Source organism: Aromatoleum evansii (assembly GCF_012910805.1).
GTDB lineage: Bacteria > Pseudomonadota > Gammaproteobacteria > Burkholderiales > Rhodocyclaceae > Aromatoleum > Aromatoleum evansii.
The window spans coordinates 1-47,841 of the sequence record NZ_WTVK01000042.1 but is presented as its reverse complement, the minus strand read 5'-3'; the positions used below and the strand labels follow the sequence as shown (position 1 = coordinate 47,841).

Genomic DNA, 47,841 nt, shown 5'->3' with positions numbered 1-47,841 from the left:
ACCCGGCTGCGTTGCCAAACGCACCGCCTCGCGCTTGAACTCGTCCGAGAACTTCCTTCTTGTTCGCATCGATTCCTCCTAGACACATGTTGCCATGCAATGTGTCCGGAGAATCGGGAGCAGGCCATAGCGCGAAATGTTCACTCGAGCCATAGTTCTTCGGGTCAGGCGTACCGTGTGGCATTTCTTGCTGGCCATTAGGATCCATAGACCAACCGCCAAATGGACCGCCTTACCTGGTACGGCTGTCGCATTTTCCCACCAATCCAGTCTCATCGCCGTCGCGCCGCAAGGACGATTCGTTAGGGCACTCATCGGAATCTCCCTCATATCGATTATCAATTTGTTCGACCCGTTGTGCGCCGACGTTGCTGGTGTCGTCCCGCGTCGCTAAGCCCTCGGCCCAGAAAACCGCGCACCTGACTCGCGTTCCCCCCCTGGGGTCTACAGGGTGAGCCTTCTCGATCTCCAGGATCGTTTGGCCGCTGCTGGCCGCTGTCGCACTCCCTCGCTTGCGACCGCCTCGGCCCTGTCGATTATTGCGATCCGCCGCGTGCTTTAACGCGGTTGAGGCGCTCCGGCGCCACTTCACTTCGTCCAGCGCGTTCCAACGGTTATGCTCGTTCAGCAATCCCGCCAGTTGCCGGCGGAACGCATCGGTCGGCATGTCATCGCCGAGCAGAGGCCAGGTATTCTGTTGCAGCGGCACGTCCGATCGCAGGTAGCGCCTCCATGCGGTCTCAGCGTTCGCGCCTACGTTCATATCTGGACCCAGCATCACGTCTGTGACGGGGAAGCCCACCCTATCGCATGTATCGTGAACTAGCGCCTCGATCGCGCCGGTCGGGAGTGCCACTCGAAGGCCGGTGAGTTCCCCCGTTTCGGCATCGCACTCCAACAGTCGCACTTTCCCTCGATCGACTCCCTCTGCCGGGTTTCCTCGCCGTGGAGGGAAAAGCCGGGGCGCAAGTGCTCGAAGCTGTTCCGGCACCGAGACCTCGAAAATGTGTGCATTGATGAACAACGTGCGCAATTCACACGCCAGAGCCACCACGCGGAAGCCCCGTGGTGAAAACAAGACGATCTGACGCAGGCTAATCGCGCCATTCAAGAGCTTCCTGCCGGGGCCGATCGGAAAGAAGACCCGGCGCGGTCGCCCGTGTGCCGCCGAGAGATCCCTCAGGAAACCGGATCGGCAACCAGCCAAGGCGTGCAACGTCGGGAAGTGCCGCTCAAGCTGCTTTAAAAGGCGATGGAGATGGGAGGCCGACACCCCGCACAAATGCATAAGATCAGCGCAAACGCCCAGAAACAATTCCCGCTCGGAGAGAGGGTCGAACAGTTCAGTCAGGTCCTGGGAATGCTCATTAGTGGTCCCCCCGCCTCGAACGTGCCTCGACGTGCAGTCCTTCTCGAGCTTCGATCCCTTCGCGTGGGACGTATCAACTGCCTTCCGTGGGCGGCCTCGTCCGCGCTTCGCTGCCCCGGGATCAGCGCCCGACTCTACAGCCTTCTTCGGTCGCCCGCCCCGATGAACGCGCAGTTCGTTCGTGTATCCGACCTGCGCCTCCTGGACATAACGTCGAGCTGATCGCTCGCTGATCTCCCGGCCGAACTGCTCGCCTAGGTGCCTGGCTATCACCCGCGACGACTCTCCCGCCAGGCCTCCCGCACCGCTCCCGGTCGCGCTCGGGTCCAACTGCACCCGGAGCCATGCTTCGCGGGCGCGACGCTCTTCACTGTTCCATCGCGAACGCTTCGACAGACGGTCGTCGATGCTCTCTTCCCCGTCAATGTGCAGACGGTGGGATCGGTCATTTTGGCCAGGTTTCATGCTGATTATTCTCGCATTCGCATGGACGGTTGTCGTCCCTCGCGGACAAGTATTTTTTCTCTTGTGTGCCGAGCGACGCCCAAGAATCCCGTCAGCACAATTACTTATCCTCAAGGGATGTCAGTCGCCCCCCCAGGACCCCAGTAGAAATGCACTTTTCTCTTTATTTTTCGCGCACTTACAGCGCCTTTCGCAGGGACTTGTATCGCGATTCATGCCCTTCTATGCTCCACTCGGCGTTGCAAATCGGCGCCGCACAAACAGTGCAAAAACAGAAGACATTATTCATATATAGGAGCTGACTCGTATGGTCTGCATGACGTGTACTGACCAACAAAATAACCCTCTCACATCGGGGCACGCTCTCGTCCGCCCCTTGTCGTCGGCCGTCGCGGGCTCGATGGACTCCAAGTCCGGGGCCACCGACAGTGCGACGGGGGCCGGTCGTCCGCACAGCGGGGTGGTGGCTTGAAACGCCGGGATCCACAGATCCGCCTGAAGGAGCTTCCGGCCTTCGCACGTGAAGGCGTCAGTGCCTATCTCGACGCTTGGGATCGTTATCTCGAATCTCCGTCGGCCGTGCCGCCGCCGAAACAAATCCAAGTTCCCGTGCCGGGGATTCCCGATCTCTACCTGCTCGGCTATAGGACCGGCGCATTGGCTTGGCGCTCGGACTATCGCAATCCGCTCACGGGTAAATGGACCTGCGTTGTTCTCGGCAGGTTCGGCGCCACTACCATGTCGGCGGCAATCGCCGCCCACTTGCAACTCCAGGCCGACGTCACGGAAGGTCGAAGCCCGCGCTCCCGCCAGATGAAATTCGATGCGGCCGTCGAACAGGTTTTCACGGCTGCGATCGCTCGCGGAAAACGCTCGCTACGGGACGACGTAAGCCGTTACCGAAACCACCTCAAGGGGCGGCTCGGCGATCTTTCGCTTGGACAGTTGAACCGCGGCGTTCTGGAACGAATTGCCCGCGACCTACGTGTGTCATTGACGCCTGCTACTGCCGACCGATGCGTCGCTCTCCTGCGCGCAATTTGCCGTGACCTGGTCGACCTGAACCTGCTCACGACCAACCCGGCGTCAAGCCTCCGAATTGCGAACGTGGTTCGCGCACGTACAACGCTCGCGTCGCCCGACCAGCTTGCACGTCTCGGCGCAGCAATGGCGGCGATGCCCCCATCGCAAACCATCGATTTCGTCCAATTCCTGATGGTCACGGGCCTGCGCTCCGGCGAGGCGCGTCGCGCCAAGTTTAGTGACGTTGATGAGGCACGCGGCGTCCTCAGTCTTCCCGTGACGAAAAGCGGCGTACCGCAATCCATCCCCCTCTCGCCTGAGGCAATGAGAATTGTCGATCGCAGGAAGGCTTACCGCCACAGCAGCGACTTCCTCTTCCCCTCGCGCGACGGCCTGCGCCCGATGTCGCACCCGCACCGCGCATTCCAGGCTCTGCAGAAGCATGCTGGCATCAGCGGCCTTTCCCTGCACGATCTGCGCCGCGGCTTCGCAACAGCCGGCATACAGGCTCAAGGCGTCTCGGTGCTCGACGTCAGCAGACTGCTGAGGCATTCGCGCACCTCGGTGACCGAGACGCATTACCTCATCGCGGACAACGACCGCCTGCGCCAGGCAGCAAACCAGGCTAGTCGGACCATCTACGCCGGGCTCGGCCTAGATGGGGCCCGCAACGGATCTCCCGAATTGCATATCTCGAGCCCTCAGTCGCAGCCATCCACCCGGCCGGGCAATGGCGGCGACCTGCGCGAGATTTTCGACGAACTGCCGCGAGAAGCGGCCTAACACGAGGAGTGAATCATGAGTGGTGACTTGTACTACGACGAACGCGACTACGAGATTGGTGGTGCGTTCTACGAGGGTGATCTTGTCGACGAAGAATGGGAAACGCCCAACCGTGGCTGCTTCGATGACGATCGAGAGGAGGAGTTCTGACTTCGGCAATCAAGCCCAAAGAGGGATTCTCCCCGGAACAGGCTTGCTGTACTTGGTGTGGGTGGCAGCGTCGAAACGCTTGCCGGCAGAGATCGACGCGCCCCCACTGTGATGCACGGCCATTTTAACCAATGGAGCTGATAGCTATGGCCTTCAACGATACTTTTACCACCCCTGACGGGAAGACTTCGATCGCTCGCGGCAGCGTCGGTCGAATGCAGGTATTCCCCAACGGTGTCGCTATCTACGATCTGCGTGGGCGGATGATCGCGTGGATCCCAATCGGAAATGAGACGGTAGGCGTTCTCGTCGTCGAAATGCTGACCGGGTTCATCAATACGCGGGGCCGTTCCAAGATCGATTGGTCGATGCTCGAACTCGCCGAAGATAGCGATCGACGCGCTGCCTGACCACATCTACTGAAGTCGTACAGGTCGGTGGTGCTAATAGGCACCGCTGTAGTTGAGCCGCTAGCCGTGCTGGCTCGCGGCTTTATTTTTGTTACCTGTCCTGGGTGCCTGAGGATTTCGTGGGTCGCTTCGACCTCTCGCACCTTCGACTGGTGTCAATCTGTCCACGGGGGTTACATAAGTATGCCAATTGACACCGACACTTCCTCGATGCCGGGGAACTCGCCTGCCGCTGCCGATGACACCGCGGTCGATGTCTTGTTCGACGATGCGGCGACACGCACCAAGCTCGCGGTCAAGCGATCACGGCTACCGGATTTCTCCCAGTTGCTGGTGCATCTCGATCGTCTCTTCGAGCCGCTCATGGCGCAAGCGCGAGTGAGACCCGTCCCACAAGGCGTCGCCGGCCCCCAGCCCGAACCCGAGATGGCACGCATGCTGCCGCCAGAACTGCCCATTGCTGGCCCGAGCGCCCAGGAACTCGACGCGCGCGATGCCTTTCTCGCTGAACTCGCTAGCGATCCGTCGCCGTTGCAGGTCGTGCCCGGCAACGTAGGCGCCGCGCTTCGCCCTGGCCCTGGTGCCCCGGTCTTCATCGGTTTCGATGCCGAATGGAATGAGGCCAGGGAGGGTAGGAACGAGATTCTCTCCGTCCAGTTCCATCTTGTCGGGCCCAATGGCGAGGTCCTTTCGAAGGTCATTGACATCGTGGGAGGCGAGGTCATCGAGTCGCGCCCCGCCCTGCGTGAGACGCTGTGCGATCTGCTTGAGGAGGCGGAAGACGCCGACGTCTTCGAGGAGTGGCCGAGCGAAGTCATCCTGTGCGGCTTCTTCACGCTTGCCGACATCACCGTATTCCGCGACTTCAAGGAATTTCGCGGCCAACTGCGGGGGATCAATGGCACGCTTGCGACTGTTGGCGATCCTGCGCAGTTCAATCTTCCGATGAGCGAATCGCGGGCCCTCCGCTTGAAGGCGCGCTACGCCTACGCGCTGAATGACCCATTCGATCCGCGGCTCTTATCGGTGCGCATCATCGACGCTTCGCGTCTTGCTCCACCCGGGAAATCTGTCACCACGCTTGGTGACTGGCTCGGGATCCCCAAGCTGACGCTCCCGGCCGGCTACGCAAAGAAGGACATGCGCCGCCTGCAGCGCGAGCAGCCCGAGTTCTTCCGCGCGTATGGCTTGCGCGACGCGGAGATCGCAGTCATGTACGTGCTGTGGGTGCTTTGGTTCTGCGAACGGTATCTCGGTCTGAAGGGGCTAAGTGCAACCGCCAGCGGGATCTCTGTACGCCTCATCGAGCAGTGTATGCTGCGCGATGGCGTACATCCTGACGTCGCGCTGAACTATGAGTACATGCGCGACTGGCATTGGGATGAGGGCAGTGGTCGGCCGATCAGCAGGAAGCGGCGGGTCCCAAGCCGGCTGCGCCGATGGTTCGAGGCACTCCTGTCCGATGCGTACCTAGGCGGTCGAAACGAGGCGTACTGGTTCGGCCCGACCCCCCGCCCGGCCGGAGCACAGCCGTTTTACGACCACGATCTGGCGGCGTGTTACGTAATGAGCCTCGTTGGCCCGATGGCCCTGGACTACGAGCGGATCGAGATTGTCCGCGACGTCTCCCAACTTTGCGGGCATGTGGCCGGATACGCGGAGGTCACGTTTGAGTTCCCCCCGGAGATTGCTCGTCCTTGCTTGCCCGTGGTGATGGAAAAGTATGGCCTTTGGTTCCCCCGAAAGGGGGTGTCCCTCGCCACCGCACCCGAGATCGAACTGGCCCACGAGATGGGAGCGAAGCTCGATGTTCGCTTCGGCATCGTCATCCCATGGAAGGATCGCGCCAAGGTCTTTGCGGACAGTGCGGCTCGGCTGGGCCGGCGGCAGAGGCGCAATAAGCACGAGAAGGCGTCGAACATTGATCCGGCAGGGGGTGGGGAGGCATGCGTGCTAAGCCCGCAGATGCAATTCCCGCCCCCTGATCGCGGAGATGCTGGCTACCGTCCCTTCGAGTCGTCGTCCATCTACACTCGGCTGATGCGCCTCGAGTTCGCCAGGAAGTCCCTACCCCATGAATTTATGAAATTGGTCGGAAACGGTGGGTACGGGAAGACGGGACAAGGTTGCAAGGGACGGAACGGCTTCTCCCCAGAGACGCTCGCGTCCGTGCCCATCGGCCTGTCGAGGATCACTGAACCGGCCATCGCCGCGCTGGTGTCCGGTTTTGCCCGTGCCGTCCTCAGCGAGATCCTGTGGAAGCTCCCCGCCGACGCGCTGCTTGTCTCGGCGACGACCGATGGCCTGCTCGTGAATACGGATCAGCTGGATCTGTCTGGAACGATGTGCCGGCATTTCCAGGCGCTCGTGGACAGGGTCGCGCCGGGCACAAGCATGACGGAGGTCAAGCACGTCATCGCTCAAGCGGTAGCTGGCAAGACGCGCCTCCAACTCACCGGCCTAGCGATAAACGGCGAAGATCCTGTTGTTGCGAAGGGCGGTGTAAAGATTCCACTGGACCTTGCGGAGGGCGACGAGGAACGCGAGAAGTGGCTCATGTCGCCCGCGGGACAAAACGCCTACATGCTCGATCTGTTTTCCAACCGGGTCCCCCACCAGACCATCGTTCGACCGTCCCTGATGTCAATGCGCGACATGTTGATCAAGGACTGGGACTTGCAGACCGTCAATTCCGTGGTGCGACTCAATCTTGAATATGACCATAAGCGCTGTCTCGTTAATCCGCGCATGGTCCGAATCGAGTCGACCGGGATAGAGCATCTCGCGTGTGACACGGTACCTTGGGACACCGTCGAGGAAGGCGAGCTGGCGCGCGTTGTCTTCGACGAATGGCGGAGGGGGCGGGCAGGCAAGGACGGTGAGGTCATCCGTCCGGGGAATTGCCTGAAGACCCTTGAGGACTGGAACGCCTGGCAGGCCTTTTACACGCTCCGTGCCGGGAACCGCGAGCGCAGGCGGCGCCACGAAGTGCGAAGGGAACATGATGACTTCGAGCAATCCGAGACATCCGACAACGGCAATGGCGGCAGTCCTGCATCACGGGGAAAAACGGGAATGCTGTACGCGACCGAGAAGACGTCAGAGGTCGGAATCGCGCGCCGTCTGTTCCTGGCGGCCTACGTTCAGCGAGCTTGGGGACTGGAAAATGTGGATCTTTCGCAGGCGAAGCTCGCCGAATGGCTCACGCAGATGGGCTTCCCGACGAAGCTCCACGATGTGAAGAACGCCGGTCGTTCCCACCTGCACGAGTATGTCCTGCCGCCCATCCCTGACGTCCAGGCATTCCTCGCCGTCGTCAAACAGCGCTTCCCTGGTCTTGAGGTGGAACGCTTCCTCAGCGGCGCGATTTCAGCGGGCGCCTAAGGTTGGCATGGATGCGCGCCCGCGCATCCATGCCTTTTGGGGCCCCAACGGGCTTTGCCCGTTGGGATAACTCCAGAAACGTCGCGCTCAGAAATCGATCGGCCACGGCAACGCCGGGCGCGTCTCGTTTACTCGCCAAGCCGGAATATCGGGAAACCGCGGCAACCGTTCCACGTCGATCGGTTGCCGCAATGCCGCATCCGTCGCGGGATCATGACGGGCCGCAAGCGCGGCTCCAATCCGCGCCACCACCCGATCGGCCATCGCGGCACGCCGCTCCTGATAGATTTGGTCGAGGACAATCCCCTTGTAGAGTTCGACGAGGTCCGCCGCATACTCGTCGTCGGCCGCCACGTCCTTCGCGAAGATGTCATACGGATGGTCAAACACGCTCAACCCCGGCTTCAACGTCCGCAGACACCAGAAGATGGCAGCGGTGCAGCCGCAGATGTCTTCGAGGGAGGCAGTCGGCATATGTGGAGGCTGTGACGTGATCACCGTTACCGAGGCGGTGGTACTCATGGTTGTAGCTCCAGAATCTGAGATGAAGGCAGGCCGATCGTTCGATGCAATTCCGCCTATATGAGTGTTTTTATCGCCTTTTTATGCCCTTAAAGCTCTCCGGGGCTGGTCACCGGCTCGCTGTGTGCGGGCGTTCGCTCGGACCGGTCCAACAGGTGGCCACTCGACCAACGCTTTTTTGCGTTCTGCATTCGCAATTGACATACGTCAACCGCCACGCGAATCATTCAATATAGATTTACAAACAGAGAAACGGCAAACGGAGTGGAAGCTTCGGACGCAAAACCTCAGGCCCAAACCATGAACACGGCCGGCGGCTGGGTTGCCTCCATCGACGCGGCGTCTGTCCGTGTCGCTTTCCCCTCCTCCATCCAATTCTCGAGTCGGCAATAGCGGTGTGAGAGTGCCGTTCGTCCGATCAGAAGCGACCCGATAGATCGTCCCTGCTACCGATCTGCTCTGGCCGTGCCTGAGACAACGCATCTGAAATCCAAATAGATATCGGAGTTATATATGTTCTTGTCGCGACTGGACGAAAAACAGCAGGGTATCTTCCTGTACTACTGTGAGAAGCTTATCTCCGCAGACGGAAAAGTTGATGCCCGAGAAGAGGAATTGCTAGCGTCCTTCAGGGCGCAGATGGCATCGTCGATCACACCGCATAGCAGCTCGGATCTAAGCGCGGACTTCCCTACCTCGGCCAGTAAGGCTGCATTCATGCTCGAACTGCTTGGTCTCGCATATGCCGACGAAAAGTACCACAGTCGAGAAAGAGACTTCGTTCTGACGGTGGCCGACAAGGTCGGGATTAACCAGGAACTCCTCGCAGATATGGAAGCTTGGGTTGTCCGCCAGCTTTCACTGGCGCGCGAGGCTGAAGAATTCATGAGGGACTAATCATGCCACTTCCCTTATTGCTAGTCGGTGCCGCCGTCTTGGCCGGTGGGTTTGGCGTAAAGAAGGGCCTCGATGCGAAGGAAGACTTCAATCGCGCCAAAGAACTGAACGCCGAAGCGAAGGAAATCTACGACGAGGCTTGTAACAGGTTGGAAGTCTCGCGAGATGCGGCCCAGTCGTCAATGAACCGTCTTGGCCAGCTGAAATTTGACATTTACGAACATCGCCTGATCCCCTTTGTCAAAGCATTCTCGAAAATCAAGAATGTTGATTTTCAAGACCGGAACCTCAAAGACGAATTTAATCTCGGTGGGCTGAGCAAGGAAGACATGCTGGCCGTCCAACGATCGGCCCTGAGCATGCAGGATGTCGTCGGCGGCGGCGTAACTGCCTTGGGGGCTGGTGGTCTCGCTGGTTTAGCTGCCTACGGTGGGGTTGGGCTACTTGGCACCGCTTCAACTGGCGCAGCGATCTCGGGTCTCGGCGGCGTTGCCGCAACCAATGCCACCCTCGCATGGTTGGGAGGGGGGGCGCTCAGCGCTGGCGGCTTTGGCGTAGCTGGCGGAACGGCTGTTCTGGGTGGCATTGTTGCGGGACCCGTTCTCGCGATTGGCGGCATGATGCTTGCCTCCAAGGCGGAAGAGGCTCGGCACAACGCATACGCAAATCGAGACAAGGCACGTGCCGCTGCCGAGCAAATGCGAACAGCCGAAACGGTCACACGTGGAATTCGCGATCGCTTTTCCGAGATTCACGACGCACTTCACCGGCTGGACAAGCATTTTCAACCTCTGCTCGACGGCCTGACGCGGCTTGTCGCTGCCAACACCGATTACAGCAGTTACTCTCTTGAAGATCGGAAGGGAGTGATGATGGCCGCTGCCATGGCAAAGACATTGAAAAATGTAATGGAGGCGCCGCTACTCGACCAAAACGGGGCCTTGACTTCAGCATCGAGGCAAGTATTGACCGAAGCTAGAGAGAAGCTTGTTGAGCTAGGCTGAACACGAATGCAGCCCGGGCGATGGAGCCGCGTCCCCGGGCAATCCTTCCGATGAAAGATAAAACACAAGACGATCTCGAGTCCCAGGCTGCGGCACTAATCGCCGATCAGCAAACCGCGCGAATCACCGAGGCGTCGACCCGTTTATTGGGGGATGCCGATCGCCTGCGCCACCTCGCGGAGAAATGGAAGAATGTGGCTCCCGAAATAGCGCAAGGCCGCTCGTTCGAACAGATATTTGTCGTCAAATTCAACCTCGATGCTCTGCAAAAGGGGCGGTTGGATGTCCGCGCATTCACGACAGACTCTGTCGGCAGGCCAACCGACCCCGTCGACATATACATTCAGCAGGCCCGGAAGAAAATTCCCTTTCAAGCAAAGTCTTGTGATAACCCTGTTGCTAGCCTTACCTCCCTCACGGATAAGCTCGACGAAAGCAAGTATCGAGGGATGGGCCGGCTCGCCCCCTCGGAACAATACGAGAAGATCAAGTCCCTGCTCGAAAAGCGCGTCAGATCGGGCTCGCTCAAGCAAGCTCAGTATGAGGACACACTGAAGAACCTGCGACGCGAACTCTCCCTTGACGGAGTTGCCTCTGGCGATACTACCCATGCGGAGGCCTTGAGCGCGACGAACCGCCAAGTTGCCGACAAAATGGCAAATGGATTTGAGCGCCAAACGATCAAGGCGGAAATGCACAGATCCGGCTTGGAAGCAGGTAAGACAGGGGCGATCGTTGCGGGCGGCGTTTCCACTGTTGGCGGATTGCTTCGACTCAGTCGCGGCGAGGCGAATCCAGGCGAAGTGGTGGCGCAAGTTGCTGTTGATGCGGCCAAAGGTTACGCAAGCAGCTACGCGACAACAGCTATCAGCAAGGGGGTTCCACATCTGCTAATCCAAGGAGGCGCATCTCAAAGCGCCACCACCCTTCTCACCAGGAGCAATGCTCATGTAGCGATCGCTGCCGGCGTTGTGCAAAGTGGCAAGTCTATCGTTCGCTACTTGCGGGGTGAGATTAACGGCGAGCAACTTTCATCTGAGGTCAGTCACACAGCCATCACCGGCGCCAGTGCTTTCTATTACGGCGCGCTCGGACAAGCCATCATCCCCATCCCAATCGTTGGTGCGTTTGTGGGTTCGACCTTCGGCTACTTCGTAGGCAACATGCTGCACCAGTCTGCTTTGATCAGCCTCGGCGAATCAGTCTCAGTTAAAGCTGCTAGAGAAAGACGAGAACACGTTGAATCTCTCTGCATGACCGCAATTCCGCTTATGCGGGCCCACCGTCTGGAACTCGAAGCGTTGATGTGTGAGCATTTCGCTGAGCGTCACCAACTACTCACCACGGCTTTTGATGGTTTGGAAAGCAGCATGATCGAATGGGATGCAGACGGATTTACTGCCAAGCTGGAGCTAGTGAACAACGCCTTCGGCGCATCTCTCCCGTTCAAATCACTCACCGAGTTCGACGCCTTTATGGCCGACGATGATCAGTCGTTCATATTGTGAAGACCCTTCCAGCATTCCCTTGTGACGCCTGCGGCGCTTGCTGCAGGCACATCAGACTTGCGGAGGAAACGCTCCATCTTGATCGAGGTGATGGCGTTTGCCGTCACCTCGATGAGTCAACCAATTTGTGTTCGATTTACGACGCACGCCCCGACGTATGTCGAATTGAAGAGCAGTTTCGAGCGAAGTATCAGAGCCTAATCAATTGGAATGCGTTCGTCGAGATTAATGTCGCGGCGTGCACTCAGCTTAAGATATTGGAGGCTTAGGAGGATCGGGCTATCGAGCATTCCTGACAGGGGCACTCGTTTAAAAGGCGCACCGGAGCTTCATCGCTGGGAGGTGACTTTAATTATCAGCGGTGGAGCATAACCAACTGCTTTTTCCTACGACAGATATACTCTGACTTACTTAAAGGACCCGTGATGTTTGGCTTCGGAGCTGATAAGAAAAAATCTGCCCATCTTGCAGGCATCATCTTCGGTTTAAACGAAAGGTTTGCCGCGGAGGTCGGGCTCGTAGCAGAGGGCGGCGCGACAACCCCTCCAGTATATGACGAAAGAAATTTAGCAGTAATTTACGGGTTCGCAGTCGCCGGCGCAAAGCACATGAACGTTTCAGATAAAATTGTCGAAAATGCATTAGATATGTACTTCGGCAACATGTCAGATGGCGATGAGCAGCTAGCCCGGCTTTCGAGAATCGTTGAAGAACCGACTTACGAACCCATTATTATTGCGGCAGCTCGAGCTGGGCATGAGGTGTCGACGCGAAATGATTTTTCGTCGCTGAGAAGGCTTGCAGTCCAGTTCATCGGGAACTCTTTCTAGGTAGACTATGAGTCTCGCTATATTACTTATTGGATTTGCTCACTGCGTTCCGGCGATTATTGTCGGCGGGGTAGCCAACAGCCGCCTTGGCGTAATAGTTGCTACTCTCGCAATGCTCTTTGTCGCGCTTGCTTTTGGTAGTAATCGTTATGTCGTTTACGACTTAGTTGGCGTCGCTCTTGGGGCGTTGATTGGGTTTTCCACCGTTCATAAGGTGCGATAGCTCTCCGAAGAACCCTTCCCGCGCGGACTGCCCCCTGCCCTGCCGGGCCACCGCTTCCCGACCACGTCGCAGGGCAGCGTCCGGACACCTGCGCCTCCGGTCCATACAAGCGCATCTGTCTGGTCTCACTTTGGGCACTGCAAGCAAAATCGAGCGCCCAAGGAAGCCCTTGCGATTCACTAACCTCAAGGGCTCTCAGTTCGCCCATCCAACGGATCGGCTAGCATGCCTTGACCGTACCCACCCTTCTGTCTGAGCCCGAGCTTTGCGAAAACTGCCGCTCTTGCCTCCGACGATGCGGCTGCCCACGACAACAAGGCAGCGACAAATTGATGGCGTTGTTTTGGCGGTACCCCTTGAGTGACTTCCTCGTAGAGCTCAGGTTTCAACGTAACTCGAACTGTCTTTGAGCGTGCAGGTTCTAGCTTGCACTGTCGAAGGTAGCCAAGCAATCGTCTTCGCTCGAGAGGGTCGAGGGTCTCATCCAGCCACCGCGAGATCTTGGCGATCATGCGTGTCAAGGTATGAGGAATAGGACCCGGTGGCTCGAACAAAGACCACCACTCTCCTTCCAGCGCAAGCCATTCCGCAATGACCTTTCGCCGCTCAGCGGCAACATTTACCGCAGTGTTTCTAGTTGAATTCTCATAGATTTTAACAACTGAAAGGGCTCGAAACCTTCCCGCAGGAAAGGCACTGATGGCCCCTCGATTGGAGCGGGTAAGCGGTGCTTCCTGTTCATCACGTTCATCCTGCCGCAGGCGACGGCTCACCCACTTCACGGTGCGATTGCAACGATCTACGCTGCGGCGGCTTGGAGAATCGCTGAGAAGAGGTGCGATTGGTCGGGACATGACTCGATCTCCGCTCCCTATAAGCGTTAGGGTTTTAACGCCAACACCTGAAGAACTTACAATTTACCCTTATAGATCAGCAACTTTCAAGCTTCATTTCTGCCGCATAATACCGCGCCTTACATCGGTATAATGTGCCACACAAAGCGAACCCGGCGGCTGTCCCGCCCGGTTCGCTTTTTATTGTGGCATCCGGAACGGAAGTGATCCCTGCTCGGCTTCGAGAGGCGATTGCTTCCGTTTTTTCTTATGTTGCATGAGGAGACTGCAATGGCCCAAGTGACAAAGTTGCATTCGGCAGCAATCGGTGGCCTACCGCATCTGCGCCTCCACGACCTCATCGCCAAGACCTCGCATGTCCGACTGAAGGAAACGCTGCGCGTGCTTGTCGCGCTGAAGGCTGTCGCGCGCGAGTACGACATGTCCGCGGACGCGATCGTTCATCTCCCTTACTCCTTGGAGAAACCGTCGCCCCCTCAATGGCGACAGTGTGAGATTGCATATCTTTGGATGTACGACACTGGAGCCTTGGAAAAGTATCTATTTGAAATCGAACAGATCGTTTGACCCCTTTCCGCAGTGACCCAGGAGAAGGCCATCATGACCAAGAAACAGCAGCTGCTTACCAAATTCATCGCACGCGATAGGTCAGGCGCGGCGCTACGCACGCATGAAACCCTGCTTGCTCACGGCTTCAAGTGGAAAGACCGCGGTGAGACGCTGATGTATTTCAGCAGAACGGCGGACGGGCGTGAATTGGGACTGCTAGCTATGCGTCCCGGAGTGATTTCCTTCCCTGCCAACTTTTGGAATCTTCACGCGATGGCACTGGACCGCGCGCTCCATTCAGTGGGATCGAGCAAGCGAATTCCCGTTGATGATGGGTGGTTCACGACTAGCCAGTACTCCGCCGCCCAGATTGCCCTGGAGCCGGCAACCGAATCAGCAATCACCGACATCATTCGCGAGATCGTCGTACCCGAAGGGCTGTCCGCTGGCGCCCGGCTAGCAGCCTCTCCCCCGACGCTCGGATAGGAACGTCGCGCGCTGTCCTATCACGCCTCCTGCAAGGCAGCAGGAGCTCTGTTGGTCGTAATAGCGGGAGTCAAGAAATGCCTGACAATATAATCATCGCCGCGAGCGAGGAGATTGTTTGCCCAAAGTGTGGGCACCACTATCCCTTGGAGCTCGGCATTACCCGTCAAACCATCGAGCGCTACGCAGCGGAATTTGATGCGGCATTGGGTTTGCGTCGCCAAGAGCTTGAGAAATCCCTGTTCAAGGAAGCTGACAGGAGAGCAAAGCTCACGTATGACAAACAGCTCAAGACTATCTCAGACCAGTTGCTCGCAGCACAACGGTCGGAAGAAGCGGCGCGGCGACGGGTGGCTGAAGCCCACGAGGAGGGAAAGGCAAGAGCTCTTGCTGACTTTGATACGGAAAGGCTCCTGCTTACCCGTGAGTTGGCTGCAAAAGACGAGAAGCTAAAGGAGTTCCGCGCGCAAGAGCTTTCGCTTCGGCAAGAACGCAAACAGCTAGAGGACGCTCGAGAGGCGCTAGCACTTGAGCTGAACCGAAAACTTGATCTCGAGCGCGCCCGTATCCGCGAAGAGATTGGGCAGAGGCAGGCACAGCGCATCGCGATGATTGAGGGTGAGTACAAGAAGAAGATCGAGGACGCACAGCGCGCGAACGAAGATTTGCGGCGCAAGCTTGAGCAAGGGTCTCAGCAACTTCAGGGCGAGGTATTGGAGCTGGAGCTCGAAGATGTGTTGGCGGGGGCCTTTCCACACGACTCTGTCGCGGGAGTGAAGAAAGGACAGCGAGGTGCCGACGTTCTGCAGACGGTGCGAACACCCTCTGGCCGCGAGTGCGGGCGGATCGTCTGGGAAGCGAAGCGCGCAGGAAACTGGTCGGAGAAGTGGTTGCAGAAGCTCAAGGACGATCGAAAGCAGACTGGAGCGGAGATTTCCGTGCTTGTGACGACGACGATGCCGCGAGGACTTGAACAGCCCTTCGGCCGGGTAAGCGAGGTGTGGATCACACCTCCTCATCTTGTACTGCCCCTCGCCGAGACCCTACGAGTGATCCTTCTGGAGGTCAGTCGCGTGGCGCAGATGAACACATGTCGGGGGGAAAGGGTGGAGTTGCTCTTCCAGTACTTGGCGAGTCCGCGGTTTGTTCAGCAAGTGGCCGCAACGATGGACTCTTTCTCACGCATGAGGATGGACCTCGAAGCTGAGAAACGCGCCATTCAGAAAATTTGGTCGAAGCGAGACGCTGAGTTAGTTCGGGTGGCCACCTCGATGTCCGCGGTTATCGGTGAGTTGCAGGCGATCGCACAAGAGTCCCTACCCGGACTTGAGGCTATCGACTCCTTGCACCGACTCGCAGCAGTGGCCGAGTAGCGTTCACCTTCGCACACCGATTCCCTCTTACGGCGTGCCCTAGGGGGATTACTCGCGGGTGATGTTCCACGCCCACTTCGATGATGAAGATCCACGGGAGAAACGACATGGCTCAACTAACGTTGCATCGTGAAGATTGCGAACTCCGCGGTAAGAAGCTGAGCGCCAACACGCTCGCAAGCTTTCTCGTAGTCCAGCATGTGGCCTCGGTTTCGGATCTGACAACGGACCGAAGCATGAATGGCGCCGCACTTCGATTCCTTAACCGGGATCGCGCGATCGGCTACTGGCGGGACATGGATTGGATCGAGTGGAATGGCAGCGGCTACACGCTAACCCGCGCCGGGTTAGATGAGGCGCTCAACCGTGAAGCGGGCATCGCGGTCAATGAGCAGGGGAAGAAGAAGGCCGGGAATGTGACCCCTGAACAAGTCAGGCAAGCTCGCATGTTCATCTTGCACGGTGGAGCGGCGACCGCTCCAATCCTGACGGCCGCATTAGCCCTACCGTAACACCGCTCCCCGACCAAGTCGCAGAACAGCGTCCCGACACTGCGCTTCCGGTCCATACGAGCGTATCTGGTGCCCATCTGGTCCCACCTCGGGCCTCGCAAGCGAAGCCCTGCGTCCACGAAAGCCATTTCGATGCCTAGTTTGGTGGCCGAGTATCGTAACCACTCTCACGGACTGTTAATCCGTGTGTCCCTGGTTCGAGCCCAGGTCGGGGAGCCAGTAAAGCCAAGCAAATGGGCCACCTCTCGAGGTGGCCCATTTGCTTTCGGCACTCCCGACATTCCCGCGGCTACCACCCCAACGCGGCAGCAGCGGCCGCATCGGAACCTCATTCCTGACTGCTGTCATGCCGCCGTCGCAAGCGTGCGTGGCGCCCGTCGCTGCCATGATCGAACGCGTGCTTTGCCGTGGTCATCGCCGTCAAGGCCGCCGCGACCTTGTAGTTGACGGTTTCCCGCGGCATCACGCCCTTCGCGTCTGCAATCCCGACCGGCAAACCGGTGAGGATCTCCATGGCCTCATCCACGGTCGCGACGGCATGGACGCGGAAAAGCCCCTCGCGTGCCGCCGCAACGACATCTTCGCGCAGCATGAGATGGCGAACGCTCGCCCGCGGTATGACCACCCCCTGCTCGCCTGTCAGGCCGCGAGCGACGCAAAGGTCGAAGAATCCCTCGATCTTCTCGTTCACACCGCCGATCGCCTGGACCTCGCCGAACTGGTTGACCGAACCGGTCACCGCGAAGGACTGGCGGATGGGAACCTGGGCCAGCGCAGACAACAAGGCACAGAGTTCGGCCAGTGACGCGGAATCCCCCTCGACCGGGGAATAGGATTGCTCGAATACCAGGCTGGCCGACAGCGACAGCGGCTGATGGCGCGCATAGCGGGCGCCGAGAAAAGCGGAGAGGATCAGAACGCCCTTGGAATGAATCGCCCCGCCAAGCTCGGTTTCACGTTCGATGTCGACGACATCCCCCTCTCCGAGCCGCGCCGTGGCCGTAATGCGCACAGGATGGCCGAATTGCTCGCCGGCGAGTTCGACGACGACCAGGGCATTTATCTGGCCGCAGCGCGCGCCCGTGGTGGAAATAAGCGTTGTACCTTCCACCATCGATTCGAGCACCCGCTCGGCGTATCGCCCGAATCGCCGCGAGCGGGATGCGATCGCCGCATCCACCTGCACACAGCCTACCGCGGGCAACTGTGCGGCGCGTGCATGGAAATCCGCTTCACGCATCACGTCCGTCAGCAAGCGCGTCTCCAGACTGAGCCGCCCGGAATCTTCTGCGAGTCGCGCGCCATGCTCCACCAGGCGCGCAATGCCGGTCCGGTCGAAGGGCAACAGGTCCGACGCTCGCCCGAGCATCGCGAGCAAGGCAGCGTAATGCGCAACATTGGCATCGTTGCGAGGCATATCCTCGTCGAAGTCGGCTGCCACCTTGAACAACTCCGGAAAGTCCGGATCGTTCTCCGTAAGCAGGTAGAACAGCTCGCGGTCACCGACAAGTATCACTTTGACGTCGCACGGGATGGACTCCGGTTCCAGAGTGAGCATGTTGCTCCAGCCCTGCGCTTCCGCCGGAGGCTCGATACGGATCTCTCGCGCACGCAACGCACGTTTCAACCCTTCCCACGCAAAGGGCTGCCCAAGGAGCCGCTCGACATCCAACACCAGATATCCCCCGCACGCCCGATGGAGGGCTCCGGCACGAATCAGGCTGAAATTGGTCACGAGCGTTCCCAGCTGGGAGATGTGCTCGATGCGCCCGATCAGATTGCCGAAGGTCGGATTATCCTCGCAGACGACCGGAGCACCGCATGTGGCAGAGTGATCGACCAGCAGCTTGACCTGATATCGGTGGAATTTCGTTCGTGCCTCGTCCTCCGCCCCTTCGTCCTCGCCGCCTTCCTGTGCAGCCCAGTCGCTGCCGCTGGCGAGGATCTCCTTCCGGATCGAATCGAAGAAGCCCAGCACGGCTGGAAGATCCGCGTAGCGCTCGCGCAACCCGCGCATCAAGTGCGTAACTGCGGGCGTCAGGGCATCGCAGGCGGCCCGCTTCATCGCCTCGTGCAGCTCCTTGCGCCAGCCGGGGAACTGTTCGAGCAGATCCGCCAGGCGATCGCTCCACGCCCCCACCTTCTTCTCGACCTCCGCCCGCGTTTCGGGAGGAAGTGCGTCGAAAGCCTCGGGGGACATCGCCTCCCCGTCCTTCGTCGGCGCAAACACGAAACCGTCCGGCGTCTGCAGTAGCGACACCCCATCGGCCGCACATGCCTCCCCGAGCTCGTGCAGCGCCCCGTCTTCCCGCGTCTTGTGCGCATCCTGCAGGGATTCGACGCGGTTGCCGTAAGTCTCGCTTGCGAGCGCCGCCTCGATTGCCGGACCGAGATCGGCGATGAGCGCGAGCATGTCGCCGCGCAGTTGCGCCCCCCGGCCTGCACTCAGGGTCAGAAGGCGGGGTCGCTGCGGATCGTCGAAATTGTGCAGATAGCACAGATCGGGGGGAACCGGACCGCCGGCCGCAACTTCTCGCAGCAAGCGAAAAACCGTGGCATGTCGCCCGGTTCCCGGCTCGCCAAGCACGTAGACGTGGTAACCGGGCTGGCGCATTGCAAGACCGAACCGCAACGCCTCCTCTGCCCGCCCCTGCCCTATCCCGCCAGGCAGATCCGGAAGCTTAGCGGTATCGGCAAACTCGAATATATCGGGTGCACAGCGAACCCGAAGGCGGTCCGCCGCCAGTGGGCGCAGGTCGACCATCTTGTTGTTCTCCCGATGCTGCGATGAAAACGGGGGGTCCGGACGCCCGACGCCTCATCACCATCCCCTCGCCTACCCCTCCGGCAAGGGCGGTCAGCGAATCCCCCGACGCGAGAGATCGCCCCAGCGCGTGTCGTGGTGGGCAACGTCATTCTCGAACTGAGGAAAGCGCCGGTCATGCTCCATCAGGAGCGACATGATCGTCCCTGCATGCTCTGGCGGAAATCCCTGCCGCTTCCCGCCTCGTGTGTCCGTCATCAACAGGAAGATGAACTTGCGGCACTCGGCCGTCCCCCACATCCCGTCGATCTTGCGAAGATGAGGAAAACGCTCGTAGAGCTTTTCGGTCGAAGTTTCTGTGACGCGTGTCGTCATGGCAAATCCCCCGAAAGGGCTACATGCAATCGCCGGAAGGCTAATACTTTTGGCTCATATCAACGGGCCCGGATACACGCTACTGTGCCAACTACGGAGGCTGCCGGCAACAAGGACCGACCCCGGCATTGAGCGGGAAGTGATTTCCGGTCTTGCCTTCAGCCCGAACGGGCTGTTAACTATCATCCAAATAGACAACCGCACCCGGCCACAGGTTGCCCAACTACCGCAACATGCAGCTCATGAGGCACATTCAGCCAGTCATCCGATGAAATCGATTCCGATCTATCCTGCCAGCGGGCAGCTACCACTCCCAACCGACGCGCCCCCTCCGGCCGGGACCACCCTATTGGACAAGCGCGGTCGCGCTGTTCACGACCTGCGCATCTCGGTCACGGACCGCTGCAACTTCCGCTGCATCTACTGCATGCCGCGTGAAGTGTTCGGCGCCGACCACGCCTTCCTCGCACGCAAGGAGCTCTTGTCGTTCGAGGAAATCACCAGGATTGCCCGGCTCTTCGCCGCCCGCGGCGTGCGCAAGATCCGCATCACCGGTGGCGAGCCCCTGCTGCGCAAGCATGTCGAGAACCTCATCGCCCAACTGGCAGAGATCCCCGACGTCGAACTCACGCTGACTACCAACGGGGTGCTGCTACCTAGGATGGCGGGCGTATTGCGGGATGCCGGACTGCACCGCATCACCGTGAGCCTGGATGCGATCGACGACGCGACCTTCCGCAAGATGAACGACGCCGACTACCCGGTTGCGGCGGTCCTCAAGGGCATCGCGGCAGCCGAAGATGCCGGATTCGGCCCCATCAAGGTCAACATGGTCGTCAAGCGCGGCGTCAACGACCACGGGGTGATCGACATGGCGCGCCATTTCCGCGGAACCGGCCACATCCTGCGCTTCATCGAGTTCATGGACGTGGGCAGTTCGAACGGATGGGAGATGAGTGCCGTAGTCCCGTCGCGGGAGATCATAGAACGGATTCACCAGGTGTTCCCCCTCGAACAGATCGAGCCGAACTACACAGGCGAGGTTGCCGAGCGCTGGCGTTACCGCGACGGCGGCGGCGAGATCGGAGTCATCTCGTCCGTGACACAAGCCTTCTGCTCGACCTGTACCCGCATCCGCCTGTCGACCGAGGGCAAGCTCTACACCTGCCTCTTTGCACAGAGCGGCCACGACCTCCGCACCCTCTTGCGCTCCGGAGGCGGCGATGCGGAGCTCGATCGCGCGATTGCAGCGGTCTGGCAAAACCGCGAGGACCGCTACTCCGAAATCCGCACGGCCAACACGGCGGGACTGCGAAAAATCGAGATGTCCTATATCGGCGGCTGAGTTACTGGCCCACTTCCTGCTTATGGCGAACTCCCGGGCATCCCGAAATGGTATGCCCAAACGCTTCCTCCCGCCCTATTCGGCGGGTAGGGCTCGTGCGGAATGTTCAGCCACATGCATCGCAAATCCCGTCCAGCGAATTCCTTCTTCCGCGGCCTGAGTACTGCTGTAGCGCTATGCGCCCTCGTTTCGCTGACGAGCCTCACTGGTTGCAGCTCGACCCCTGCCGGATCGGCGGAAGAAGATCTGCAGTATCAGCTGGCATGGCCGGCCCCCCCCGAGGAACCCCGTTTCGTTTTCGAAGCGGAACTCAGGAACCAGTCTGACATACGCGACGAATCGGACGAAGACCGTCTGAAGCGAATCCTCACGGGGCACGACAAGAACTCCGAGCAACCCGTTTACCGCAAGCCGTCCGCCCTGGCGGCTCGAAAGGGGCGGCTTTACGTCGCCGACCCGCACAGCGCATCGATCTATGTGTTCGACATGCCGCGCCGGAAGGTCTTCCAGATCGGCCAGCGGGAGCCTAATCGGACGCGCTCGCCGATCTCGATGGCGATCGACGCCCAGAGCCGGCTGTATGTCCTTGATTCGAGCGCGAAAAAGGTGATGGTATTCGACTCGCTGGGTCTGTTCATGTTCTCCGTCGGCAACCCAGGCGATCTGGTAAAACCAGCGGGAGTGGCGGTCAGTCGCGACGGCTCCCGGATAGTCATTGTTGACCGCGGCAGCGTTGATGTGGACGACCATAAGGTCATCGCCTACGCACCGGACGGCAAGGAGCTGTTCAGAATCGGCCCTCGCGGCACGGATCCGGGCCAGTTGAACATACCCCTCGACGCGACCATCGCCGAAGACGGCACACTGCACATTCTCGACTCCGGGAATTTCCGCATTCAGTCCTTCGACGAAACGGGAAAGTTCCTCTCGAGTTTCGGGTCGGTCGGCAACGGACTAGGAAGTTTCTCACGGCCACGCCGGATCACGAGCGACGCCGAAGGCAACATCTACGTTTCCGATGCATCGTTCAACAACGTGCAGATCTTCACACCCGACGGAAGCCTGCTCATGTGGGTCGGCAAGGCCGGGATAGCGAACCTCCCCGGTCAATACGCACTGATCGGCGCCATCACGGTAGACGAGACCGGACGGCTGTATGTTGCGGATCAGTACCACCTCAAGGTCGAAGTCTTCCGTCCGGCCGGGACTGGCTCGGTCACGGGCGCATCGGGGCGGGCAGGCGCCGCGGGGCGAGCCCCCTGAACACTCATCAAGCATAATCAGGCGCGCCGCCACACTGGCATCTTTATTGCATATCCGCGCCCATACAAACAAACAACCACATCCACATCATGCTAAACAAAATCGCCACTGCAACCATCGTCACGATCGGCGTGCTTGCCTCTGATGTTGCATGGTCGGGGACACGCTCGGATTCCGAGTTCCTGCAGCAAGGCACGATCGGCAATACCCGGCATAACCTGACGCAGCGTCAGACCGCCGGCGGAGGCCCGACCGGCACGCAAATGGATGCCGTTCGTAACAACTACGAGCAAGTGTGCGTCTATTGCCACACGCCTCACGGGGCCAACCAGAATATCAAGGCCCCCCTCTGGAACCGCACGGTCCGCACCACCACCTACACCCTCTACAGCCAGCTGTCGCTGTCCCAGGATGCGACGCAGCCGGGCCCCAGCTCACTGACCTGTCTGTCCTGTCATGACGGCCAGACGGCGGTTGACTCGATCATCAACATGCCAGGCAGCGGCAAGTACAACGCGGCACTCGCGCTGAACCCCGACGCCGCGACCACGAAGACCCTCCTCGATGCCTGGAGCACCACCGACGACGCATTCGACCACTACGCGCTTAAGGACAACAACACCGAATGCTTGAGCTGCCATTCACCAAGCGGCCAAGGCGGCGCGCAGGACTTTAGCGCGTATGCACTCGGCACCGACCTCCGCAACGATCACCCCGTGGGCGTGAAACTGCCCACCGGCGCGGAATGGAATGTCCCCTCCGGCACGTATCAGAACGTGCGCTTCTTTGACACCGATGGCGATAACCGTCCGGACAAGAATGAATTGCGCTTCTATGACTCGGGGCAAGGTTTCGAAGTCGAATGCGCGTCCTGCCATGACCCTCATGGCGTGCCGGGAGCGACCGCAAAGTTCCTCCCCACCTTCCTGCGCGTCTCGGTGGATGGCAGTCAGATCTGCCTGACCTGTCACGTGAAGTAACCAGTCATCTCCGGGATCAAAATAGAGAAGGCGCCGAAAGGCGCCTTTCTCGTTTTTAGAAACCATTTACGTAACATTGTCTTTGAATTGAGAAACATCTTTATCGAAATGTTGCGCCTCCTGGTCATGCCAGGCGCCGCAGACTTTCGTTGGGCGCTCGTCCGAGCAGGTTTCGAGTACCCAACCATCCCGCAGTGACCACTGCAAAGACTCCGGCAAGCATGGCGCCCATCAGCGGGCCGAGGTCGGGCACGTAAACCATGCCAAATCCGTAGCGCGCGAGGATCCACCCAAGGGTGGCAGCCCCGCCTCCGGCGAGCCCGCAGGCGAGCCCGGCAAGCACGACGAACTCTGTCACGAGCGCCCTGCGCAATTGCGCGTTGCGGGCCCCCAAGGTTCGCAGCATTCCAAGCTCGTAATCACGCTCGTCATGCGTCGACTGCAGCGCCGAGAACAGCACGAGGAAGCCCGACAAGAGCGCGAACGCGAAAACGCTCTCGACGATGACGATCAGCTTGTCAGTCATCGCACGCATCTGGGCGATCACCGCATCGATGTCGATGACCGACAGATTCGGGAATTGCCTGACCAGGTCGGTCGGGAATCCTTGGTCACCCGGAGACAAGCGGAAGCTGGTGATGAGGCTTGCCGGGTCGCCCTCCAGCAGCCCAGGCGATGCGATGAAGAAGAAATTCACGCGCATCGAATCCCACTTGAGATCCCGGATGCTCGTGATGGGAGCCTCGACCAGGCGCCCGGCGACGTTGAAGCGCACGCGGTCGCCCACCTTCAGGGAGAACGTCTCCGCCAAACCGCGCTCGACCGAGAACTGCGCAGCTGTATCCGTCCCATGCCAGCGCCCGCCGACAACAACGTTCCCGTCCGGCAGCCGGCTTCCATAGCTGAGATTGAACTCCCGTTCCGCCAGGCGCCGTGTGCGCTCGTTTTCATAGTCCTCCGGTCGAACCGATTTTCCGTTGATCGACTCCAGTCGACCACGAATCATCGGGCGGATATCCGGGTCCTGCAGTCCTCGGGCGAGAAACGCCGCCGACAATGCTTCACGCTGATCCGGCTGGATGTTGATCACGAAACGATTGGGTGCGTCGGGCGGGGTCAGCGCACGCCAGTCGTCGAGCAGGTCGGCGCGCACGATGCTGAGCAGCAACAGGGTCGTCATACCCACGCCAAGCGCGACGATCTGAATGACGCTCGCGCCGGTCCTGCGCACGAGGGAGGCGATGCCATAGCGCCAGCCGTTTCCGCCGAGCGATGTGGCGCCCCTCATGCGCCCGAGCAGGTGCAGGCAGCCCGCGGCGGCGACGGCGTACAGGACAAGGGCAATAACGAAGCCGCCCGCAACCTGGATACCGAGCCGCAGGTCGCCGGCTATCCAGAACACGAGGGCCAGCAAGGCCAGGGTTCCCGCCGCCCACGCGGAAGCACTGCGTCCTTCCACCAGCACGATCTCGCGTCGGAGAACACGAAGAGTCGAGACGCGCCCGAGGCGCAGGAGCTGGGGAAGCACGAATCCAACAAGCAGCACCACACCGACAGCGATCCCGTGAGCGAATGGCAAGAACGAGGGCGGAGGCAGGGGGGTGTTCATGATCTGGACGAGGATCCGTGCAAGCCCCAGTTGCACTGCCCAACCGAGCAGAGCCCCCAGCGCCGCTGCGGCCAGTCCGAACAAGGCGAATTCTCCCACGACGATCGAGACGACCTGCGTCTGCCTGGCCCCCAGGCAACGCATCACCGCGCAGGCATCAAGGTGTCTCTGCATGAAACGGCGGGCGGAAATCCCGATCGCAACGGCGGCGAGAATCACAGTCAGCAGCGCCGCCAGACGCAGGAACCGTTGCGCCTGATCGAGGGCATTGCGTACTTCGGGCCGCGCATTCTCGATGCTTTCGAGCGTCTCGCCGCGCCCCAGCCGGGCTTTCGCCCAGCGCTCGAATGCAGCGACAGCGTCGGGCTCGCCGGCGACATGCAATCGCCACGTAGCCCGGCTACCCTGAATCAGCAGGCCCGACTCGGCAAGATCTTCGACGTTGAAAATCGCTCGGGGAAGCAGGCTGAAGAAATTGGCCCCGCGGTCGGACTCGAAGGTGACGGTCGCACCGACCCTGAACTCCAGGCGCCCCAGCCCAACGCGATCGCCGACCGCTACGCCGAGTGCCGCCTGCAGGCGCTCGTCGAGCCAGACCTCGCCGCGTGCAGGGATGTGATCGGCGATGGCGTCGCCGCGGGTGGGCTCCGTCGCGATCCGGATGTGGCCGCGCAGTGGATAGCCTGCGCCTACGACCTTCACGCCAGCCAGTTGCGCCGCGGTGCCGGTGCTTACCATGCTGGTGAACAGCACGGTGCCGGTATGCCTCAGCCCCAGGCGCCCTGCCTCGCTGCGATAACTGTCGTCCCACGGGTGATCGGCCCTCAGCAGCAGATCGCCGCCCAACAACTGGTTCGCTTCGCGATCGAGTCCGCGGCCGACACGGTCGGCGAGGAAGCCCACGCTAGTCAGGCAGGCCACCGCAATCACGATGGCAAGTCCCAGCAGATGGAGCTCCCCCGCCCGTAGGTCGCGCATCATCATGCGCAGGGCGAGGCGTAAGGTATTCATGCGCGGGTTGACGGCGCCTGCCGCCAAAGGTTCAGGCCTTGGGCAGCAGGCGCCTTACGAGTTCGACCCAGTAGGCGACGCCGAACGGAATGATGGCGTCGTTGAAATCGTAGTGCGGATTGTGCAGCGTGCATCCGCCCTCGCCGGGACCGTTGCCTATCCAGACATAGCAACCCGGCTTGTGACGCAGGTAGAAGGCAAAGTCTTCGGCCCCCATGCTTGGAGGCAGGTCGGTCAGGACGCTCGCCCCGGGGAGGCTGCCCGCCACCGCGGCACAGAGCGCGGCCTCATCGGAAGTGTTGATCGTCGGCGGGTAGCCGCGGCGATAATCGACCTCGACATTGACGCCGTGGCTCGCGGCCACACCCTGGCCGATACGCGCGATGGCCGCCTCGATGCGGTCCTGCACGGCAGCGCCGAAGGCGCGCACAGTGCCACACAGCTTCGCCCGATCCGGGATGACGTTGTACGCTTCGCCGGCATGGAACTGCGTCACGGACACGACAGCCGAATCGAGGGGGTCGAGGGTGCGGCTGACGACGGTTTGAAGCGCCTGCACCAGCGCGGCACCGGCGATGATGGAATCCGTACCGAGGTGCGGCATCGCACCATGTGCGCCCTGGCCGCGGATCTCGATGTCGAAGCGGTCGGCGCTCGCCATCACGGGCCCGTCATGCACGGCGAAGTGGCCGGCGGGGAGGCCGGGCCAGTTGTGCATGCCAAAGATGGAGGCCATGGGGAAACGTTCGAACAGGCCGTCGTCGACCATCGAATCGGCGCCGCCCTCGCCCTCTTCCGCCGGCTGGAAGATGAAATAAGCGGTCCCGTCGAAGTCGGGGTGCGCTGCGAGCACCTCGGCGGCACCGAGCAGCATCGTCGTGTGGCCGTCGTGGCCGCAGGCATGCATGCAGCCGGCGTGTTGCGATACGTGGGCGAAGTCGTTGCGTTCCTGGATCGGCAGCGCATCCATGTCGGCACGCAGGCCGATGGCACGCAGGCTGCGTCCGGCCTTGAGCACGCCGACGACCCCGGTGCCGCCCAGGCCGCGATGCACCTCGATACCCAAGGCCTCCAGGCGGCGAGCGACGAGCTCCGCGGTGCGGTGCTCTTCGAATGCGAGTTCGGGATGCGCGTGGATGTCGCGCCGCAGCGCGGTCAACCCAGGATGGCACTGCCGGATTTTTTCGGGGATGCTCATGGCCTCACCTGTCGTCGCAGGTTTGCGATGCGTTTGTCTGTCGGGGGAACAGTCCGAGTTTAATGGGCATCGCGCCGCGCGTCGATCTCGCCTGCACGCTGATGGCTGCGACGAACATTCCCTTCAGGCGGCACGTCGGTGGCGCTCGTGCGACACCATCAGAGGACCTGATAGACACGCAGCTCGAATCCTTCGCCCGCGTAGCAGGCATCGAGGGGTTTGAGTTTCTGCACACCGCCATTGCCCGTGACAAAGAGAGGCAGATCCGGGGCGCCGAACGCACGTGGAGGTGCGATCACCCGCACGGCCTCACCGCGCCGCAACGGGTCGCACAGCAGCACGTCCGCGGGCCGGCGCCCGTCGTCGACATGGGCGAGACTCGGTCCGCGCGACAGGATCTCCAGCCCCACGTGCGCACTGTCGTCGTCCTGGGCCCAGGATCGCCGTACCAGGGCAAGCTGCCACCCCTCCCCGTCGACCGGATGAATCCCGACGAGCTGGCCAATGCTGACCGAGCCGCTGGCAGCGATTGCCCCCACCCCGCCACGACTGAGATCCCGAAGTCGCCATTCCTCCCTGCGAATCCCGTTTTCGCCCGCGAACACTTTGCGCAGGTCGTCGATGCCGGCGACAGCCGCAAGCACCCCTTCGATCACATGGCGCCGGTGACGCCTGACCGGCTGGGTCGCGGACCAATGCCGCACGAGATGATCCAGTGCCTGAACGCGCAGCGACGCGGTTCTTGCGTCCGACGGGGAGGCCGAGGGTCGTGCGTCGTCGAGGGCGCGATCGTGTGCTTCACGGAACATTTCCGGCGCAAGGCCGGGCGACAGGAACCAGGCCCCCACCACAGCCTCCGGCTGGCCGACGAGTCGGCATGGGGCACTTCCCTCCTGCGGGGAAACCCAATGGGTTGCTTCCTGGAAGGCGGCGGACTCGAATCTCACGACGGGCACGGCCAGTTGCAGCAATCGATCCACGGCGCCCAGCAATGGCGCCGGAAGGAGATCGAGCGACGCGGCGCAGGCGGCAAGCGCCCTAACGTAGTGGAATTCAACGGACGCTTCCGCCCCCTTTGCCGCCAGCGTCGGGCCTGCGATTACGGTGTTGCCCTCGCGCACCGCGTGCAGGAAGGCGTCCCCCAGCCAGCGCCACAAATGGGGATGCGGCGGCCCTCCGCTGCATCGCTCCCATATCACGCGCTCGGCACCGGCTCGAACTAGCCGCAACCGGAGCGCGTCAGCGCCATCGGCCTGCCTGGCGCCCTCGCCTTCTCCATCGCATGCGGCGAGGCTGTGCTGGAGCCGATCCAGCAGAACGCCGGCGAGGTCGCGCACCGCGTGGAGCAGCGGGCGGCAGTCGCGCGTGTCCTCAAGAGTCGCGAGCGTTTCGCGGACGCGCCCGATGCACGCGATGACGGCATCGTCGATGCGCCCAAGGACGCGGCGGTCACTCGCAGCATCGAGCGCTTCCATTCGGGAGAGCGTCGCCAGTTCGCGTTGCAGCGCCCTGATTTCACCGAGCAACTCGGAAAGCCTCGCGTAATTCGCCCCGCCACCGACCATTGCGCGCGCCGTCTCGGCCCGGGCAATGATCGGCTCCTGCGGCTCACGACCTCCCTGGCTCACCACGCAATCTCCGTAAGTTATGTGTCCGCCGGGATAGGGCGGCTTTGTAACAAGGCTAACACACGCCGACGAAGGTAATTCGTGATGACTTGTACGCCGGGCCTACGATGTAGAATCGCGCTCTCTCTGCGACGGACTCATGCATGAAACAGTATCTCGACTTGATGCGGCACGTTCTCGAACACGGCCACCGGAAGTCGGACCGCACCGGCACCGGCACGCTGTCGGTGTTCGGCTGGCAGATGCGCTTCAACCTCGACGAGGGCTTCCCCTTGCTGACGACGAAGAAGCTGCACATGCGATCGATCATCCATGAGCTGCTCTGGTTCCTGCAGGGCGACACCAACATCCGCTACCTGAAGGAAAACGGCGTCTCCATCTGGGACGAATGGGCCGACGCGGATGGCGAGCTCGGACCGGTGTATGGAAAGCAATGGCGGCGCTGGGAAACTGCCGATGGGCGGACGGTGGACCAGATCGCGCAACTGATCGACGGTCTGCGGCGCAACCCGGATTCGCGGCGCCATATCGTCTCGGCGTGGAATCCGGGCGAGGTCGAGGGCATGGCGCTGCCGCCGTGTCACGCGCTGTTCCAGTTCTATGTCGCAGGCGGACGCCTGTCCTGCCAGCTGTATCAGCGCAGCGCCGACATCTTCCTCGGCGTGCCGTTCAATATCGCGTCGTATGCGCTGCTGCTGCTGATGGTCGCGCAGGTATGCGATCTCGAGCCGGGCGACTTCGTGTGGACCGGGGGCGACTGCCACCTTTACCAGAACCACATCGAGCAGGCGAAACTTCAACTTTCGCGCGACACGCGCCCGCTGCCGAAGATGAAGATCAACCCGGACGTGAAGGATATTTTCGCTTTCCGCTTCGAGGACTTCACGCTCGAGGGCTACGACCCGCACCCCCACATCAAGGCGGAAGTGGCGGTATGAGCGCGGCACAGACCGAAGTCGTGCTGATTGCAGCGGTCGCCCGCAACGGGGTGATCGGCCGCGACAACGCCCTGCCCTGGCGCCTTAAGGCGGACCTCGCGCACTTCAAGGCGACGACGGTCGGACACCCGGTGCTGATGGGCCGCAAGACATGGGAATCGCTGGGCCGGCCACTGCCCGGACGGCGCAACTTGGTGGTGACGCGCGACGGGTCGTATGCCGCCAGCGGGGCGGAGGTCTTTGCCAGCCTCGACGACGCCCTTGCGGCCACGGGAGGCGGGAAGGTGTTCGTGATCGGCGGGGCGGAGATCTACCGCCAGCTGCTGGAACGCGCGGATGCGCTGGTGCTGACCGAGGTCGCAGCGGAGGTGGATGGCGACGCCTTTTTCCCCGACTTCGACCGAGCGCGCTTCACCGAAACCCGCCGCGAGTCGCACCCTGCGGACGCGAACAACGAATTTCCCTTCGACTTCGCCGAATACCGGCGCAAGCCCTGATCCGCCCGGAGTGCCGCGGCGACATCGCGCCGCGGCACCGACCCGAATTGCTCAGTCCTGCCTGACGCAGTCGACAAAGTAGTCGACGCGGCCGTTGGACTGCTCGCGCACGAATCCGTGGATGTCCGTCTCGAAGCCCGGGAAGGCGGCATTGAAGTCGCGCGCGAACTTCAGATAGCGCACGATCGTAGCGTTGAAGCGCTCGCCCGGAATCAGCAGCGGGATACCCGGCGGATAGGGGGTGACGAGCATTGCCGTGACGCGCCCTTCGAGCTCGTCGATCGCGACGCGCTCGATCTCGCGGTGGGCCATCTTGGCGAACGCGTCGGCAGGCTTCATCGCCGGCACCATGTCCGAGAGATACATCTCGGTGGTCAGGCGTGCGACGTCATGCGTCTTGTAGAAGGAGTGGATCTGCGCGCAGAGATCCTTGAGGCCGACCTTTTCGTAGCGCGGATGCTTGGCGATGAAGTCGGGCATGATGCGCCACAGCGGCTGATTGCGGTCGTAGTCGTCCTTGAACTGCTGCAACTCGGTCACCAGCGTGTTCCAGCGGCCCTTGGTGATGCCGATGGTGAACATGATGAAGAAGGAGTACAGTCCGGTCTTCTCGACGATGATTCCGTGCTCGGCCAGATAGCGCGTCAGGATGCCGGCGGGGATGCCCGATTCGTCGAAGTCGCCGTCGACGTCGAGGCCCGGGGTGATGATCGTGGCCTTGATCGGGTCGAGCATGTTGAACCCGGGGGCAAGATTGCCGAAACCATGCCAGCGGTCACCGGCATTGAGCATCCAGTCCTCGCGCGTGCCGATACCCTCCTCCGGGAGATACTCCGGCCCCCACACCTGGAACCACCAGTCGTCATCGCCGAACTCGGCATCGACCTTGCGCATCGCGCGGCGGAATTCGACCGCCTCGGACAGCGACTCCTCGACCAGTGCAGGCCCGCCCGGGGGCTCCATCATCGCGGCCGCGACATCGCACGAGGCGATGATCGCGTATTGCGGCGACGTCGAAGTGTGCATCAGGTAGGCTTCGTTGAAGATGTCGCGATCCAGCTTGCGGGTCTGCGAATCCTGCACGAGGATCTGCGAGGCCTGCGATAGGCCGGCCAGCAGCTTGTGCGTGGATTGGGTCGAGAAGATCATCGACGTCTCGCAGCGCGGGCGATCGGCGCCGATGGCGTGATAGTCGCCGTAGAAGTCGTGGAACGCGGCATGCGGCAGCCAGGCTTCGTCGAAGTGCAGCGTGTCGATCTGGCCGTCGAGCATCTCCTTGATGGTCTCGACGTTGTACACCACGCCATCGTAGGTCGACTGCGTGATCGTGAGGATGCGCGGCTTCTTGCTCGCGGCCTCGCGGGCGAACGGATTGGCCTCGATCTTGCGTTGGATGGTCTCCATCCGGAATTCGTCGATCGGGATGGGACCGATGATGCCGTAATGGTTGCGCGTCGGGGTGAGGAACACCGGCACCGCTCCGGTCATGATGATGGAGTGGAGAATGGACTTGTGGCAGTTGCGATCCACGACGACGATGTCGCCGGGCGCGACCGTGGTGTGCCACACCATCTTGTTCGAGGTGGAGGTGCCGTTGGTGACGAAGTAGAGGTGGTCGCAGTTGAAGATGCGCGCGGCGTTGCGCTCGGAGGCCGCAACGGGGCCCGTGTGATCGAGCAGCTGGCCGAGCTCCTCGACCGCGTTGCAGACGTCGGCGCGCAGCATGTTCTCGCCGAAGAACTGGTGGAACATGTGGCCGACCGGACTCTTCAGGAAGGCGACGCCGCCCGAGTGGCCGGGGCAGTGCCAGGAGTAGGAGCCGTCGGCGGCATAGTGAACGAGGGCGCGGAAGAACGGCGGCGGCAGGCTCTCGAGGTAGTTCTTGGCCTCGCGCACGACGTAGCGCGCGATGAACTCCGGCGTGTCCTCGAACATGTGGATGAAGCCGTGCATCTCGCGCAGCACGTCGTTGGGGATGTGCCGGCTGGTGCGGGTTTCGCCGTAGAGGAAGATCGGGATGTCGGCGTTGCGGAAGCGAATCTCCTCGACGAAGGCGCGCAGGTCGGCGATGGCCTTGTCGGACGCTTCCGGTGACGAGAACTCCTCGTCGTCGATCGACAGGATGAAGCCCGACCCCTTGCTCTGCTGTTGCGCAAACGAGGTCAGGTCGCCATAGCTGGTGACGCCCAGCACTTCCATGCCTTCGTCCTGGATCGCCTGCGCAAGCGCACGAATCCCGAGCCCGCTCGCATTCTCGGAGCGGAAGTCCTCGTCGATGATGATGATCGGAAAGTGAAAGCGCATTCCAGTTTCTCCAGCTTTCTGCCCTGCGGCAAACGGGAATCATACCCGTGTGTGGTTTGGCCCCGTATTACCGGAAAGTACAAAGGGCCGTCAGACGGCCCCTGTCGATGATCGCTCCGTGCGAGACGGATCGGATGGGTGGATCAGATCTTCGGCAGCGTCACGCCGGTCTGGCCGAGGTACTTGCCGCCCCGGTCCTTGTAGGACGTGTCGCACACTTCATCCGACTCGAAGAACAGCATCTGCGCGACGCCTTCATTGGCGTAGATCTTCGCCGGCAGCGGAGTCGTATTGGAGAACTCGAGCGTCACGTGGCCTTCCCACTCGGGTTCGAGCGGGGTGACGTTCACGATGATGCCGCAGCGCGCATAGGTCGACTTACCGAGGCATACGGTCAGGACGCTGCGCGGGATGCGGAAGTACTCGACGGTGCGGGCCAGCGCGAAGGAATTCGGCGGGATGATGCAGACGTCGCCGACGAAATCGACGAAGTTGCGCGCGTCGAAGTCCTTCGGATCGACGATCGTCGAGTTGATGTTGGTGAAGATCTTGAATTCGTTGGCACAACGGACGTCGTAACCGTAGCTCGACGTACCGTACGAGACGATCTTACCGCCGTCGTTGTGGCGCACCAGCTCGGGTGCGAACGGCTCGATCATCCCTTGCTGTTCCGCCATGCGGCGGATCCACTTGTCGGACTTGATGGACATGGGGGCGCGTTTTCCTCGGCGACCTGTCCGGCACCGGCCGGACGCGAAAAATCCGCGTAGTTTAGGGCAAGCGCCGCCGGATCAAAAGACAATTCCGACGGCGCCCGCGCGTCAGGTGTTCTTGACGACGATATTGGGGAATTTGTGGGACATGTCCTTGGCCTTCTCGGCCACGCGCACGGCCACTTTCCGCGCGATTTCGCGGTAGATGCCGGCGATGCGTCCATCGGGATCGGCAATGACGGTGGGCGTGCCGCGATCGGCCTCCTGCCGGATCTGCAGGTCGAGCGGAAGGGCGCCGAGGAAGGGGATGTGGTAATCCGCGCAGAGCTTCTCGCCGCCGCCGGTACCGAAGATCGGCTCCTCGTGACCACAGTTGGAGCAGATGTGGACGCTCATGTTCTCGACGACGCCGACAATCGGCACACCGACCTTCTCGAACATCTTGAGGCCCTTGCGTGCATCGAGCAGCGCGATGTCCTGCGGCGTGGTGACGATCACCGCGCCGGTGAGCGGCACGCTTTGCGACAGGGTGAGCTGGATGTCGCCGGTACCCGGGGGCATGTCGATGATGAGGTAGTCGAGTTCCTTCCAGTTCGTTTCCTTGAGAAGCTGGTTGAGCGCCTGGGTGGCCATGGGGCCACGCCACACCATAGGCGTCTCGACATCGACGAGGAAGCCGATGGACATCGCCTGCAGGCCGTGCGCCTCCAGCGGCTCCATGGTCTTGCCGTCGAGCGAGTGCGGCTTGTGCTCGCCGATGCCCAGCATCTGGGGCTGCGACGGGCCGTAGATGTCGGCATCGAGAATGCCGACGCGCGCGCCCTCGGCCGCCAGCGCGAGGGCAAGGTTGGCGGCCGTGGTGCTCTTACCGACGCCGCCCTTGCCCGAAGCCACGGCGATGATGTTCTTGACGCCCGGCAAGAGCTTCACGCCCTGCTGCACGGCATGGGCGACGATCTTGCTGCCGACCTTGACATCAAGCTTCTCGACGCCCGGCAGCGTGCGCACCGCATCGACCGCGAGGTCACGAATCAGCGCGAACTGCGTGCGGGCGGGGTAACCCAGCTCGATCTCGAAACTCACGCTTCCGCCAGCCGCCTGGAGGTTACGGATGCACCGGGACGACACGAGGTCCTTGCCGGTATTCGGATCGACAACACTTTTGAGCACTTCGGTAACGGACTCGGGGGTGAGACTCATGACTGGCTTCCTCGGGATCAGGGGCCCGCATGCGGGGCGATAAGAACTGCATCATACCGAAGGCGGCGCCGGCGCTCACCCTCGGACGCAAAAGGGTCATTCCGCTGCGCACGGCGGGGTAAAATCCGCGCCTTGCACGACTGCCATCATTCAGGACATCCCGAGCATGACCCGTTTCCAGGGATTGGCGCTTTACGCGTTGATCGCGCTGCTATCCGCTTGCGCCACTCCGTCCGATCCGCAACGCGAGACCTCGACCCCGCCCCGCCCCGCCCGCGCTCCGGAGGGCAATCTGCCCAAGGTCGACTGGAGCACGGAACGGACGAGGATCATGCGCGCCCTGACGGGCGCCAGCGATATGTCGGTGATCACACGCAACGACGGAAACCTGCAAATCCTGATCCCGGGGGCCGAAGCCTTCGCCCGTGACGGCATCGAACCGCGTTCCAGCCTCCGTGCCACGCTCGACCGCATCTCCGGCGTACTGGGCGAGACGCCGGGGACCGAGATCGTGGTCATCGGCCATACCGACGGCGTCGGCAGCGAGTTGCACAACATGCAGCTCTCGATCCGCCGCGCGGAGGCAGTGGTCGAATACATGCGAGTCCGCGGCATCGCCCTGACGCGCCTTCAGGCCGACGGCCGCGGCGAGACGGAACCGTTCGCCGACAACGGCACCGAAGCCGGACGCGCGAAAAACCGCCGCGTCGAGATCATCGTCCGCCCTTTTTCCCGCTAGCCCCGGTTCGTGCGCCGACCGCTCATTAGGGCACGGCGCGTTTGTTACACTCCCGTTTTCGATTCCTGAATCCGCACATGTCCCGCAAGATCCTCGTCACGAACGCCCTGCCCTACGCAAACGGCGACATCCACCTCGGCCATCTGGTCGGCTACATCCAGGGCGACATCTGGGTGCGTTTTCAGCGCATGCGGGGCAGCACGGTGCATTACGTGTGCGCGGACGACACGCACGGCACGCCCGTCATGTTGCGCGCGGAGAAGGAGGGGATCACCCCCGAGGCGCTGATCGGGCGGGTGCATGGCGAGCACCTGCGCGACTTCACCGACTTCGGCGTCGCATTCGACAACTACCACAGCACGCACAGCCCCGAGAACCGCGCGTACGCAGAGGAAGTGTACAAGCGCCTCACGGCGGCGAAGCTGATCGATACGCGCTCGATCGAGCAGTTCTACGACCCGGTGAAGGAGATGTTCCTGCCCGACCGCTTCATCAAGGGCGAATGCCCGAAGTGCAGCGCGGCGGATCAGTATGGCGACAACTGCGAGGTGTGCGGCGCGGCGTATGCGCCGACCGAGCTGAAGAACCCGTACTCGGCCGTCTCGGGCGCGAAGCCGGTGCTCAGGACTTCGGAACACTACTTCTTCCGGCTGTCCGACCCGCGCGCGGTCGCCTTCCTGCGCGAATGGACGCGCGGGACCAACGCCGCCGGCGCCCGCCGCCTGCAGGCGGAGGCCGCAAACAAAATGAAGGAATGGCTCGGCGAGGAAGGCCAGGAAGGCGAGAACACCCTGTCCGACTGGGACATCTCGCGTGACGCCCCATACTTCGGCTTCGAGATCCCCGGTGCCCCGGGCAAGTATTTCTACGTCTGGCTGGACGCGCCGATCGGCTATCTGGCGAGCTTCCGCAACCTCGCGGACAAGCGCGGCGACATCATCGTGGATGACTTCGTCGATGCCGCGCGCGCCGAAGCGGCGGGCACGGAGATGGTGCACTTCATCGGCAAGGACATCCTCTACTTCCACGCGCTGTTCTGGCCGGCGATGCTGCAGTTTGCGGGCCTGCGCACGCCCTCGCAGCTGTGCGTGAACGGCTTCCTCACCGTGGACGGCGCGAAGATGAGCAAGAGCCGCGGTACCTTCATCACCGCACGCTCCTACGTCACCCAGGGCCTTAACCCGGAATGGCTGCGCTATTACTTCGCGACCAAGTCCAACGGCACGATGGAAGACGTCGACCTGAACCTCGACGACATGATCGCGAAGGTCAATTCGGACCTCGTCGGCAAGTTCGTGAACATCGCCAGCCGCTGCGCAGGCTTCATCACGAAGCGCTTCGAGGGCAGGCTTGCCGTAAGCGACGCCGCGGCGACGGCCGCATTCTCGGCGGCCCACGCGGCCGGCAGCATCGCGCAGGCTTACGAGGAGCGCGACTATGGCCGCGCGCTGCGCGAGATCATGCATCTCGCCGATCTGGCGAACCAGTACGTGAATGAGCAGAAACCCTGGGAGCTTGCGAAGCAGGAAGGGCGCGAGGGCGACCTGCACGTCGTGTGCAGCACCGCGCTGACACTGTTCCGCGACCTCACGCTGTACCTGAAACCGGTGCTTCCGGCGCTCGCCGCCAAGGTCGAATCCTTCCTGGCGATTGCGCCCCTGGCGTGGCAAGGTGAATGGCAGCCCCTGCCGGCCGGCCACGTGGTGAACGTTTACGCCCACCTGATGACGCGGGTCGAGCGCAAGCAGATCGACGCCCTGCTCGAAGCCAACCGCGACTCGCTCGCCCCGGCGGCCGCCACTGTGACGCCTGACGCGAAAGCCACCTCGTCGCAGCAGCGCCATGCGGAAAAGCAGCAGCATGCCGCCCAGAGTGCCGAAACGGCCTCGCCGCACATCTCGATCGACGATTTCACGAAGGTTGACCTGCGCATCGCGAAGATCGTCGCCGCCGAGCACGTGGAGGGAGCCGACAAACTGATCAGGCTCCAACTCGACATCGGCGAGGACAAGCCGCGGCAGGTGTTCGCCGGCATCAAGTCGGCCTACGACCCGGCCTCGCTGGTGGGGCGGATGACGGTGATGGTCGCCAACCTCGCGCCGCGCAAGATGAAGTTCGGCATGAGCGAGGGCATGGTTCTGGCCGCGTCCGATCCCGACGGCAAGACCGGCGGGCTCTACATCCTGTCCCCGGATGCGGGCGCGACTGCGGGGATGCGCGTCAAGTAAGGAAACGGCAGGCTCGCAGCCCGATGCCCCTCACTCCCTCGAAACGCTGGATCGTGTGGCAACGCACGGCCCCCGGATGCTGGTACGGCGGCAGCACCAGGGGTAAGCCACGGCACACAGAGGAATCGAGGAGGCATCGTGATCAGTTTTCGGCCCAAACTGTTTGATACCCTGCCCGGCTACGGGCAGGGTCATTTCACCCAGGATCTTTCCGCAGGCATCACCGTCGGGGTTCTCGCCCTGCCGCTGGCGATGGCATTCGCGATCGCCAGCGGGATGAGTCCCACCGCCGGCATCTGGACCGCCATAGTGGCCGGTTTCCTGATTTCGGCGCTCGGCGGCTCCAGGGTCCAGATCGGCGGCCCGACCGGGGCCTTCATCCCGATCATTTACGCCATCGTTGTCGACTATGGCGTCTCGAACCTGCTCATCGCCACGATGATGTCGGGGGTCATGCTGTTCGCCATGGGCGCGTTCCGCCTCGGCAACATGATCCGCTTCATCCCGGTGTCGGTGGTGATCGGCTTCACCAACGGCATCGCGGTGGTGATCTTCATCTCGCAGATCAAGGACTTCCTCGGGCTGTCCATCGACAAGATGCCGGGCGAGTTCTTCGGCAAGATGGAAGCGCTCCTCGGGGCGACCCACACCATCCACCTACCGACGCTCGCGGTGGCGGTGGCCTCGCTCGTCGTACTCCTCGCGTGGAACCGAACCGCCAAGCGCGTGGCCTGGATGCGGCGGCTCCCGGGACCGCTCGCGGTGCTGCTGATCGCCACCGCGATCAACGCAATCGTCCAGTTTCCGGTGGACACCATCGGCAGCCGCTTCGGCGGCATCCCGCAGCAGGTGCCCCACTTCGGCCTGCCCGAGCTGTCGCTTGGCACGCTGGGCAAACTCATCGCACCGGCGCTGACGATCGCGCTGCTGGGAGCAATCGAGTCGCTGCTGTCGGCCCGCGTCGCGGACAACCAGATCGACGACCGGCACGACCCGAACCAGGAACTGATGGCGCAAGGCATCGCGAACGTGGCCGCCCCGCTCTTCGGCGGCTTCGCCGCCACCGGCGCGATTGCCCGCACGGCGACGAACATCCGCTCCGGCGGGCACACCCCGATCGCCGGCATCATCCATGCGCTCGTGCTGCTGGCCGTGGTACTCGCGCTCGCCCCGCTCGCGAGCCACATACCGCTGGCGACGCTGTCGGCCATCGTGGTGATCGTGTCGGTGAATATGGGCGAATGGCATGCCTTCGCCTGGAAGGAGCTCACGCGCTACTCGCGCCAGTACCGCACCATCCTGCTCGGCACATTCTTCGTCACCGTCGTTTTCGACCTGACGCTGGCAGTCGAGTTGGGCATGGTGCTCGCAAGCCTGTTCTTCATCTACCGCATGTCCGACCTCACCCGCGTCGAGCGGATCGCGCTGGAAGACTATTACGGCGTCGAGGCCCTGTCGCGTGCCGACGGCACGCCGCGCATCCTCGCCTACCGCGTATTCGGCAGCCTGTTCTTCGGCGCGGCGAACAAGCTCGAGAACCTCATGCTGATGGAGGACGGCCATCCCGATGCGTTGATCCTCGACATGGAGAAGGTCATCAACATCGACACCACCGGCCTCGACATGCTGCAGGCGCTCCATCGCGCCCTGGAGAAACGCGGCACGCAGCTGATCCTTTGCGACCTGAACGCGCAGCCCGCCTCCATCGTCCAACGTTCGGGGTTCGGCGAAACGCTCGGAACCGAGAATCTCGCCGGCAACATCACCGACGCCCTGCTGCGCGCCCAGCGCTGCGGGAGCCGGGACGCGGAGGTGTCCTATGCATGAATCCGATCATGTCGCGCGTCACCTGCTGATTCAGGGACTCGTTCAGGGCGTTGCCTTCCGCGCAAGCGCCCGCACGGAGGCCGACCGTCTGGGACTTTGCGGCTGGGTGCGAAATCGCTCGGACGGATGCGTCGAGGCCGTGGTGGCTGGGTCGGCAGGAGCGGTCGAGCACTTTGTGCGCTGGGCTCACCGCGGCCCGTCCCACGCCCGGGTGGATAGCGTCGCCGTCAATCCGACGGAGCGGCCGGAACAGACCGGTTTCCGGATGCTGCCCACCTTGTAGCGGGCTGCACAAGGAAAAGCCCACCCGACCTTGCGATCGGGTGGGCTTCGCGCTCAGCACGCCGGGCTTAACGCCACTTGTAGCGCATGGAGGCACCGATGAAGGTGGTCTCTTGGGTTTCGTCCTGCGAGATCACCGTGCCGTCGATGTAGAACGCACGCGCCCACGCCCAGTCGTTCGTACTCCACTGGTTATGCGCCGCATCGAAGCGCAGCGTCAGGTCCTTCTTGAGGGCGTATTCGGCGAAGAGTTCCAGCGACGTCACCGTGTATTTGACGTCGGCGATCCCGGCCGAAACGGGGGTACCACTCAAGCCGTACCCGCTGAGGTTGTGCGAATAGGAGAGATCCCCCCCGAGCTTCCACTTTTCGCCGACGGTTCCGCGCAGGCCGACGCCGAATGCCTCGGTCAGTGACTTCAGGTTGGCCTGCCAGTCGGCGCTCGACCGCGCAGCATTCACCTGGCGGGCATATTCGCGCGAGGCCCACGCGTGCGTGCTCCACCCGGCGGAGAATGCATACGCGCCATCGACCGACCAGAACGTCCCGCGCCCCTTGTCGACACCGTATCCACCATCCTTGAAATCGTCGTCGAAGGCGTCGGCCGTCAACTGGAACGTCAGGACTTCGGTCGGCGCCCAGTCGAGACGAGCACGGACCTTTTCGCGGTCACGGTCGGCCAGGTGGTATGGCGTCGCGTAATACGCTGCCGCCGCACCGGTTGCCGTTTCCCTGACGAGATTCGAACCGCTGCGCTCGCTCTGGATGAACGCCAGCGATCCGTTGAGCGTCGCCGACAGCGAACGCGAAAGCTCGAGACGGTAGGCGGTTTCCTCGGTGCGCTTGCGGGTCGTGACCAGACGGGCGGCGTAGACATCCCGCTTCTTCTCGTCGTAATCGAGCCCCGCGGTCACCTTGAAACCGGCCGGGAGCATGTAACGGGCTTCGAGCTTGCCGGTATTGACCTCGAAATCGCGAGTCTCGTTCACACCGCTGAACGTTTTCGATGCCGTGGTCGAGAAATAGCGGCGCGCCGTGGTCTGATCGTCACGATTCTCGTGGCGCCAATCCGCAACGATGGTCAGCGCGGAAAGCGGCCGGGCGCTCAGGCCGACCTGGGCAAGCGTGGTCTCGACCTTGCCATCGAGGTCCCGGTTGCCGGGATCGGCGCGGACGACAAACCTGTCCTCCTGGTAAGCGAAGCTTCGTGCAACTTTAAAGTTGACCCGGGTAAGGGGAGTGAAATTGTACCCACCGGTCAGGTATAACTGGTGCGCGTAGTTGTCTGGCGGCAGGGCGATGCGGTTCGGGTTGGCGATGTCCATCAACCGGATCGAGGAGTTGCCATTCTCGAAGAACGACCCGTAGTAGCCGGCGGACAACTGCAGGTCCTTCCCTGCATAGCCGAGAACGACGTCGAGTTGCTGCATCGTGTGGTCGATCGGCTCGCCGATGAAGGCCACGTTGAAGTTGCCCGGATACACGCCGAACAGACGACGGCCTTCCTTCGTATCCTGCTTGGCCTTGACCTGCACGCTCCAGCCCGGGGCGAGAACGTACGAGCCGCCTGCGCTAATCGCCTCGCGTGCCGTCTTGAAGCGCACATCGCGCACACGGCTCGCGGGGCCGAAGACATCGAGCGTATCGTGGCCCAGTCCCTGCACCCCGGTCCTGACGTCGTACTGGGAGAAGCGCGGGGTCTGGTCGTATTCCAGGAAATACTTCCAGCTCCCCTGCACGCCATGCTCGAAACGCAGGCTGCGATTATCCAGGCCGAGGTTGCGGCCGTTCAGCAACAGCCAGCGCCCCGTCCCGTCGTCGCGCCGAACCAGATTAATGTCGGCGATTGCGTAGAGTCCCAGATCCGGCATGCCCGAGTATTGGCCGAAACGCGCCGCATCCTCGGTAAGGTAGCCCAGGCCCAGGCTCACGGAGCTCTCGGGGCGAATCAGGCGAGTGACGATATCGTCCTCGGCAAACGCCGGGGAAAAAGCGGCCGACAGCGATGCGGCGATGATGCTCAGGCTGACGGCGCGAACGCGATTGATCTTTCTCATGTCCATTCCCTCCCCTGTCAGCGGCGCAACGCACGGCCGGAGTTTGTGTCGTCGAACGGGTTGTTCGTGCCGTGGATGTTGGTATGGCAGTTCAGGCAGCCGCGCCCCACGATCAGCTTGGTCGCGAACGAGGCCGCCCCTGACACTGGGCCTTCCGGATTCGGCACCATCTGCTGGTGGCTCTGGTTCTCGTGACACTGCTGGCACAGGAATGGCGCGCGCTGCTTGAGCAGGTTGTCATTCACGCTGCCGTGCGGCGTATGGCAGATCGTGCAGTCTTCGGTCACCGGCTGGTGGCTGCGGACGAAGGGGCCGCGCTTTTCCATGTGGCAGGTGTAGCAGGTGGCGACCACGCTGTCGCGCTGCATCAGCTTCGGACCGGCCGAGCCGTGCGGATTGTGGCAGTCGACGCACACGACCTTGCGCTCGGGGATCGGGTGGTGGTTCGGACGCATCACCTGCGCGCGCTGCTCCTTGTGACAGGCAAAGCAGACATCGGGCTGGGTCTGGCGGTCGCGGACCGGATCCTCATGCGAGTGGATCTTGTGGCAGGAGGTGCACTCCATGTTCGCGGCGGCGTGCGGCCCAGTCTGCCAATGCGTGCGCTGGCCGCCCTGGTGGCAGTTGAGGCAGACCTGGTTGCGCTCCTCGATCGGCGTCGAGGACTTCGGTCCGAAATTGACGGTGGGCTTCGGGCGCTCCGTCACGTCGGACGGCTTGCTCACGTGCGTCGGGCTTTCCCCGTGGCACGAGGTACAGGTTCCGGCGTTCTTGTCGGCCATCGTGCCGTGGCGGGTCTGGCCGATCGACAGGACCGGCTTGGCCTCGCCTTCGTCGTGGCAGCGTGTACAGACCGCGTCGCCAACCTGGACGACGTCCTTTGCGGCATATGCATGGCCGATGAATGCTGCACCGGCCAGCAACGCCAGCATCCACTTGCGGATGCTTCCTGCTTGCTTGCTCATTAACTTCTCCCCTTTAGTACTGCCGGCGCACAGGCGACGACACCGCGTCGCCGCCTGTGCATCAAACGGCGCGAAGCGCACCACGACCGCGGGTAACTCATTAAGGAACCGCCTGCTGGCAGGTCCGGAGGTCCCGCCTCCCTGTTGTAATCAGCCGTGGCGCGCTTCGCACCGGATTCATGTCAAAGCGAAAGAATCCACTCGACGACGTTCTTGACCGCCGCCGGATCCTCGGTCTTCAGCGTCTCGTGGTCCTCTTCCTTCCCTTCGACCTTGACCTTGCTCGGCACGGTGACGTGCTTCGTGAGCTTCTCCATCGCCTCGGGCTTGCCCTTGTACTTGGCGGCAGTCTCCTTGAACGCCGGGCCGTCCTTCTTTTTCTCGACGGCATGACAGGTCAGGCACTTGCTCTTGCGCACCAGGGCGTCGGCGGCGGCGGCATCGACCGCGGCAGCCGGCAGGCTCGCTGCACTTGCTGCGAGGGCTATGGCGAAAACAAAAAGACGCTTCATTTCAACTCCTTGGCGAGGCTCCGGATTCGGCCTGCCCGATTTGTAGCAGAATGTTTCTTATACCTTTTGGACGATGTACCGGCAACCACCCTGTGGCGCCGAAACGACAAGCAAAACAGTTAGATACGGAAACGCCTGATTTCATCGCGCAACTGCGCCGCCAGCTGCTCCAGGCTGGCCGTCGCGCATGTGACGCCGTCGAGCGAAGCACTCGTCTGCTGCGCCAGCCCGGCGATCATCTCGACGCTGTTGGCCGCAAGGGAGCTCGCCTTCATCTGCTCGTCGGTTGCCGTGGCGATGCTGTTCATGCCATCGGCCACACCGCCAGCCGACTCCATGTTGCTGCGCAACGCGTCGGAAACGCGCAGCATCGACTCGCGGATGAGCACCAGCGCATCCGCTCCCTGCGTGATCGCGGCGCGCACCCCCACCGAACCCGAGTTCAGCTTGTGCGTGACGTCGTCGATGTCACTTGCCGAGCGGGTCGACTTCTCGGCCAGCTTGCGCACTTCGTCGGCGACGACGGCAAAACCGCGGCCGTGTTCCCCCGCCCGGGCGGCCTCGATCGCGGCGTTGAGCGCGAGCAGGTTGGTCTGGTCGGCGATTTCCTTCACCTGCGCGGTCAGGCTCGAGATCGCGTCGGTGTTGTGGATGAAGTCGCCGACGGTCTGGGTCATCTTGCTCACCGCGCTCTCGACATCGGACAGCCTGCCTGTGAGCTCGAGCACGTCGGCGTTGCCCGCCTCGGCGCGGGACAGGCTGTCGCGCGCGACCTTGAGCACCTCGCCGCTCGCCTGGGCAACGGACATGATGCTCGCCGCCATCTGCTCGACTGCGGAGGCCGCCGAAGCCGATTTTTCGGACTGCTCGCCCGCTCCGGCCCGGATCTCGACGGCCCCGCGCTGCAGATCGGAGGCGGCGCTCGACACCTGATCGGCCGACGAGGAAATGTTGCGGATGACGCCCTGCAACTTTTCCATCATCTTGTTGAAATAGCCGGCGGCCTTGCCCACTTCATCCTCGGCACGCACCGGCAGGCGCTGGGTGAGATCGCCCTCCCCTTCCGAAATGTCGCGCAGCCGGCTCGACAGCTCGGCCAGCGGCCGCGCGACCACCGCCTGCAGGAAAACGAAGATCAGGACCATCATCAGGCCCAAGGCCGCGAGCGCGCCGCCGATCAGCTTGGAGCGTGCGGCGGAGACCGCCGCATCCATGCGGTTGAGCGAAACCTCCATCGTCACGGCCCCCAGCACCGTGCCCTCGGGGTACTCGTCGTGACACTCGGTGCAGTCCTTGCCAAGGTAATTCGTGCGGTTGATGGCCGGGAACACGGCCTTCAGGATCTTTCCCTTGTCCGGTTCGTTACGCAGCTCGAAGAACGGCTTGCCGCTGTCGATCGCCGCCTTTTCGTCGGGCCCGACGTTCATTTCATCCTCGTCGCCGTCGCCGAACTGATGGATCACCGGCTCCGCCCGGACCACCCGCATGTCGGTCAGTCCCGACGACTTCTTCACCTGGTCGAGATAGATCGCGCGCTTCTTGATCGTCTTCGTGCTCTTCATGAACACCAGCGTCGCCATGGTCATCTGGTTGATCGTCTCGGCGAAGTCATGGGACTGATTGATCGCCATGTTCTCCTGCTCGGCCGACACCCATACGACCAAGGTCGTACCGACGGCGATGAGCAGGGTTCCGATCGCCAGCATCAGGCGAACCCAGATCGGCGAATTCTTCAGTCGTTGCATCATGGCTGTGTTGTCCTGTCTCTACTTCCTGCACGTGCGCGGGGCACACATGCGCGTGGCCATCACTCATACGTAGGTATTACGGTAACGCCGAAACAAAGTTTAACAATGATCGAAATCAGGGAAAAAATCGCACCAATTCCCCGGAAGCTCGCGATAGAAAACTTCTATCGACCACCTGTGCAAAAGGCAATTGGATCTTTCCAAATCATGGCAACATAATCCTCCGGTCATTCAACCCACTCTGGAGACGACTAACATGGCAGTCCTCGTCGGCAAGAAGGCCCCGGATTTCACCGCCACTGCGGTTCTCGGCAACAACGAAATCAAGAACATCACGTTCTCGGAAGTCACCAAGGGCAAGTACGCCGTGGTGTTCTTCTACCCGCTGGACTTCACCTTCGTGTGCCCGTCCGAGCTGATCGCCTTCGATCACCGCCTGGAAGAATTCACCAAGCGCGGCGTCGAAGTGCTGGGCGTTTCGATCGACAGCCAGTTCACCCACCTCGCGTGGAAGAACACGCCGGTCAACAACGGCGGCATCGGCCAGGTCCAGTACACGCTCGTCGCCGACATCAAGCACGAGATCTGCCGCGCCTATGACGTCGAAGCCGAAGGCGGCGTCGCCTTCCGTGGCTCCTTCCTGATCGACAAGAACGGCGTCGTGCGCCACCAGGTCGTGAACGACCTGCCGCTGGGCCGCAACATCGACGAGATGATCCGCATGGTCGATGCGCTGCAATTCACCGAAGAGCACGGCGAAGTCTGCCCGGCCGGCTGGAACAAGGGCAAGGCCGGCATGAAGGCCAGCACCGCCGGTGTCGCCGAGTACCTCGCCGAGCACGCCAAGGAACTCTGAGCGCTCGCAGCCGGATCAGCCGAAAGGCCGCGCCCTCACGGGCCGCGGCCTTTTTTGCGTCCGCATCAATTCGGATAGACGACCTCGACCGATTCGTGCGGCAACCACTCCCGCAGACTGTCGAGGAGCGCATCGTCGATACGCACGCGCCAGGCCGCGCCGAAGGGCAGCTCGGCCTCCGCCTGTTCGTTGCGATAGCGCAGCGAAACCGGGCAGCCGCCGTCGCGAAATGGCGAGAGCAGCGCTTCGAGCTTGTCCGCCGCCGCTGCGGCGCCACCCGCACCCTTCACTTCGCCATTGACGCTGATCTGGAGAGCCTTGGCAAAGCGGGAACGTGCCTCACCGAGCGACAGCAACTTGTCGGCGACGATGCGCAGCCCGCCGGTGAAGTCGTCGTTGCTGACCTTGCCTTCGACCACCAACACCTCATCGGTGACGATCTTGGTCCGGTTCGAGTCGAACGCTTCGGAAAAAACCGAAACCTCGCGCACCTGGGAACCGTCGTCGAGCACGACGAAGGCCATCTTGCCGCGGTTGGTCATCTTGGTGCGCACATCCATCACCACCCCCGCCAGCAACGCAAGATCGCGCGACGGCTCGAGCTGCGACAGCGGCCGCCGGATGAAACGTCGCACCTCGTCGCGGAAGCTGTTGAACGGATGGCCCGAAAGGAAGAAGCCGATCGCGGTCTTCTCTTCCTTCAGCCGCTCGCGCTCCGTCCACGGCCTCACGTTCGCATACTGGGGCGCGGCACCGGCGGCCTCCGGGACGAGATCGAACAGGCCTCCCTGCATCGCATTCGCGGCGGCCTGCTCGGCCGCCTCCATCGCCAGCGCGACGGTCGCGAGCAGGCGCGCACGGTCTGCCGTGCCGCTGGGCTCGATGGTGTCGAAGGCACCCGAACGGATCAGCGCCTCGATCACGCGCCGGTTGACCATGCGTCGGTCCACGCGCGTGCAGAAATCGAACAGATCCTTGTACGCGCCGCCGTTCTTGCGTGCCTCGAGGATGGAGCGCACCGCCGGCTCGCCCACACCCTTCACCGCACCAAGACCGTAGCGGATCGTCTTGCGATCCGTGGGAACAAAACGGTAGTCAGACTGGTTCACGTCGGGCGGCAGGACAGTGATCCCGTTCGCGATCGTGTCCTCGAAGAAGATCTTGATCGTGTCGGTGTTGTCGAGGTCCGCCGACATCGTCGCCGCCATGAAGGCCGCGCAGTGGTGCGCCTTGAGCCACGCGGTATGGTAGGTGACCACGGCGTAGGCGGCAGTGTGCGACTTGTTGAAGCCGTACTCCGCGAACTTCGTCATCAGGTCGAAGAGCTGCTCCGCGAGCGCCGGATCGTAACCCTTCTGCTTCGCACCGGCGGCGATCGTCTCGCGGTGCTTGGCCATCTCCTCCGGCTTCTTCTTGCCCATCGCGCGGCGCAGCATGTCGGCGCCGCCCAGCGTATAGCCGCCGATGATCTGCGAGATCTGCATCACCTGTTCCTGATACACGATCACGCCGTAGGTCGGCTCCAGGCAGGGCTTGAGATCCGGATGGAAGTAGTCGATCTCCTGCTGCCCCTTCTTGCGCAGGATGAAGTCGTCCACCATGCCCGAGCCGAGCGGGCCCGGGCGGTAGAGCGCGAGCACCGCAATGATGTCCTCGAAGCGGTCGGGGGCGAGCTTCTTGAGGAGCTTCTTCATGCCGTCCGATTCGACCTGGAAGATCGCGGTGGTATTCGCGTCCTTCAGGATCTGGTAGGCGGCGGGGTCGGTGAAAGGCAGCGCGGCGAGGTTGGGCTTCTCGCCGGTGAGGCGCTCGACGTACTCGACCGCGAGCTCGATGATGGTGAGGTTGCGCAGGCCAAGGAAGTCGAACTTCACCAGGCCCACCGCCTCGACATCGTCCTTGTCGAACTGTGACACCGGCGTCGCGTCGTCACCGTCGGCGATGTAGAGCGGGCAGAAGTCGGTGAGCTTGCCCGGCGCGATGAGCACGCCGCCAGCGTGCATGCCGACGTTGCGGCTCAATCCCTCCAGCGGCTCGGCGAGGCTCCACAGCTCCTGCACCGACTCGCCGTCGTTGCCGTCCTTCATCATCTCGCCGATCTGCGGCTCCATCTCATAGGCCTTCGCCAGCGAGACGGGTTTGGCGCCTTCGATCGGGATCAGCTTGGAGAGCCGGTCGCACAGGCCGTAGGGCAGGTCGAGCACGCGGCCGACGTCGCGCACCACCGCCTTGGACGCCATGGTGCCGAAGGTCGCGATCTGGCTGACCGCATCCTTGCCGTAGCGCTCGCGCACATACTCGATCACGCGGTAGCGGTTGTCCTGGCAGAAGTCGATGTCGAAGTCGGGCATCGACACCCGCTCGGGGTTCAGGAAGCGCTCGAACAGCAGTGCGTAGGCGAGCGGATCGAGGTCGGTGATGCGCAGACTGTAGGCGACGAGCGAGCCCGCCCCCGAACCC

The 47,841-nt window shown here is 62.1% G+C and carries 40 protein-coding genes and 1 riboswitch; of the genes, 23 read left to right on the top strand and 17 right to left on the bottom strand.

Annotated elements, in window-relative coordinates; genetic code table 11:
- Together GO615_RS29530 and GO615_RS19590 are read right to left on the bottom strand one after the other, a co-directional pair.
- On the bottom strand, positions 1–69 hold a 69-nt coding region (locus GO615_RS29530), incomplete at its 3' end, for a transposase (protein WP_169131142.1).
- 163 nt (positions 70–232) lie between these two features.
- Complete coding sequence (locus tag GO615_RS19590) at positions 233–1,834, bottom strand: hypothetical protein (protein WP_169131136.1); 1,602 nt, start codon at positions 1,832–1,834, stop codon at positions 233–235.
- 468 nt (positions 1,835–2,302) lie between these two features.
- Here GO615_RS19590 and GO615_RS19585 point away from each other — a divergent pair, with 468 nt between their 5' ends.
- The 4 genes from GO615_RS19585 (at position 2,303) to GO615_RS19575 (ending at position 7,584) form a co-directional block, all read left to right on the top strand.
- Complete coding sequence (locus tag GO615_RS19585; RefSeq protein WP_169131134.1) at positions 2,303–3,640, top strand: tyrosine-type recombinase/integrase; 1,338 nt, start codon at positions 2,303–2,305, stop codon at positions 3,638–3,640.
- A gap of 15 nt (positions 3,641–3,655) precedes the next feature.
- Positions 3,656–3,790: a hypothetical protein gene (locus tag GO615_RS29230; RefSeq protein ID WP_281358734.1), complete on the top strand. Its 135-nt coding sequence runs from the start codon at positions 3,656–3,658 to the stop codon at positions 3,788–3,790.
- 146 nt (positions 3,791–3,936) lie between these two features.
- Positions 3,937–4,200: a hypothetical protein gene (locus GO615_RS19580; RefSeq protein ID WP_169131132.1), complete on the top strand. Its 264-nt coding sequence runs from the start codon at positions 3,937–3,939 to the stop codon at positions 4,198–4,200.
- Positions 4,201–4,383: 183 nt separating this feature from the next.
- On the top strand, positions 4,384–7,584 hold the full coding sequence (locus GO615_RS19575) for a hypothetical protein (RefSeq protein WP_169131130.1): 3,201 nt from the start codon (positions 4,384–4,386) through the stop codon (positions 7,582–7,584).
- Between the two features lie 87 nt (positions 7,585–7,671).
- On the opposite strand, the gene GO615_RS19570 is transcribed toward GO615_RS19575, so the two are convergent.
- Positions 7,672–8,106: a hypothetical protein gene (locus tag GO615_RS19570; RefSeq protein ID WP_169131128.1), complete on the bottom strand. Its 435-nt coding sequence runs from the start codon at positions 8,104–8,106 to the stop codon at positions 7,672–7,674.
- Between the two features lie 244 nt (positions 8,107–8,350).
- Positions 8,351–8,436, top strand: a riboswitch (cyclic di-GMP riboswitch).
- 183 nt (positions 8,437–8,619) lie between these two features.
- On the opposite strand from GO615_RS19570, the gene GO615_RS19565 reads away from it, so the two are divergent.
- The 5 genes from GO615_RS19565 (at position 8,620) to GO615_RS19545 (ending at position 12,345) form a co-directional block, all read left to right on the top strand.
- Entirely contained in the window at positions 8,620–9,003 is a 384-nt protein-coding gene (locus tag GO615_RS19565) for a hypothetical protein (RefSeq protein WP_169131126.1), read from the top strand.
- Positions 9,004–9,005: 2 nt separating this feature from the next.
- Positions 9,006–10,007, top strand: a complete 1,002-nt coding sequence (locus GO615_RS19560) for a hypothetical protein (RefSeq protein ID WP_169131124.1) — start codon at positions 9,006–9,008, stop codon at positions 10,005–10,007.
- A gap of 50 nt (positions 10,008–10,057) precedes the next feature.
- Entirely contained in the window at positions 10,058–11,515 is a 1,458-nt protein-coding gene (locus GO615_RS19555; RefSeq protein ID WP_169131122.1) for a hypothetical protein, read from the top strand.
- Positions 11,512–11,784 carry a YkgJ family cysteine cluster protein gene (locus tag GO615_RS29525; protein WP_169131120.1) on the top strand — a complete coding sequence of 91 codons (273 nt, stop codon included), beginning with the start codon at positions 11,512–11,514 and terminating at the stop codon, positions 11,782–11,784. Before GO615_RS19555 ends, GO615_RS29525 begins: the two co-directional genes overlap by 4 nt.
- Positions 11,785–11,940: 156 nt before the next feature.
- Complete coding sequence (locus tag GO615_RS19545; RefSeq protein ID WP_169131118.1) at positions 11,941–12,345, top strand: hypothetical protein; 405 nt, start codon at positions 11,941–11,943, stop codon at positions 12,343–12,345.
- A gap of 408 nt (positions 12,346–12,753) precedes the next feature.
- Here the strand turns inward: GO615_RS19545 and GO615_RS19540 are convergent, their stop codons facing one another.
- A complete protein-coding gene (locus tag GO615_RS19540) occupies positions 12,754–13,422 on the bottom strand; it encodes a hypothetical protein (protein ID WP_169131116.1) in 669 nt (222 codons plus the stop codon).
- 270 nt (positions 13,423–13,692) lie between these two features.
- Between GO615_RS19540 and GO615_RS19535 the strand changes: the two genes are divergently transcribed.
- The 4 genes from GO615_RS19535 (at position 13,693) to GO615_RS19520 (ending at position 16,342) form a co-directional block, all read left to right on the top strand.
- Positions 13,693–13,989 (top strand): hypothetical protein, encoded by a 297-nt coding sequence (locus tag GO615_RS19535; protein ID WP_169131114.1) that lies wholly within the window; start codon positions 13,693–13,695, stop codon positions 13,987–13,989.
- 33 nt (positions 13,990–14,022) lie between these two features.
- Positions 14,023–14,457 carry a hypothetical protein gene (locus GO615_RS19530; RefSeq protein WP_169131112.1) on the top strand — a complete coding sequence of 145 codons (435 nt, stop codon included), beginning with the start codon at positions 14,023–14,025 and terminating at the stop codon, positions 14,455–14,457.
- Between the two features lie 77 nt (positions 14,458–14,534).
- Entirely contained in the window at positions 14,535–15,830 is a 1,296-nt protein-coding gene (locus GO615_RS19525) for a DUF2130 domain-containing protein (protein WP_169131110.1), read from the top strand.
- 107 nt (positions 15,831–15,937) lie between these two features.
- Complete coding sequence (locus GO615_RS19520) at positions 15,938–16,342, top strand: hypothetical protein (RefSeq protein ID WP_169131108.1); 405 nt, start codon at positions 15,938–15,940, stop codon at positions 16,340–16,342.
- Positions 16,343–16,670: 328 nt separating this feature from the next.
- On the opposite strand, the gene GO615_RS19515 is transcribed toward GO615_RS19520, so the two are convergent.
- Positions 16,671–19,106 (bottom strand): Lon protease family protein, encoded by a 2,436-nt coding sequence (locus GO615_RS19515; RefSeq protein ID WP_169131106.1) that lies wholly within the window; start codon positions 19,104–19,106, stop codon positions 16,671–16,673.
- Positions 19,107–19,199: 93 nt separating this feature from the next.
- Positions 19,200–19,481 carry a hypothetical protein gene (locus GO615_RS19510; protein WP_169131104.1) on the bottom strand — a complete coding sequence of 94 codons (282 nt, stop codon included), beginning with the start codon at positions 19,479–19,481 and terminating at the stop codon, positions 19,200–19,202.
- 268 nt (positions 19,482–19,749) lie between these two features.
- Between GO615_RS19510 and moaA the strand changes: the two genes are divergently transcribed.
- From moaA to GO615_RS19495, 3 genes are all read left to right on the top strand, one after another.
- On the top strand, positions 19,750–20,826 hold the full coding sequence (gene moaA, locus GO615_RS19505; RefSeq protein ID WP_169131140.1) for a GTP 3',8-cyclase MoaA: 1,077 nt from the start codon (positions 19,750–19,752) through the stop codon (positions 20,824–20,826).
- Positions 20,827–20,928: 102 nt separating this feature from the next.
- A complete protein-coding gene (locus tag GO615_RS19500; protein ID WP_169131102.1) occupies positions 20,929–22,089 on the top strand; it encodes an NHL repeat-containing protein in 1,161 nt (386 codons plus the stop codon).
- A gap of 89 nt (positions 22,090–22,178) precedes the next feature.
- Positions 22,179–23,069: a cytochrome c3 family protein gene (locus GO615_RS19495; protein WP_169131100.1), complete on the top strand. Its 891-nt coding sequence runs from the start codon at positions 22,179–22,181 to the stop codon at positions 23,067–23,069.
- Positions 23,070–23,193: 124 nt separating this feature from the next.
- On the opposite strand, the gene GO615_RS19490 is transcribed toward GO615_RS19495, so the two are convergent.
- From GO615_RS19490 to GO615_RS19480, 3 genes are all read right to left on the bottom strand, one after another.
- Positions 23,194–25,689 (bottom strand): ABC transporter permease, encoded by a 2,496-nt coding sequence (locus GO615_RS19490; protein WP_169131098.1) that lies wholly within the window; start codon positions 25,687–25,689, stop codon positions 23,194–23,196.
- Positions 25,690–25,720: 31 nt separating this feature from the next.
- Complete coding sequence (locus tag GO615_RS19485) at positions 25,721–26,887, bottom strand: M20 aminoacylase family protein (RefSeq protein WP_169131096.1); 1,167 nt, start codon at positions 26,885–26,887, stop codon at positions 25,721–25,723.
- A 158-nt stretch (positions 26,888–27,045) separates the two neighbouring features.
- On the bottom strand, positions 27,046–28,515 hold the full coding sequence (locus tag GO615_RS19480; protein ID WP_169131094.1) for a cyclic-di-GMP receptor FimW-related protein: 1,470 nt from the start codon (positions 28,513–28,515) through the stop codon (positions 27,046–27,048).
- Positions 28,516–28,658: 143 nt separating this feature from the next.
- Here GO615_RS19480 and GO615_RS19475 point away from each other — a divergent pair, with 143 nt between their 5' ends.
- On the top strand, positions 28,659–29,453 hold the full coding sequence (locus GO615_RS19475; protein WP_169131092.1) for a thymidylate synthase: 795 nt from the start codon (positions 28,659–28,661) through the stop codon (positions 29,451–29,453).
- On the top strand, positions 29,450–29,950 hold the full coding sequence (locus tag GO615_RS19470) for a dihydrofolate reductase (RefSeq protein WP_169131090.1): 501 nt from the start codon (positions 29,450–29,452) through the stop codon (positions 29,948–29,950). The genes GO615_RS19475 and GO615_RS19470 overlap by 4 nt, the downstream gene beginning before the upstream one ends.
- Positions 29,951–30,001: 51 nt before the next feature.
- Here the strand turns inward: GO615_RS19470 and GO615_RS19465 are convergent, their stop codons facing one another.
- The 3 genes from GO615_RS19465 to apbC form a co-directional block, all read right to left on the bottom strand.
- A complete protein-coding gene (locus GO615_RS19465) occupies positions 30,002–32,254 on the bottom strand; it encodes an arginine/lysine/ornithine decarboxylase (protein ID WP_169131088.1) in 2,253 nt (750 codons plus the stop codon).
- Between the two features lie 143 nt (positions 32,255–32,397).
- Complete coding sequence (gene dcd / locus GO615_RS19460; protein ID WP_169131086.1) at positions 32,398–32,964, bottom strand: dCTP deaminase; 567 nt, start codon at positions 32,962–32,964, stop codon at positions 32,398–32,400.
- A 111-nt stretch (positions 32,965–33,075) separates the two neighbouring features.
- Positions 33,076–34,167: an iron-sulfur cluster carrier protein ApbC gene (apbC, locus tag GO615_RS19455; protein ID WP_169131084.1), complete on the bottom strand. Its 1,092-nt coding sequence runs from the start codon at positions 34,165–34,167 to the stop codon at positions 33,076–33,078.
- Between the two features lie 199 nt (positions 34,168–34,366).
- Here apbC and GO615_RS19450 point away from each other — a divergent pair, with 199 nt between their 5' ends.
- The 4 genes from GO615_RS19450 to GO615_RS19435 all read left to right on the top strand — a co-directional run bounded on the left by GO615_RS19450 (position 34,367) and on the right by GO615_RS19435 (position 39,244).
- Positions 34,367–34,906 carry an OmpA family protein gene (locus GO615_RS19450; protein ID WP_246262374.1) on the top strand — a complete coding sequence of 180 codons (540 nt, stop codon included), beginning with the start codon at positions 34,367–34,369 and terminating at the stop codon, positions 34,904–34,906.
- 77 nt (positions 34,907–34,983) lie between these two features.
- Positions 34,984–37,134 carry a methionine--tRNA ligase gene (gene metG, locus GO615_RS19445; RefSeq protein WP_169131080.1) on the top strand — a complete coding sequence of 717 codons (2,151 nt, stop codon included), beginning with the start codon at positions 34,984–34,986 and terminating at the stop codon, positions 37,132–37,134.
- 135 nt (positions 37,135–37,269) lie between these two features.
- Entirely contained in the window at positions 37,270–38,961 is a 1,692-nt protein-coding gene (locus GO615_RS19440; protein WP_169131138.1) for a sulfate permease, read from the top strand.
- Positions 38,954–39,244, top strand: a complete 291-nt coding sequence (locus GO615_RS19435) for an acylphosphatase (protein WP_169131078.1) — start codon at positions 38,954–38,956, stop codon at positions 39,242–39,244. Before GO615_RS19440 ends, GO615_RS19435 begins: the two co-directional genes overlap by 8 nt.
- 67 nt (positions 39,245–39,311) lie before the next feature.
- Here GO615_RS19435 and GO615_RS19430 read toward each other — a convergent pair whose 3' ends face one another.
- The 4 genes from GO615_RS19430 to GO615_RS19415 all read right to left on the bottom strand — a co-directional run bounded on the left by GO615_RS19430 (position 39,312) and on the right by GO615_RS19415 (position 44,525).
- Positions 39,312–41,174 (bottom strand): MtrB/PioB family decaheme-associated outer membrane protein, encoded by a 1,863-nt coding sequence (locus GO615_RS19430; protein ID WP_169131076.1) that lies wholly within the window; start codon positions 41,172–41,174, stop codon positions 39,312–39,314.
- A gap of 143 nt (positions 41,175–41,317) precedes the next feature.
- Positions 41,318–42,265: a DmsE family decaheme c-type cytochrome gene (locus GO615_RS19425; RefSeq protein ID WP_169131074.1), complete on the bottom strand. Its 948-nt coding sequence runs from the start codon at positions 42,263–42,265 to the stop codon at positions 41,318–41,320.
- Positions 42,266–42,447: 182 nt separating this feature from the next.
- The gene (locus GO615_RS19420; protein WP_169131072.1) at positions 42,448–42,777 is read right to left on the bottom strand and encodes a c-type cytochrome; all 330 of its coding nucleotides are present in this window, start codon (positions 42,775–42,777) and stop codon (positions 42,448–42,450) included.
- Positions 42,778–42,896: 119 nt separating this feature from the next.
- Positions 42,897–44,525, bottom strand: a complete 1,629-nt coding sequence (locus GO615_RS19415; RefSeq protein WP_169131070.1) for a methyl-accepting chemotaxis protein — start codon at positions 44,523–44,525, stop codon at positions 42,897–42,899.
- A 256-nt stretch (positions 44,526–44,781) separates the two neighbouring features.
- On the opposite strand from GO615_RS19415, the gene GO615_RS19410 reads away from it, so the two are divergent.
- On the top strand, positions 44,782–45,381 hold the full coding sequence (locus GO615_RS19410; protein ID WP_169131068.1) for a peroxiredoxin: 600 nt from the start codon (positions 44,782–44,784) through the stop codon (positions 45,379–45,381).
- A 65-nt stretch (positions 45,382–45,446) separates the two neighbouring features.
- Here the strand turns inward: GO615_RS19410 and dnaE are convergent.
- A partial coding sequence (gene dnaE / locus GO615_RS19405; protein WP_169131066.1) for a DNA polymerase III subunit alpha occupies positions 45,447–47,841 on the bottom strand: 2,395 nt, incomplete at its 5' end.

Coding starts and splice junctions, on each gene's coding strand:
- GO615_RS19590 (WP_169131136.1), bottom strand. CDS start 1,834: ATGAAACCTGGCCAAAATGACCGATCCCACCGTCTGCACATTGACGGG.
- GO615_RS29230 (WP_281358734.1), top strand. CDS start 3,656: ATGAGTGGTGACTTGTACTACGACGAACGCGACTACGAGATTGGTGGT.
- GO615_RS19580 (WP_169131132.1), top strand. CDS start 3,937: ATGGCCTTCAACGATACTTTTACCACCCCTGACGGGAAGACTTCGATC.
- GO615_RS19575 (WP_169131130.1), top strand. CDS start 4,384: ATGCCAATTGACACCGACACTTCCTCGATGCCGGGGAACTCGCCTGCC.
- GO615_RS19570 (WP_169131128.1), bottom strand. CDS start 8,106: ATGAGTACCACCGCCTCGGTAACGGTGATCACGTCACAGCCTCCACAT.
- GO615_RS19565 (WP_169131126.1), top strand. CDS start 8,620: ATGTTCTTGTCGCGACTGGACGAAAAACAGCAGGGTATCTTCCTGTAC.
- GO615_RS19560 (WP_169131124.1), top strand. CDS start 9,006: ATGCCACTTCCCTTATTGCTAGTCGGTGCCGCCGTCTTGGCCGGTGGG.
- GO615_RS19555 (WP_169131122.1), top strand. CDS start 10,058: ATGAAAGATAAAACACAAGACGATCTCGAGTCCCAGGCTGCGGCACTA.
- GO615_RS19545 (WP_169131118.1), top strand. CDS start 11,941: ATGTTTGGCTTCGGAGCTGATAAGAAAAAATCTGCCCATCTTGCAGGC.
- GO615_RS19540 (WP_169131116.1), bottom strand. CDS start 13,422: ATGTCCCGACCAATCGCACCTCTTCTCAGCGATTCTCCAAGCCGCCGC.
- GO615_RS19535 (WP_169131114.1), top strand. CDS start 13,693: ATGGCCCAAGTGACAAAGTTGCATTCGGCAGCAATCGGTGGCCTACCG.
- GO615_RS19530 (WP_169131112.1), top strand. CDS start 14,023: ATGACCAAGAAACAGCAGCTGCTTACCAAATTCATCGCACGCGATAGG.
- GO615_RS19525 (WP_169131110.1), top strand. CDS start 14,535: ATGCCTGACAATATAATCATCGCCGCGAGCGAGGAGATTGTTTGCCCA.
- GO615_RS19520 (WP_169131108.1), top strand. CDS start 15,938: ATGGCTCAACTAACGTTGCATCGTGAAGATTGCGAACTCCGCGGTAAG.
- GO615_RS19515 (WP_169131106.1), bottom strand. CDS start 19,106: ATGGTCGACCTGCGCCCACTGGCGGCGGACCGCCTTCGGGTTCGCTGT.
- GO615_RS19510 (WP_169131104.1), bottom strand. CDS start 19,481: ATGACGACACGCGTCACAGAAACTTCGACCGAAAAGCTCTACGAGCGT.
- moaA (WP_169131140.1), top strand. CDS start 19,750: ATGAAATCGATTCCGATCTATCCTGCCAGCGGGCAGCTACCACTCCCA.
- GO615_RS19500 (WP_169131102.1), top strand. CDS start 20,929: ATGTTCAGCCACATGCATCGCAAATCCCGTCCAGCGAATTCCTTCTTC.
- GO615_RS19495 (WP_169131100.1), top strand. CDS start 22,179: ATGCTAAACAAAATCGCCACTGCAACCATCGTCACGATCGGCGTGCTT.
- GO615_RS19490 (WP_169131098.1), bottom strand. CDS start 25,689: ATGAATACCTTACGCCTCGCCCTGCGCATGATGATGCGCGACCTACGG.
- GO615_RS19485 (WP_169131096.1), bottom strand. CDS start 26,887: ATGAGCATCCCCGAAAAAATCCGGCAGTGCCATCCTGGGTTGACCGCG.
- GO615_RS19475 (WP_169131092.1), top strand. CDS start 28,659: ATGAAACAGTATCTCGACTTGATGCGGCACGTTCTCGAACACGGCCAC.
- GO615_RS19470 (WP_169131090.1), top strand. CDS start 29,450: ATGAGCGCGGCACAGACCGAAGTCGTGCTGATTGCAGCGGTCGCCCGC.
- GO615_RS19465 (WP_169131088.1), bottom strand. CDS start 32,254: ATGCGCTTTCACTTTCCGATCATCATCATCGACGAGGACTTCCGCTCC.
- dcd (WP_169131086.1), bottom strand. CDS start 32,964: ATGTCCATCAAGTCCGACAAGTGGATCCGCCGCATGGCGGAACAGCAA.
- apbC (WP_169131084.1), bottom strand. CDS start 34,167: ATGAGTCTCACCCCCGAGTCCGTTACCGAAGTGCTCAAAAGTGTTGTC.
- metG (WP_169131080.1), top strand. CDS start 34,984: ATGTCCCGCAAGATCCTCGTCACGAACGCCCTGCCCTACGCAAACGGC.
- GO615_RS19435 (WP_169131078.1), top strand. CDS start 38,954: ATGCATGAATCCGATCATGTCGCGCGTCACCTGCTGATTCAGGGACTC.
- GO615_RS19425 (WP_169131074.1), bottom strand. CDS start 42,265: ATGAGCAAGCAAGCAGGAAGCATCCGCAAGTGGATGCTGGCGTTGCTG.
- GO615_RS19420 (WP_169131072.1), bottom strand. CDS start 42,777: ATGAAGCGTCTTTTTGTTTTCGCCATAGCCCTCGCAGCAAGTGCAGCG.
- GO615_RS19415 (WP_169131070.1), bottom strand. CDS start 44,525: ATGATGCAACGACTGAAGAATTCGCCGATCTGGGTTCGCCTGATGCTG.
- GO615_RS19410 (WP_169131068.1), top strand. CDS start 44,782: ATGGCAGTCCTCGTCGGCAAGAAGGCCCCGGATTTCACCGCCACTGCG.